Here is a 56,465-nt window from a genome sequence, read left to right as displayed (position 1 = left end):
CAGCATAATGTCATTGCCGCTGGTACCTGTAATCACACCAGCTGCGCTGACGATCAGGGTCTCCCCTTGGCCATCATAGATGTTGTTGTTGAGACTCTTGGCCTGCTGGTTAAGGGCAGTAACCTCAAGATCGACGCCGATGATCCCCTTGAAGTCTCCGTCAATAAACAGTGGGGATGAGATGGTACTCAGCATGACTTGCTTGCCATTGACATCAAATACATAGGGATCGATAAGGCATGCACTTTTATGCTGTTGGGGGCAACTGTAATAGTCGTTGGCTGGGTTACCGAAGCTGTCGGTATCCGTTTTGGTAATGGAGTAAAGCAGGTCTGTGCCTATAGACCCCCCATCACGGTAGTAATAGGGAACAAACCGGCCATTACTGTCACTGCCCAGCTCCTTCTGGCCGACATAATTACTATCTTGCTCGTCCAGTGCATTGGGCTCAAATCCCGCCAAGACGCCATATATCTGAGGGTCTGTGGTCAACGTCTTTTTCATTAGCGCAACAACATTGGGGCGCGTCAGTGGTAGCTCCTTGGAAATGGCCAGTTGAACCACTCCTGCAAGTTGTTGGTCATATGCCAATGCCTTTTGTAGCAGTTGGGTGATGGTGGCCGCCTCGGCGCGGGCATTGGCGCTGACTTTCTGCCATGCCTCCTGCTGCAGCGCTTCACGGCTGGAGCTGATGGTGAGTTGTTGGGTCTGTTGGCCGGAGTATTGGTTGAGCAGGATCAGGATGACCAGGGCTGCGGTCATGGCGATCCCGGCCATCACTAGAATGCGATTCTGGATAGAACGGAACTGCATCGTCTCTTCCTTTTTAGTAGCGGTGTTATTTGGATATCGACCGAAGCCGACAGTGGTTGTAGCAAATAGGAAATAGAACTTCTGTTTTGCGATCCCCTTCAAATATCAGGCGGCAAGCGCCCCGCCAGTAAATTTAATCCCCTACTTTAGCCCGCAATGGCGTCATGGTTTTCCCATCCGTGATTGTCGGTGCTAAAATGCGACGGTTTTTTCTAACGAATTGGCCCAAGGCCCTCTACACAAGGCTTAAAGATGAAAGTCAAAACCCGTTTTGCTCCCAGCCCGACCGGCTTTTTGCATGTCGGCGGTGCCCGTACCGCACTCTATTCCTGGTTGTTTGCAAAGAACCAGGGCGGTGAGTTCGTGCTGCGTATTGAGGATACCGACCTGGAACGTTCCACTCAGGAGGCGATCGACGCCATCATTGAGGGCATGGAATGGCTGGAGCTGAACTGGGATGAGGGCCCCTACTACCAGACCAAGCGCTTCGATCGCTACAACGGTCTGATCGACGAGATGCTGGCCGATGGCCGCGCCTACAAGTGCTACTGCTCCAAAGAGCGTCTGGAAGCACTGCGCGAAGGCCAGATGGCCAACGGCGAGAAGCCCCGTTATGACGGCAAGTGCCGCGACCACGCCCATGACCACCCGGCCGATGCGCCGCACGTCATCCGCTTCCGCAACCCGACCGAAGGTTCTGTGGTGTTCGATGACCATGTCCGTGGCCGCATCGAGTTCGCCAACACCGAGCTGGACGATCTGATTATCCGCCGTACCGACGGCGCGCCGACCTACAACTTCTGCGTAGTGGTCGATGACTGGGATATGGAGATCACCCACGTGGTGCGTGGTGAAGACCACATCAACAACACCCCGCGCCAGATCAACATCTACAAGGCGCTGAACGCGCCGGTGCCGGAGTTTGCCCACGTCTCCATGATCCTGGGTGACGACGGTGCCAAGCTCTCCAAGCGCCACGGTGCTGTCTCCGTGATGCAGTACCGCGATGACGGCTACCTGCCGGAAGCGCTGCTGAACTATCTGGTGCGTCTGGGCTGGTCCCACGGCGATCAGGAGATCTTCAGCCTCGACGAGATGATCAAGCTGTTCAGCCTGGATGCCATCTCCAAGTCCGCCTCTGCCTTCAACACCGACAAGCTGCTGTGGCTGAACAACCACTACATGCGCAGCCTGGATCCGGCCTATGTGGCCAAGCATCTGGCATGGCACATGGAAAACCAGAAGATCGACACCAGCAATGGCTCGGCACTGGCCGACGTGGTCACTCTGCTGGCCGAGCGTTGCAACACCCTGGTTGAGATGGCTGCCCAGAGCCGCTATCTGTTCGAAGATTTTGAGGCGATCGACGAAGCGGCTGCCAAGAAGCACCTGCGTGGTGTCGCTGCCGAGCCGCTGGCTCTGGCCAAGACCAAGCTTGCTGCACTGGATAGCTGGACCACCGAAGCGCTGCACGAACTGATTGAAGCGACCGCTGCCGAACTGGGTCAGGGTATGGGCAAGGTTGGTATGCCGCTGCGCGTAGCCGTCACCGGTCTGGGTCAGTCTCCTGCTATCGACGCGGTAATGGCGTTGGTAGGTAAAGAGCGTGTTCTCGCTCGTATCGACCGCGCACTGGCTTACATCGAAGCCCGCATGGCTGCCGAGTAAGTGCTGCCGATGTGGCAGGCGAGGGGATAACCCCGCTCTGCCACATGCTGAATAGCAAAAATCCGAAACCACAGGTTTCGGATTTTTTTATGGCCAGAGCGGTGGCGGGGCATAATGACGGTCATGCCCGACAAAGGAAAGCTGTCAGGCGAGCTTGAAGGACTGGATCTGGCTGTCGAGCTCCTTGCTGTGCTGCTCGACCAGTTCGGAGGCCTCTTGCAGTTCGCGCAGCACCACGACGGAGCCTTCGGCGATCTGCTTGACCTGCTCCAGATTGCCGCGCATCTCTTCGGCGACCGAGCTTTGTTGCTCGGAGGCGGCGGCGATGTGGCGGTTCATGTCGGCGACACCCTGTACCCGCTGCACTATGGTGGCGAGCTGGGTACCGGCCTGGGTCACCTGTTCCACCCCCTTGTCGGCCTGCTGTACGCTTTGGGCCATCAGCTCGCCAGCCTGATGGGCATTGCCCTGCAGCTGTTCGATCATCTTCTGGATCTCGACGGTGGCGGCCTGAGCCCGGTTGGCCAGCTCGCGCACTTCGGAGGCCACCACGGCAAAGCCACGACCTGCTTCACCGGCGCGAGCCGCTTCGATGGCGGCGTTTAGTGCCAGCAGGTTGGTCTGTTCCGAGATGCCGCGAATGGTGTCGACCACAGAGCCAATGCGCTCGACCCCCTGCTCCACCTCGTTGACCACGGTGGCGGAGCGCTGGATGTTGCCGGAGAGGGTGTCTATGGTGCTGACGGTCTCGGCGACGCAGCGGCTCCCCTCTTCCGCCAGCTGGCTGGTTTCGGCGGTGGCGTGAGAGGCCTGATCCGCATGGGCGGCCACTTCGCGAATGGCGCCGACCATCTGGCTCATGGCGCTGGCCAGCTGTTCGATCTGGGTGAACTCTTCGTTGATCGCTTCGTTGGCCTCTTCCATGCAAAGGGTCACCTGGGAGGCGATGTCGTTGAGCTCCTTGCAGGCGGCGCGCTGGTTGCCAAACACCTCTTTGAGGTTCTCCTGCGAGTGGGAGACCGCCTTGGCGATGTCACCGAATTCGTCACGAGACTTGAGCAGTACCTTGTGGCTGAGGTCCCGCTTGGCGAAGCGCTCCAGCAGGCCCACCAGATAGTGCACCTGCTTGACCATCAGGCGGGAGCCGGTGAGCAGCAGGATCACGAACAGCAGCCCCATGATGGCGGTCTCCATCAGACCGGTCCAGAGCAGGCGATTGGAGATCGCATCCGCCTTGGCGGGATCGAGCCCTTCGCTGAGCAGGGTCGCTTCCAGATTGTTGGCGTCAAACCAGAGTTTTGTCAGTAGCAGGAGGGTACTGAACACCATCAGCAGCACCACTTTGGGTACCAACCGGATGTTGCTCATTCTTTTCTCCAGCAGGTTCAGCTGCATTGTCATTCTCCTTTTAAAAGCCGTTTTTTCCTTTGCCCTCAGGACTATCGGCATTATCTTCTCTTTTATTAATTTGCTCTGTGCTTAAAGTTGGAAAATGTATGCGACATCACTTAACTCATCTGCGGGCGATGGATCTGCTGATGGCATTTCTGTCGATTATCTCGGTTGTGCTGGTGACGGCCCGCTGGTGGGGCCATGAGAGCCTGACACCACAGACTCTGCAGCTCTTCTATGACCTCGACAGTCTGATCTGCTACTTCTTCCTCGCGCACTTTGCTTATGGTTGGATCCGGGCCTCCGATCGCAAGGCCTATTTCAAGGCCAACTGGATCTATCTGCCGGGTAGCCTGCCGATGGCGGAGCAGCTGCGCTGGGCGCGGTTGATCCAGTTGTGGCGGGTCTATCAGCTGTTCAAGGAGCACCCGGATCTCTGGGCCATGTTCCGTCGCGAGCGCAACGAGACCACTCTCTCCGGCATCCTGTTCCTCTTTTTCCTGCTGCTGGGGGTGGGCTCCGGCGTCATGTACTGGATTGAGTCAGGCCAGCCCGGCAGCCAGATTGAGACACCCTATGACGCGTTCTGGTGGACGCTGGTGACCCTCTCGACAGTGGGTTACGGGGATCTGGTGCCCAAGACCGAGGAGGGGCGGTTTGTCGCCAGCCTGCTGATCCTGTTCGGGGTCGGTCTGTTCGGTGCCATCAGCGGTTTTATGGCCAGCCTGTTTTTGCAGCCCAACAAGGGGGATGGCGAGACCGACAAGTGGCGTCATCACTACAACAACCAGCAAGAGGAGCTGCTGCGGGAGATCCGCGCCCTGCGCAGCGAGGTGCAGGAGCTGAAAAACAAGTGAGGCCGCAGATGGGCAAGTTGCGAGGTGACTCGCAACTCTGCGCGTATTATCCCGGGGGAGGTGCTTTTTCTTTGCTTGTCCTTTAACCTGCTGGCGGCTTAACATTCAACCTCTTGTCCAAACCTGAAAAAGAGAACCGATCGACCATGCGCGCCCTTCTCGGGATTTTGATCTGCTTGTGTGCCCAACAGGCACTGGCCGATACCCGTTATGTTTCAGACAACATCTTTACCTATATCCACAATGGCCCGGGTACCCAGTACCGGATCCTTGGCAGCGTCAAGGCTGGTGAACCGCTGGAGGTAAAGGCGGTGAACAGCGAGGCCGGTTTCACCCAGGTGGTGGACGGTCGTGGCCGCGAGGGGTGGATCAAGAACAGCGAACTGCAGAGCCAGATCAGCCTGCGCGAGCGTCTGCCCCAGGTGGAAAAAGAGCGCGATGAGCTTAAAGATCGATTGCAGAACCTTAACGGTGACAACGAGAAACGCTTCACCGAGAAGGATGGCCAGATCGCTGCCCAGAGCAAGGAGATCGCCGCCCTCAAGGCTCAGCTGGTCAGTCAGGGTGAGGAGATGAGCAATCTCAAAGAGCAGAATGATGCCCTGACCCAGAGCTACGACAACCAGGAGCACGACATGCAGATGGACTGGTTTATCCGTGGTGGTGCCATGGTGGGGGCCGGTATTCTGCTTGGCATCCTGCTGCCCATGCTGCCCCGTCGTCGCAGCCGCGGCGATCGCTGGATGAACTGACAGCCTTTGGCTGAATGAATTGCTGAGAAGGGTCGCCGTGGCGGCCCTTCTTTTTTGGGGCGCATTGGGCGGAATGCGTGACTGCTTTGCGATAGAGAGGCAGTGGCAGATCGTATACAAAATGAAGTCAGATGACCCTCACGCTTCCTGGTGTATTGGCTTCAAAAGGGAATTCATGGGGGGAATGAGCGATCTTTGTTAAAGATTGGCAACAAATTCATTTCATATAGGGTGCAACATTGTATACATTATCGGCGTTTCGGCGGCGCGTCCGCCTTTGTCGATATCAGCCCTAGGGCGTACAGGAAGACCCCATATGTTCAAAGCTACTCAAGTGCTTGCCGCTGACTATATCCCCTCCGATCTGGCCGCCCTGCGCGAAGCCATCACCCAAAACTACGTGGTGGATGAAAATGCCTATCTGGCCGAACTGTCGGCCATGTTGCCGGGGGATGGCGCCTCGCTGGAGCAGGTGACCCAGCGTGCCCGTACCCTGGTGACCAAGGTGCGCAAGGAGAGCGGCTCCGGTGACGGTATCGACGCCTTCCTGCAGGAGTACAGCCTCGATACCCAGGAGGGGATCATCCTGATGTGTCTGGCCGAGGCGCTACTGCGCATTCCCGATGCCGAGACCGCCGATGCCCTGATCAAGGACAAGCTCTCCGGCGCCAACTGGTCATCTCATTTCCGCAAGAGCGACTCTACTCTGGTCAACGCCTCCACCTGGGGGCTGATGCTGACCGGCAAGATTATCAAGCTCGACAAGAAGCTCGACGGCAACCCGGCCAACCTGCTGGGGCGCATGGTCAACAAGCTGGGGGAGCCGGTGGTGCGCTCTGCCATGTATGCCGCCATGAAGATCATGGGCAAGCAGTTCGTGCTGGGACGCGACATGAAGGAGGCGCTCAAGGCGAGCCGCAAATCCCGCGAACTGGGCTACACCCACACCTACGACATGCTGGGTGAATCGGCACTGACCATGCAGGATGCCGACAAGTATCTGACCGATTACCGCAACGCCATCGAGGCGGTGGGCAACGAGCGGATCAGCGACGGCGGCCCGGCCCCTTCCATCTCCATCAAGTTGTCGGCGCTGCATCCACGCTATGACGTGGCGAACCGCGAACGGGTGCTCGGCGAAATGTGCGAGCGGCTGGTGGGGCTGGTGCGTCTGGCCCGCGACAAGGATGTGGCCATCAGCATCGATGCCGAGGAGATGGACCGCCTTGAGCTGTCGCTGGATCTGTTCGAACAGCTCTACCGCTCCGATGCCAACCGTGGCTGGGGCAAGCTCGGCATGGTGGTGCAGGCCTACTCCAAGCGCGCGCTGCCGGTACTCTGCTGGCTCACCGCGCTGGCCCGCGAGCAGGGTGACCTCATTCCGGTGCGACTGGTAAAAGGCGCCTACTGGGACAGCGAACTGAAATATGCCCAGCAGGCGGGCCTGCCCGGCTATCCGCTGTTTACCCGCAAGGCGGGCACCGATATCTCCTACCTCGCCTGCGCCCGCTACCTGCTGAGCGAGCCGACTCGCGGCTTTATCGCCCCCCAGTTTGCCACCCACAATGCCAATACCGTGGTCAGCATTCTGGAGATGGCCGGTGATCGCCAGTTTGAATTCCAGCGTCTGCACGGTATGGGGGAGGAGCTGCACAACGCCGTGCTGAACGACAATCCCGGCCTGCACTGTCGCATCTATGCGCCGGTCGGCGCCCACAAGGATCTGCTGCCCTATCTGGTGCGCCGCCTGCTGGAAAACGGGGCCAACACCTCCTTCGTTCACAAGCTGGTGGATCCCAATACCCCGGTGGACTCGCTGGCCGAGCATCCGCTGCGCACCCTCAAGCGCTACTCCGGCTTTGCCAACGACCGCATTCCGCAGCCGGTGAACCTCTTCACCGACCGCAAGAATTCCAGCGGCGTCAACATGAATATCCTCTCCATCCAGCGCCCCTTCTTCGCCCGCTTGAAAGAGCTGGAGAGCAAGCAGTGGCTGGCGGGCCCCATCGTCGATGGCGAGACCCTCAAGCGCAGCGAGGCACGCACCGTGCTGAGCCCGCAGGATGTGAGCCTCACCGTCGGCAAGATCCACTGGGCCGACGAGCAGGCGGTGGAACAGGCTTTGGCATCCGCCCACGCCGCCTTCCCGCGCTGGCGTGAAACCCCGGTGAGCGAGCGTGCCGCTGCGCTGGAGAAGCTGGCAGGTCTGCTGGAAGCGAACCGCGAGCAGTTTGTCTCCCTCTGTACCCGCGAGGCGGGCAAGCTGCTGCAAGATGGCATCGATGAGGTGCGTGAAGCGGTGGATTTCTGCCGCTACTACGCGGTGCAGACCCGCAGCCTGATGGGGCAGGCGACCCTGCTGCCCGGTTATACCGGCGAGCAGAACGAGCTGTTCCTGCAGGGGCGCGGGGTGTTTGTCTGCATCAGCCCGTGGAACTTCCCGCTGGCGATTTTCCTCGGCCAAATCGCCGCGGCGCTGGCCACCGGCAATACCGTCATCGCCAAACCGGCGGAGCAGACCGGCCTTATCGCCCATCTGGCGGTGACACTGGCCCATCAGGCCGGTATTCCGGGCGACGTGCTGCAACTGCTGCCCGGTGACGGTGCTACCGTCGGCGCCAAGCTGACTGCGGACTCGCGCATCGGCGGCGTCTGCTTCACCGGCTCCACCGAGACCGCCAAGCTGATCAACATGACCTTGGCCCAGCGCGATGGCGCCATCCTGCCACTCATCGCCGAGACCGGCGGTCAGAACGCCATGATCGTTGACTCCACCGCGCTGCCGGAGCAGGTGGTGCGCGACGTGGTGAGCGCCGCCTTCCAGAGCGCCGGTCAGCGCTGCTCGGCCCTGCGGGTGCTCTATCTGCAGGAGGAGATTGCAGAGCGGGTGCTGGAGATCCTCACCGGCGCCATGCAGGAGCTGAAAGTGGGCAACCCGGCCGAGCACAACACCGACGTCGGCCCGGTGATCGATGCCGATGCCAAATCCGGTCTCGATGCCCACCTCGCCTACATGATCCCGCGTGCTCGCCTGATTGCGCAGGCGCCGATGCCGGCCGCGACCATGGAGGGACACTTCGTCCAGCCGACCGCACTGGAGATCGGCTCCATCCGCGAGCTGGTCAAGGAGCAGTTCGGCCCCATCCTGCACGTGGTGCGCTACGCCACCCGGGATCTGGACAAGGTGATCAGCGATATCAACGGCACCGGCTACGGTCTGACGCTGGGGATCCACAGCCGCAACGAATCCCACGCCGAGGAGCTGGCGAGCCGCATCAACGTCGGCAACGTCTACATCAACCGCAACCAGATCGGCGCCATGGTCGGGGTGCAGCCGTTCGGCGGCCAGGGGCTCTCCGGCACCGGCCCCAAGGCAGGCGGCCCCCACTATCTCGGGCGGTTTGTTACCGAGAAGACCCGCACCATCAACACCACAGCGGTGGGCGGCAACGCCTCCTTGCTGGCGATGGGCGATGCCTGATCCGCGTCGATAGAGGCCGGATACTGGATACCGGATAACAGCGGGCCGCCTTCGGGCGGCCTCTTTATTTGCGCCATCCGTTTTTACGAATGGGACAATCGGCCACGGCGGGGTCGTCAGCGACCCGTGCTGGTCGTAAGATGGGAGTCATTCGCGCGGCGCTTGCCCCTTGGCGGGCCCGCCGTAGCCAGGGTTTTGTTTTAACGAGAGTGTTTATCTGATGTCATTAACCGAACAAGCCCGCTGGTTCGTGCTGGGGGGCGATCATCTGGTACTGCTCGATCAGCAAGGTCAGGTGCCACAGGGCAGTAAAGCGTGTCTGCCGGCTGAGCTGGTTGACGCCCCTTTCGAGCGTTTCGACGAGTGGCAGGGACTGCCCTGTTATCTGCTGGATCTGGGGGACGAGGCCGGCACGAGCGCCATGGCCCCCCTGCGCCAGCTGATGGTGGCGGGAGACGAAGAGGGCTTTCGTCTCGCGGGCCGCGCCTGGCAGCTCGCCACCTTCCGCCGCACCCACCGCTTCTGCGGCGAGTGCGGCGCCCCCATGACTCCGAAGGCGGGGGAGTGGGCGCAGGTGTGCCACCTCGGCCACACGGCCTATCCGCGTATCTCCCCCTGCATCATAGTGGCGGTGCGCAAGGGGCCGGAGATCCTCTTGGCGGCCCATCGTCGTCACTATCAGGCGGACGATCCCATGTATACCGTGCTGGCCGGCTTTGTGGAGGCGGGAGAGAATCTCGAGCAGTGCGTGGCGCGGGAGGTGTTCGAGGAGAGCGGCATCCGGGTGCGCAATGTGCGCTATGTGGCGAGCCAGCCCTGGCCATTCCCCCACAGCCTGATGATGGGCTTTACCGCCGACTACGAGAGCGGCGAGATCAGGGTGCAGGATGACGAACTGGTGGCTGCCGATTTCTTTGCCGCAGACCGGCTGCCGCGTTTGCCGCCCCACGGCACCATCGCCCGACGGCTGATCGAGCGTTCGCTGGCGGGCGAGGGGTAACGAGGCGCTTATCTTTTCGCCAATCTTTTTGCACTTCTTGTTACAAGCGGGGCGGTCAGGTTTGCGCCCCTTCACATCTTTGCAACCGCGCGCCCATTTGCCACGTTTTGGGCAGTCCGCTTGGCTGGGCAAAGTGGTATTATGGCCGCCATTTTATGCGTGATACGAACTCAGGAACTGGGATGAAAGAGCTGAAGAACGATCGATACCTGCGCGCTTTGCTGCGTCAGGACGTGGATATGACCCCGGTATGGATGATGCGCCAGGCTGGCCGTTATCTGCCGGAATACAAGGCGACTCGCGCCCAGGCGGGGGATTTCATGTCCCTGTGCCGCAATGCCGAGCTGGCCTGTGAAGTCACCCTGCAGCCGCTGCGCCGCTACCCGCTCGATGCCGCCATTCTCTTCTCCGACATCCTCACCGTGCCCGATGCCATGGGGCTGGGGCTCTACTTCGAGCAGGGTGAAGGCCCGCGTTTCGAGCGTCCGATCACCTCCATGGCCGACGTGCAGGCGCTGCCCATTCCGGATCCGGAAGATGAGCTGGGCTACGTGATGAACGCGGTGCGCACCATCCGCCGTGAGCTCAAGGGCGAAGTGCCGCTGATCGGCTTCTCCGGCAGCCCATGGACTCTGGCCACCTACATGGTGGAGGGGGGCAGCTCCAAGGCATTCACCAAGATCAAGCAGATGATGTACGCGGAGCCGCAAACCCTGCACCTGCTGCTGGACAAGCTGGCCGACAGCGTGATTGCCTATCTCAACGCCCAGATCAAGGCGGGTGCGCAGGCGGTCATGGTGTTCGACACTTGGGGCGGTGTGCTCACCCCGCGCGACTACCGCGACTTCTCCCTGCAGTACATGCACAAGATTGTCGATGGCCTGATCCGCGAGCACGACGGTCGCCGTGTGCCGGTCACTCTGTTCACCAAGAACGGCGGTCAGTGGCTGGAGCAGATAGCAGCCACCGGTTGCGATGCGCTGGGTCTGGACTGGACCACCGACATCGCCGATGCCAAGCGCCGGGTCGGTGACAAGGTGGCGCTGCAGGGCAACATGGATCCCTCCATGCTCTACGCTACCCCGGCTCGCATCCGTGAAGAGGTCGCCTCCATCCTGGCCGGTTTCGGCCACGGCAATGGCCACGTATTCAACCTCGGCCACGGCATCCATCAGGATGTGAACCCGGAGCACGCCGGTGTGTTCGTCAACGCGGTGCACGAGCTCTCCGCCCAGTACCACGGTCGCTAAAGCTGGGGCGAGAGAAAAAGAGTTTGTTTGATATCCGGGGCCGTCAGGCCCCGTTTTACATTAAAAAATGGCGCCGCGACGACGAGAGCGTGGCGCCCGTGCAGGAGGCAAGATGAGCAGCAAGTCACTGGATTGGGGTATCGATCTTGGCGGTACCAAGTGTGAATGCGTGGTGCTGGATGGCGACGAGGTACTGCTGCGCCACCGCATCCCCACCGAGCGGGCGGGCGGTTATGACCACATGATCGGCCAGATTGCCAAGCTGGTGGCAGAGTGCGCCGAGAAGATTGGCCAGCGCCCGGCCGTCATCGGCATGGGCACGCCGGGGGCGCGGGATCCGCAGACCGGCCTGATGAAGAACTGCAACACCACCGAGCTCAACGGCAAGCCGTTCAAGGAGGATCTGGAGCGCAAACTGGGCGTGCCGGTACTGATCGCCAACGACGCCAACTGCTTCGCGCTGGCAGAAACCCATCTCGGTGCAGTGCGTCAGCACCATCCCGATGCGAAAGTGGTGTTCGGCATCATCATGGGCACCGGAGTCGGCTCCGGCATCGTCATCAACGGCCAGATCCTCAACGGCCACCACGGCATCGCCGGTGAGTGGGGCCACAACGTGCTTTCCCCCGATGGTCCCGAGTGCTACTGCGGCAAGCGCGGCTGCGTCGAGACCCTGATCAGCGGCCCGGCGCTGGAGGCCTGGTACGAGGCCAAGGCCAAGCGCCGCCTCTCGCTCGCCCAAATCGCGGCCGCCACGGCTCACGATCATGTGGCCAAGCTCACCATCGACCGGCTGCTCCTGCTGTTTGGTCAGGCGCTGGCCAACGTGGTCAACATTCTCGACCCGGATGTGATCGTCATCGGCGGCGGGGTGGGCAATGTGCAGAGCCTTTACAGCGCCGGGCGGCAGACAATTTTGCCCTTCCTCTTTAATCCCCGCTTCAGAGCCCCCATTATTGCTCCTGCCCTTGGCGACAGTGCCGGGGTATTCGGGGCGGCACTGCTGGCCCGCGGTGAATTCAAGGAGGCCCTGCTGTCGTAGCCGGGGCTCCCGGGCGGCCGGTGCGCCGCCCTGTTGCTGGTTCAAGGAAACGGATTCTCGATGATCAAGATTGCCATCAATGGTTACGGGCGGATCGGTCGCAACGTGTTGCGAGCCCTCTATGAAAGCGGGCGCGACAAGACCATCAAGATCGTCGCCATCAACGAGCTGGCGGCCCCCGAGGCCATGGTGCACCTGACCCGTTACGATACCAGTCACGGTCGCTTCCACCATCCGGTGCAACTGGCGGGCAACAGCATGCTGGTGGGGGAGGATCTCATCTCCCTGTTTGCCGAGCGGGATCCGTCAAAGCTGCCGTGGCGGACGCTGGGGGTGGACGTGGTGCTCGATTGCACCGGGGTATTCGGCTCGCGGGCCGATGCCGAGCTGCATCTGGCGGCGGGGGCGGGCAAGGTGCTCTTCTCCCACCCGGCGGATGCGGATGTGGATGCCACCGTGGTCTACGGGGTCAACCATCATACCCTCACCGGAGCGGAGCGGATCGTCTCCAACGCCTCCTGTACCACCAACTGCGTGGTACCGGTGATTGAAACATTGCATCGAGAATTCGAGATAAATTGTGGTACTATTACGACAATTCATTCGGCCATGCATGATCAGCAAGTCATCGATGCCTACCACAGTGACTTGCGCCGAACCCGCGCTGCCAGTCAGTCCATCATTCCGGTGGACACCAAGCTGGCAAAGGGGCTGGAGCGTATCCTGCCCCACTTCGCCGGCAAGTTTGAGGCGATCGCGGTGCGGGTGCCGACCATCAATGTAACAGCGATGGATCTCAGTATTACTGTTCGTAAAAAAGTGACAGTTACTGACGTAAATCAAGCCCTGCAACGGGCATCCAGAGGTACATTACACGGTATTCTGGATTACACGGAAGAACCTCTGGTCTCCGTAGACTTCAATCATGATGCACACTCCTGCATCATTGATGGTACCCAGACCCGGGTGAGCGATGCCAACCTCGTCAAGATGTTGATGTGGTGCGATAACGAATGGGGCTTCGCAAACCGGATGCTGGATACCACCCGGGCCATGATGGCCGCAGGCTGAGCCTGCCCCGGGCGAAAGGTTACTGTTTTTAACATTACCTGGAAAATATAGAGGACTGAATATGTCTGTTATCAAGATGACTGACCTGGATCTGGCGGGTAAACGCGTTCTGATCCGTGCTGACCTGAACGTACCGGTAAAAGACGGCAAGGTCACCTCCGATGCACGTATCGTTGCGACTCTGCCGACCATCAAGCTGGCTCTGGAAAAGGGCGCCAAGCTGATGATCACCTCCCACCTGGGTCGTCCGACCGAGGGTGAATACAACGAAGAATTCTCCCTGGCTCCGGTTGTCAACTATCTGAAAGACGCTCTGTCCTGCCCGGTTCGCCTGGCCAAGGATTACCTGGATGGCGTAGAAGTCGCTGCCGGTGAGCTGGTTGTGCTGGAAAACTGCCGCTTCAACAAAGGCGAGAAGAAGAACACCGAAGAGCTGGCCAAAAAATACGCCGCCCTGTGTGACGTCTTTGTAATGGATGCGTTCGGTACTGCTCACCGCGCCGAAGGTTCCACCTACGGTGTGGCACAGTTCGCTCCGGTCGCCTGTGCCGGTCCGCTGCTGGCGGGTGAACTGGAAGCGCTGGGCAAAGCCATGCTGAAGCCCGAGCGCCCGATGGTTGCCATCGTTGGCGGCTCCAAGGTCTCCACCAAGCTGACCGTTCTGGAGTCCCTCTCCAAGATCGCTGACCAGCTGGTTGTCGGTGGTGGCATCGCCAACACCTTCATCGCTGCTGCCGGTCACAACGTCGGCAAGTCCCTGTGCGAGCACGACCTGATCGACACCGCCAAGAAACTGGCTGCTGAGACCAACATTCCGGTGACCACCGACGTGGTTGTAGGTGCCGAGTTCTCCGAGTCCACTCCGGCGACCATCAAGTCCGTCTCTGACGTGACCGACGGCGACATGATCTTCGACATCGGCCCGGATTCTGCCAAGGCCCTGGCTGACATCATCATGAACGCCAAGACCATCCTGTGGAACGGCCCGGTTGGCGTGTTCGAGTTCGACCAGTTCGCTGAAGGTACCAAGGTTATCGCTGAAGCCATCGCTGCTTCTCCGGCCTTCTCCATCGCTGGCGGTGGTGACACCCTGGCTGCCATCGACAAGTTCGGCATCGCTGACAAAGTCTCCTACATCTCCACTGGCGGCGGCGCCTTCCTGGAGTTCGTAGAAGGCAAGGTACTGCCGGCTGTTGCGATTCTGGAACAGCGCGCCAAAGCCTAATTGACCCGGAACGGGGGGCAAAAGCCTCCCGTTTCGTTTATCATGTGCCCGCTGTGCCGGTTCATGATGAACCCCCCATTTTTTATTAACGGCATACGAGACAGGACGATTAAACATGTCTAAGAAAATTTTCGACTTCGTAAAACCCGGCGTGATCACTGGTGATGACGTTCAGAAAGTGTTCGCCATCGCTAAAGAGAACGGCTTTGCTCTGCCGGCCGTAAACTGCGTTGGTACCGACTCCGTGAACGCCGTACTGGAAGCTGCCGCCAAGGTTAAAGCGCCGGTTATCGTTCAGTTCTCCAACGGTGGTGCCGTGTTCACCGCCGGTAAGGGTCTGAAGCTGGAAGGTCAGAAAGCTGCCATCCTGGGTGCCATCTCTGGTGCCAAGCACGTGCACGCTGTTGCCGAAGCTTACGGCGTGCCGGTAATCCTGCACACCGACCACGCTGCCAAGAAGCTGCTGCCGTGGATCGATGGTCTGCTGGAAGCGGGCGAGAAGCACTTTGCTGAAACCGGCAAGCCGCTATTCTCCTCCCACATGCTGGATCTGTCCGAAGAGTCTCTGGAAGAGAACATCGACATCTGCTGCGAGTACCTGACCCGCATGGCCAAGATGAACATGACTCTGGAGCTGGAACTGGGTTGCACCGGTGGCGAAGAAGACGGCGTCGACAACAGCCACATGGATCAGTCCGCTCTGTACACCCAGCCGGAAGATGTTGCTTACGCTTACGAGCGTCTGTCCAAGATCAGCCCGCGTTTCACCATCGCTGCCTCCTTCGGCAACGTACACGGTGTATACAAGCCGGGTAACGTCAAGCTGACCCCGTCCATCCTGGACGCTTCCCAGAAGTACGTTTCCGAGAAGTTCGGTATTCCGGCCAAGTCTCTGGACTTCGTATTCCACGGTGGTTCAGGTTCCACTCTGGAAGAGATCCGCGAGTCCATCTCCTACGGCGTAGTGAAGATGAACATCGACACCGACACCCAGTGGGCAACCTGGGAAGGTCTGCTGAACTTCTACAAGAAGAACGAAGCTTACCTGCAAGGCCAGCTGGGCAACCCGGAAGGCGCCGACAAGCCGAACAAGAAGTACTACGATCCGCGCGTATGGCTGCGTGAAGGTCAGACTTCCATGATCGCTCGTCTGGAGAAAGCATTCTCCGACCTGAACGCCATCGACGTACTGTAATTCGTTACAGCACCTTGATTGCATGAAAAGGCGCCCTTCGGGGCGCCTTTTGCATTTCTGTGATCCGCACCGGTTGGTGAGTGGAGGAGGAACTGGGTATTATCGAAACAACTTTGCTTATTTTATTAAACAATTTGCAACCAAGGCAGGATGCTGAGTATGCAGGCAGGAAAGCACAACGGATATCAGGAGCACGTCGCCTCCTACTACGCGGCCACCCGCAACGACTCGCAACAGTGGCCCGAGCTGGAGGGGGAGCACAAGGCTGACGTCTGCATCATCGGCGGCGGCTTTACCGGTCTCAATACCGCCATCAATCTGGCTGATGCCGGTTACAAGGTCGCCTTGCTGGAGGCCAACCGCATCGGCTGGGGGGCTTCCGGGCGCAACGGCGGTCAGCTTATTCGCGGTATCGGCCACGATACCAGCCAGTTTGCCCGCTGGATTGGTGAGGAGGGGGTTCGCGAGCTTGACCTGATGGGGCTGGAGGCGGTGCAGCTGGTGCGCGAGCGGGTGGAGCGTTTCAATATCGACTGCGATCTCACCTGGGGTTACTGCGACCTCGCCACCCGTCAACGCCATCTGGCTGGCTTCGAGGAGGAGTTCGACCATCTGGCGAGCCTCGGCTATGAGCATGAACTCAAGCTGGTGCCGCGGGAAGATATCCATAGCGTGGTGGGGTCGGATCGCTATATCGGCGGTCTTATCGACATGGGCTCCGGCCATCTCCACCCTCTCAATCTGGCGCTCGGCGAGGCGCGCGCCGCAGCCAGCCTCGGGGTTTCCCTGTTTGAACACTCCCGGGTGACCCATATCGATTACGGCAAGCAGGTCGAGGTGACCACGGCTCATGGGCGGGTCACCGCCGACTATCTGGTGATCGGCTGCAACGCCTATCTCAACGACCTCAATCCGGAGCTGGGGGGGCGGGTGCTGCCCGCGGGCTCCTACATTCTCGCCACCGAGGTACTGGATCGCCGCTTGCGCCAGCGCTTGCTGCCGCAAAACATGGCGGTGTGCGATCAAAATGTGGCGCTCGACTACTACCGCCTCTCCGCCGACGGTCGTCTGCTGTTCGGCGGGGCCTGCAACTACTCGGGAAGGGATCCCCGCGACATCAAGGCCTTTATGCTGCCCAAGATGCTGCGGGTCTTCCCTGAGCTGGCTGGCACCGCTATCGAGTTTCAGTGGGGCGGGATGATCGGGATTGGCGCCAACCGGCTGCCGCAGATTGGCCGCTTGAAGGAACACCCCAACGTGCTCTACGCCCAGGCCTATTCGGGTCACGGTCTCAATGCTACCCATATGGCGGGCAAGCTGGTGGCCGAGGCGATCCGCGGCGAAAGCCGAGGTTTCGATCTCTTTGCCAGCGTGCCCCATATCACCTTCCCCGGCGGCCCGGCGCTGCGCTCCCCGCTGTTGGCGCTGGGGATGCTGTGGCACCGTTTCAAGGATATCTTCTGACCCCCATTGTCAGCCAGCGCAGTGATGGCTGAACGCCTGCCCCCTTGCCAGCCCTTGTTTATAGCGGGTTGGCACTATCGTTCCGCCCGATAGACCAAAAGATGCATTCGCGCCAATCTCGTCCGGTTGGCGCTATCTTTTAGGTGTGAGTACGGTTATCTGCCAAGGGGCAAGAGTTTGTCAGATTGCCGGAATATTTGCCGAAAAAGGGCCAGAGGGCGGGGAGAGGAGGGCCAAGATGGAGATAAATGTGGTCGCGTCAGGCGGGCCCAGCCCGCTGGCGCAAAGGCAGGGTTCTCCCGCCGTGCAGGCACAGGAGCGGGCTGCAACTTCACCATCAACGGGCAGTGACAGCCTGGTGCGCGACCTTGGCGCTGTGCTGGATGAGCTGGGGCTGTCACCGCAAGGGGAGAGCAGCGGCGGTGGCACTGTTTCAATCAGGGACTCGCTGGAAGCGTTCATCAACACCATGATGGGCTCCCTGCAACAGCAGCAGGAGCAACAGTTGGCATTGCAGCAACAACAGCGGCAAGAGCAGGAACAGCGCAAACTCGCCATCGCCGACAGCAGCGAAAACCCGCTCAAGCGGGATCTGGAGCGCCTGCTGGAGACGCTGGATCAGCAGGGCGGACAGGGAAAAGAGAGCGAGCAAGGGGTCGAAAGCGAAGCGGTGAACCCCTTGCAGAACCAGCTGACCAAGCTGCTGGAGAGCAGTGGTGCGGCAGAGAGCGGGGTCACCCTCAAGGAGGTGCTGTCAGGGTTGGCCAGCAAGTTGCCGAGCGAAACCGCCGAGCGAAAAGGGTATCGGGTCGATACCCAGGTTTGAGCTGGTTGGCAACGGCAGTCCAGTCGTTGCAGTGCGTAAGGGGCGGGCAGCCCTTTATTGGGCCGGTTCCGCCAGCCGCCATCCCTGTTCGTCCTTCATCATCCACACCTCGGCCTCTTGTGGCAGCACCTGGCCCGCCTCGAACTCGCCATATTTGCGCTCGAGCTCCATCAGCCCCATCTCCTGCTGGAAGGGGCCAACCCGGTCGTAGACCAGATCCTCGTTGTGCAACACCTGCAACTGATCGAGCCCCTGCTTGAAGTGGAGCTGGTAACTCACCTTGACCAGATAGACCCCCTCCATCCGCTCCTCCTTGCCGAGGATGGTGAAGTCGCTGATATCGAACAGGTTGGCGTCTGTCTCGGCCAGCAGCTTGGCGGTGACCTGCTGGCGGATATCCTCTTCACCGGGCCCTGCACTGCAGCCATAAAGCCAGAGGGCTAGCAGGGGGATGAACCACTTTTTCATCAAAACTCCGGACAAGTGCAAAACGAGAGGGGCGATTGTGCCACGCGAATGCGCGGCGGCAAACCTCGGCTCACGGTTCCAGTGAACGTTCCAGCACGATGGCCTCGGCCCGATAACCAGCCAGCTCGCGGCGATAGCACTCGGTGAAGCCTCTGCGCAGCCAGAAGGATAGAGCACTCTCATTGCTGGCAATCACTGACAGGCGAAGCCGGGTAGCCCCCCATGAGCTTGCCAGCGTGCAGGCGTGAAGATAGAGCGACTGACCACGGCCACTCCCTTGCCAGGGTTCCCCCACCAGTAACAGACCCAGATAGGCGGTGTCTGGATTGGGGTAGCCGCGCAGCAGATCAATGACAGCGGTGAGTTCTCCCTGCTCCCAGCGGCCGATGAGATGTTTGTCGGAGAGAGGCAGGCCGGATGGGCAGGCGACAAGTTCCTCTTCTCCTGCCTGTGCAGAGAGAGGGTCATTGCTCACCGCCGCCTGATAGGAGGGGGCCTGCTCGAACAGCCGCTGCAAGGCAGGTGCATCACTTGTCTGCAGCCGACGCAACTCAGTGTGCATCACTTACCATCTCGAGATGTTTGGCAAAGGGGATAGGCCCCATAAAACCGGTGACCCGCTGCCCTGTCAGCTCCTTGCCCTCGCGGTCGAAGAAGATGAGGGTCGGCAGTCCCAGCACATTGAGGGTGTTGAGCAGCTCGATATCGGCATCGTCGTTGGCAGTGACGTCTGCCTGCAGCAGCACCATCTGGCCGAAGCGCTCCCTCACCGCGGGATCGCTGAAGGTCTTGTGCTCGAACTCCTTGCAGGCGACGCACCAGTCGGCGTAGAGGTCGAGCAGCACCGGCTTGCCGCGGGCGGCGGCCAGCTGCACCTTGAGATCATCCAGCGTCTTGATGCGGATAAACTGCGGCGCCGTTTGACCGGCATCTGCCGTGACGGCAGCAGTAGCGGCCGGTTGCAGCAGATCCTTGCCCACGACCACGGCGCTGATCATCGCCAGCAACAGTACGAAGCCGCGCACGCTTCTTGCCACCGAGTGGGGCTGGTGCTGGTTGTGGTGATAGAGATAGCCGCACAGCAGCAGCCCCCAGCCGAGCCAGGCGAGAGTAGCAATCTGATCGCTCCAGAGCCGTGACAGCAGCAGGATCGGCACTGCCAGCAGGGCAAAGCCAAACAGCTGCTTGATCACATCCATCCAGGCGCCCGCTTTTGGCAGCAGCTTGCCACCCGAGGTGCCGAGCAGCAGCAGCGGTAGCCCCATCCCGAGCGAGAGGGCATAGAGCGCCGCCCCGCCTAGCCAGAGATCGCCGCTCTGGGCCACGTAGATCAGCGCCCCCGAGAGCGGCGCCGTGGTGCAGGGGGAGCAGACCAGCCCGGAGATCATCCCCATGATGGCGACCCCGACTACAGAGCCCCCCTGCTGGCGGTTGGAGAGGCCGGAGAGTCGGGTTTGCAAACTGCTCGGCAGTTGCAGGGTGTAGAGCCCGAACATGGAAAGGGCCAGCAGCACGAACATCACCGAGAGGCCGATCAGCACATAGGGGTGTTGCAACGCCGCCTGGAATTTCAGCCCTGCCGAGGCCACTACCAGCCCCAGCAAGGTGTAGGTGACCGCCATCCCCTGCACATAGACCAGGGAGAGCAGGAAGGCGCGGCCGGTGGAGAGGCGATGGCCAGCACCGGCGATGATGCCGGTCAGGATTGGGTACATGGGGAAGACGCAGGGGGTGAAGGCGAGCCCCAGCCCCAGCGCGAAGAAGGCGACGATGCTGAGCCAGAACCCCTGATGGCCGAGGGCTGCGGCGAGCTGATCCTGCTGACTCACTGGTGCGACGTTTTGTGCCGTTTCAGTAGTGGACGCTGTGGTTGCCGTGACCAGCGGGGCCACATCGATCAGCTTGTCGGTCGGCGGGTAGCAGAGGCCGTCGGTACAGCCCTGATAGCGCACCCGCAGGGTAGCATTTTCCCCCACCTCCTTTAGCGGCACCGCGATGCTCACCTGCTGGTAGTAGACCCGGGTCTTGCCGAAGAAGTCATCCTCGTGCTCGGTGCCTTCCGGCAGGGTCGGCTCGCTGAAGGTGAGGTTGTTCCCCTTGAAGCGCAAGCTGTGGCGATAGAGGTAGTAATCGTCGGCGATGTGGAGGGTCAGCAGCAGCTGATCGCCACGCTGTTCGCTCTCGATCTGAAAGGCCTCATCGACCTGCAAAAATTTGGGCTTGGCATTCGCCTCAATACCCAGCGAGCTGAGCAGATCGGCGCCGCTGGCGTGGGCTGGGGAGCTGCCCACCGCTGTCATCAGCAGGGCGCAGAGCAGCAGCAGGGGAGAGAGCAAGCGGGTGAACGTCATGAGGTCTCCCCATTGAGCCAGTCCAGATAGGCAGGTAGTCCGGCACTCACCGGCAGGGCCAGCAGCTCGGGCACCTCATAGGGGTGATTGGCTTGAATACATGCCTGCAACTCGGCAAAGAGTGGCTGGCGGGATTTGATGATTAGCTGAATCTCGGTGGCGCGCTCCACCTTGCCTTGCCAGCGATAGACGGAGGTGACGCCCGGCAGTTGATTGATGCAGGCGGCCAGCCGCTGGTTCAGCAGCTGCTCGCAGAGAAGGTCGGCACTGGTTTGATCTGGGCAGGTGCAGAGCACCACAATGGCGTCGGTCATAAAGCGGATCTTCACCTCGTTGGGGTAAACCGGGCAGGCGCCCTTGCCGTCTCATCCCTGTCTGTGGATGAAGGTGAAAAAAGCGCCTGAAAATCAGGGGCTACTATACCCCAGAGGCGCTTCAAATAGCATCTGTAGCCATTTGTGAGCCAGCGCCAAAAATTTGTGGGGGGCATGAGATAGACGCTGTCATGGGGACAGGGCAGAATGAGCGGGCTTGTTCCCAATTGACGTAAGGAAATGTATGACCCAACAGAATGAGCAGCAGAGAAACCGCATGTTGAGCCTGCTGCGCGAAGGTGAGCGCCGCATGTTGGTTCAATTGGCCGGGCTGCTGCGCACGACCGCCGATGAAATCAATGCCGAGCTGGAGAAAGAGGAGCTGATGGCCACCCTGGAGCAGCCCATTACAGTGGAGTATCTCAACGGCGTGGTGCAGCACCATCTGTTCGAGCGCAAACACAAGGGAGATATGGCGGTTGCCCAGCAGATCCTGAGCGATTATCAGAGCGAGCTGGAAGCGCTGCAGGCCGCTCAGGCCCAACAGGAGAGCGAAGAGGCCGAGAGCAGCGAAGCCGCCAAGGCTCAAGCCTGAACCCCTGCCGCTGACCGCCCGGTCAGCGCGCCCCGACCTCCTCTCCGGGACCATCATCAGGTTTCATGATGGTGCCCTGTTTTTACCGTTTGTTGCCGGTCTCCCTTCAACCCAGTGCATTCTGCTGCAGATGCGGCATCGACTCGCCCGGGATCGGGAATACCTTGTCGTAAACCCAGTTGTAGACGAAGGCGTAGACCAGATAGAAGGCAACGAAGCCCAGATCCAGCACCAGCGCCTCCAGCATGCTGACGTTGAGCCACCAGGCCATGGCCGGCAGGGCCACGGTCAGGAGACCCCCTTCGAAGCCGATGGCGTGCACCACCCGCTGCCAGACATTCTTGTAGGTGTGGCCCTGATATTTGAGCAGCAGCTTGTCGACGCCGATGTTGTAGACGTAGTTCCAGAGGGTCGCCATCACCGAGAAGAAGAGCGCCAGCGGCCCCATGTGGCTGAGGTGAATGCCGGTCGCCCAGCTGGCCAGCGGGGCGGCAATGAACAGGCCAATCACTTCAAAGCCGATGGCTTGGCGGATGCGGTCGTTACGGGTACGCATAAATCACTCTCTTGAACAGTCACGTTGAAAACATGGGGGCAATCTATCGCTAAATTGCGATGGTTTCACGTTGGTATCTATCGCTAAAATAGATAGATAACAGGCCTGTCGGGGGCTAAAAAGAGGAGCCGAAGGGTGAATCCATCGCTGGAACAACTGAAAATCTTGCTGGCCGCCGCCGAGAGCGGCTCCTTCTCCGCCGCTGCCCGCAAGCTGGGCAAGGCGCAGTCGGTAGTGAGCAGCGCCATCGCCAATCTGGAGATCGATCTGGCGCTCACCCTGTTTGACCGCAGCGGCCGCTATCCGCAGCTGACGGAGGCGGGGGCCCGCATGGTGCAAGAGGCGGGGATCCTGCTGGCGCAGAGTGAACGATTGCAATCCATTGCCGGGGAGCTGGCGGCCGGGGTGGAGACGCGGTTCACTCTGGCCATCGATGATGACTCCCACTTGCCCTGGCTCGGCACCCTGCTGGAGGAGTTCGCCACTCGTTACCCGACCGTGGAGCTGGAGCTGCTCTTCCCGCTGATGGAGGATGTGACCGAGATGTTGGTGACCGGCCGGGCCCAGCTCGGCATCAGTTATCAGAAGGTGCATCCCCAGCGAGAGATTGTCGCCCATTCGCTGGGGGAGGTGACCATGCCGCTGGTGGTGTCACCGGATCATCCGCTGGCCCGCAAGCAGCCGCTGCGGGAGGTCGATCTGCAGGGGGCTCGTCAGCTGATGGTGACCGGCCGACGTGAAGGGAGCGAGCGCCAGCGTTTTCGCATCTCGGCTCAGGTGTGGTGGGTCGAGGGGGATCTCGGGGTGCTGGAGCTGGTCAAGCGGGGCCTTGGCTGGTCCGCCATCCCGGAATTTCTGCTGCATCAGCCGCTGGCTCGCGGCGAAGTGGTGGTGCTGGAGCCGGACTTTATCGCCAGCCACGCGCTGGCGCTGGAGTTGCAGTGGCATCGCGCCCGCCCGCTGGGGCAGGCGGGGCGCTGGTTGAAGGAGGCCCTGCTGGCGCGGGTGCCTCGCTAGCCGACCTTACTCGGTCAGGGCGTAAGGCAGGGGTTGCAGGGTGAGGCGGGAGCCTTCGTCCTGCTTGAGGCGGAATTGGGCGTCAGCCTCGGTATCTTTCGGCAGTACGGCGGTGAGCCACACCTGCCGGGCCTGTTGCCAGGCGTTGAGCACCATGCCGCTGCGGCGCCAGTTGTCACCCAGTTGCAGCTCAAGGGTATCGCCGCTGGCGACCTGCTCGCCGGTAGTCCCCGCCAGCAGGAACAGGGCGCGGTTGTTGGCGCCGCGATACTTGGCGCGGGCCACCGTCTCTTGCCCCATGTAGCAGCCCTTGTTGAAGCTGATGCCGTCCAGTGCCTGCAGGTTGAGCATCTGCGGGATGAACTCCCCCTGATGCACCGCTTCCATGTGTGGCAGGCCCGCCTTGATCTCGAGCCCCCACCAGAGTGACTCGTCACCTTGCGGCAGGGCGTCGGCTTGCTGATTGCTCACCAGCAGCCAGCGATCCTGCTCAATCTTCACCGCCATGCCGCCGTCGATAAGACCGCTCTGCAGAAGGCCAAATTGCGTGGCGATCCACTCATCGCTGCCCGCACCGGCGATCCCGGTGGCGTGGCGTTCGTCTGCGGTGATCTCGACCTTGGAGAAGACGGCAAATTTCTTCAGCTCCGGCAGCTGACGCTCAAGTACCGAAGGGCTGGTCAGCAGCAGCAGACTGTCGTCGAGGCAGAGCAGGCGGAAATTGCTCCACAGCTTGCCCTTGGGATCACAGTGGCCGCCCGGGGTCTGTTGCCCCGGTTGCAGGGCGTTGACATCACAGGTGACCTGACCTTGCAGATATTTGGCGCGATCCTGGCCGCTGATACGGGTGATGGCCAGCTTGGTCAGGGGGAAGCGGGTCGGCTCGGCAGGAAAAACAGGTGGTTGCAGGCTCACGATGGTATTCCAGAGAGAAAGTATGTGAGCTGCATGGTAAAGACGTAACTAATGTTTGTCAGCCGGAAAATCCAGCTGGTACCATCCCCCGGTCTTTGTAAGGAGAGTGCCATGTTGAGCCCAGTTGAAAAATCCCGCCTGAAGTGGGCCTGCCGTCGCGGTATGCTCGAGCTGGATGTGATCTTTATGCCCTTTTTCGAACACGAGTTCGACTCCCTGAGCGAAGCCGATCAGCAGACCTTTATCCGCCTGCTGGCGAGCGACGATCCGGATCTGTTCAAATGGTGCATGGGTCATGGTGTCCCTGCCGATCCCGCATTTGCCGCCATGATCCCGATGATCCTGGAGCGCAATCAGGCGCGCCACGACCGCCAGGGATAATACCGTGGAGCGGGTGATCATGACGGTTCACCCCTCCCGCCATCAGCAATGTTTGCTGGTGGCCCTCTTTCTGTTGCTGCTTTGGCCGGTGGCTGGCCTGATTGCCGGTTGGCAGTGGGCGCTGTTGCTGCCCGTCTGGCTGGCGGCGCTCTGGCTGAGCTGGCGCTCCCTCGTCGCGCCCCCGTTCGAGCTTGTCTGGGATGGCCAGTGGCTACAGTGGCAAGGTTGCCGCTATCAGCTCGGCAAGAAAAGCCGCATTTTGCCCGGCGTGCTCAGGCTGGCGCTTTGTCCCGAGCCGCAAGAGAGTGGAGCTGTGTCGCCACGGCAACTCTGGATCTTCTCCGACGCCCTTCCCCCCGAACATTACCGCCTGCTGGCGCGAGCCATCCACTTTCTGCCGTCCCGGCGCTGATTCCTGCTTTCAGTGATGACCATGCGCTGATTTATCGCGATAAGCTGTTGCCATGTGGCTGGCGACACTCTTTTTGTGACTGAAAAGCGGTTGAAAACAAGTGACCCCGCCGGGGCGGGGTCACTGATTGCTGCAACGCTTGGCAGGAAGGGGGATTAATCCCGCTCCGGGGTCAGCACGGTCGGTTTGGAGTCCGGCAGCATATCCGGATGATCCAGGTTGTAGTGCAGGCCGCGAGACTCCTTGCGCTGCAGGGCGCAGTTGACGATAAGCTCGGCCACCTGTAGCAGGTTGCGCAGCTCCAGCAGGTTGTTGGAGACGCGGAAGTTGGCGTAGTACTCCTGCACCTCCTGCTTGAGCAGGTCGATGCGGCGCTTGGCGCGGGCCAGGCGTTTGTTGGTACGCACTATCCCCACGTAGTCCCACATCATCAACCGCAGTTCGTGCCAGTTGTGCTGGATCACCACCAGTTCGTCGGAATCTTCCACCTTGCTCTCGTCCCACACCGGCAGGCGCGGCGGCTCCACACTCATCGGCAGCTTGGCCAGAATGTCGGCACCCGCCTGATGGGCATAGACCACGCATTCCAGCAGGGAGTTGGAGGCCATGCGGTTGGCGCCGTGCAGACCGGTGTAGGTCACTTCGCCGATGGCGTAGAGGCCGGGGATATCGGTCTGGCCGTTGTTGTCGATCATCACGCCGCCACAGGTGTAGTGGGCGGCTGGAACGATGGGCATCGGCTCCTTGGTGATGTCGATGCCGACCGCGAGGCAGCGCTCATAAATGGTCGGGAAGTGCTTGATGATGAAATCGGCCGGTTTGTGGCTGATGTCCAGATACATGCAATCCGCCCCGAGCCGCTTCATCTCGTGGTCGATGGCGCGGGCGACGATATCCCGTGGCGCCAGCTCGGCCCGCTCGTCGAACTCCGGCATAAAGCGGCTGCCGTCCGGGCGGCGCAGATAGGCCCCCTCGCCACGCAGCGCTTCGGTCAGCAGGAAGTTGGGGTCGTCCGGGTGAAACAGGCTGGTGGGGTGGAACTGGTTGAACTCCAGGTTCGCCACCCGGCAACCGGCCCGCCACGCCATGGCGATGCCATCGCCAGAGCTCACATCCGGGTTGGAGGTGTACTGGTAGACCTTGGAGGCTCCACCGGTGGCCAGCGCTACGAAACGGGCGCGGATCACCTCGACCTGCTCGGCGTTGCGGTTCCAGACGTAGGCGCCCAGCACCTTGTTGCCCGGCAGGTTGAGCTTGCGGGTGGTGATGAGGTCGACCGCGTTGAAGCGCTCCATCAGCTGGATATTGGGGTGGGCGCGCACCTGATCGATCAGGGTGAGCTGCACCGCCTTGCCGGTGGCGTCGGCCGCGTGGAAGATGCGGCGATGGCTGTGGCCCCCTTCCCGGGTGAGGTGGTACTGGGATTCACCATCGGCGTTCTCCTCCTGATCGAAGGGGACCCCTTGCTGAATGAGCCACTGGATGGACTCGCGGGCGTGGCGTGCGGTGAACTCGACTACTGCCGGGTCACACAACCCGGCGCCCGCGTTGAGCGTGTCGCTCACGTGGGATTCGATGCTGTCGGTTTCGTCGAAAACGGCAGCGATGCCTCCTTGCGCATAGAAAGTGGCCCCTTCACTGATGGGCCCCTTGCTCAGAACCAGGACTTTGGCGTGGTCTGCCAATCGCAACGCGAGTGACAAACCAGCGGCACCGCTGCCAATGATCAGTACATCGCAAAGGTATTCAACACTTGCTTTCATAAGTATCATTGGCCTGGATTAAGAACTGGCACCATGGTAGCCCAAGCGAGGGCGAGGATGCAGCCTGCATCACATTTTTTTCAATTGAAGCGAACTTTCTCTGATTCTCCCTGTCTGAACTTGTGCGCTTAGGAAGGGCCGGAAAAGAAAAACGATAACCTGATGGGGGTTTTACGGCTCTGATGAGCGACCAGAATCTACTGGACGAACAGCTGGTTGAACGGGTCCAGCGCGGCGATAAAGCAGCTTTCAACCTGTTGGTAAAAAAATACCAGCATAAGGTGGTCAACCTGGTTGCCAGGTATGTCAACAATCCCGGTGATGTGCCCGATGTGGCGCAAGAGGCCTTTATAAAAGCCTACCGTGCATTGCCGACATTCCGTGGCGAAAGTGCTTTTTACACCTGGTTGTACCGAATTGCCGTGAACACGGCGAAGAATTATCTCACCTCCCAGGGGCGCAGGCCGCCCAGCAGTGATGTGGAGGCTGACGAAGCGGAGTCTTATGGTGGTGGTGAAGCCTTGCAAGAGGTCTCAACCCCCGAAAACCTGGCGCTGACTGACGAGATCAAACGCACCGTGTTTTCAGCCATAGAGGCATTGCCGGAAGACCTGAGGACAGCTATCACCCTTCGCGAACTGGAAGGGCTGAGCTACGAAGAGATTGCCGAAATCATGGATTGCCCTGTGGGTACGGTCAGATCCCGTATCTTCCGGGCGAGGGAAGCAATCGATAAAAAGCTGCAACCTCTGATCGAGAATTAACTGGGGAAAGACGGGTTAACTTATGGCAAATAAAGAGCAAATCTCTGCCCTGATGGATGGTGACCTGAGTGACGCAGAGGTACTGAACGAGCTGGAGATGGACTCCGACTTGCAAGATACCTGGGGTCGTTACCACCTGATCGGCGATGCCATGCGGGGTGACCTGCCGGTCAATCTGCAACTGGATCTCAGTGACAGCATCATGGCTGCGCTGGAGGATGAGCCCACCATACTGGCACCCAAGCCGGTCGAGATGGCTCCCGTGCTGCAACCTGCCGTTGCGCCGGTCAAGACAGATGCCAATGTGGTTCCGTTGTTCCGCCGTGTCGGTCAGCAACTGGGTCAATATGCCATTGCCGCCTCCGTGGCCGCTGCCGTTATCTTCGGGGTGCAGCAGTATCAGGGGCAGGATGGCGTTCCGGCCAATCCGGTGCTCAATACCATTCCAATCGGTGGCAGTGCGGCGCCGGTGAGTGTTCACTATCCGCAACAGGATGGCGCCCGTGCCCGTCAGCAAGGGCTGACCGAACAGCAGATGCAGGAGCAGCGGGAGCGGATTAACGCCTTCTTGCGTGACCACCAGTTGCAGCAGCGCCTGTTGCAAGACAGACAGATCCAACAATAACGAATTGTCAGGGATACAAACGTGCGCCAGTCCAGCCGTATTTTGCTGGCCTCTCTCCTGCTGATTAGTGCCAAGGCCTCGGCCGACGATAAGTCGGCCGAGGCCTTGTTGCAGCAGATGCAGAGTGCCGTGCAGCAACAGAATTTCGAGTTGTCCATGGTCAAGGCCCGTCAGGGGCGTCTTGAACCGATCCGGATCAGCCATGCCGTCATCAACGGCAAGGAAGTGGCCCACCTCAGTTACCTCGACGGCAAGGCGATCGAGTATCTCCAGCGCCAGAACGAATACACCTTCTTTGAAAACAGCCACGATCCCTACACCCTGAAGGATGCCCGCTTCCCCGGCATCTGGTCGACCCTGGTGAAGATGCCGCTGGCACAGGTGCTGGAGAGCTATGATCCTGTGCTGGCCGGTCGCAGCCGGGTTGCCGGTGTGGTGGCGCAGGTGGTAAGGCTGGTGCCTAAAGAGGCCGATAAATATGGTTTCGTGCTCTGGATTGACGAGCAGAGCCACTTGCTGCTGCGGATCGACATGGTCGAGCGGGAAGGCAATCTGGTGGAGCAGGTACTTGGTGTCGAACTGGATCTGCAGAGCAAACCGGCCCCCTGGCTGGTGAAGCTGGCCAACAGCAAGCAGCCCCCGGCGCTGGCGCTGGAGGATGCCTATCCGGCGCCGCAACAGCAGTTGAACTGGCAGATCACCTGGTTGCCCGATGGCTTCAAGGTGCTGTCGCAAGACCGGCACCAGCTGGTGACCACCAGTATGCCGGTGGATTACATGATGCTCTCCGACGGGCTGGTAGATCTCTCGGTCTACGTCTCCCGGGTCGATCCCAAGCAGGCGGTGCGCCAGCAGCTGATCCGCCAGGGGGCGACCTCGCTGGTGAGCTATGTCAACGAGGTGGGGGTCGAGATCACCGTGGTCGGCGAGGTGCCTGCCGAAACCGCCAAGCGCATCGCCGAGTCGGTCCAGCCGCTGGCCCGCAACGAAGCGGTGCAGTAACGGGGGATGCGGGGTTCTTCCCCGCTTGCCGAGCGTGGCGAGTCGTGGTCAGATCCCCTGATTGTGTGAACCCGAGGTGTTGCCGTGAATGAGATGAGTGAAGAGCTGGCGACCGTGGTGGCCATTGAGGGTGACCATGCTTGGGTGGAGTGCGAGCGTCGCTCCGCCTGCAGTGGTTGTCAGCAGCAATCCAACTGCGGTACCGGCACCGTGGCCAAGGCGTTTCCCCTGAAAGCTCCCCGCTTGCGGGTCAGGCTGACCGCCGAGGTGCGGGTTGGCCAGCAAGTGAGGCTCGGTATCCCGCAGGAGAGTCTGCTGCGCGGGGCCGCGCTGGTCTATGTGCTGCCGCTTTTCTGTCTGTTGGCCGGCGCCTTGCTGGGGCAGCTCTGGCTGGCGCCGCTGCTCTCGGGCGGGGAGGGGATTACCATTCTCTGCTGCCTGCTGGGGGGCGTGCTGGGCTTTTTACTGGTTCGTTACTTTTCCAACCGCCTGGATCAGGGGCGTTACGGCCCGCAGATGCTCGGCGTTGTCGTCCCTGTCCGCATCCTCCCCTGACTGAACAGGCGCTATTTCACTGGCGCTGGCGACTAAAGAATGGCCGTCAGCCGGGTTATCCAGTAAAATCGCGCCTCCATAACTGACCTTAACTAATTTTGAGTGACTCTTGCTCGATGAAACACATTCGTAACTTTTCGATTATTGCGCACATCGACCACGGTAAATCGACCCTGTCGGACCGTCTGATCCAGACTTGCGGTGGCTTGTCCGACCGCGAGATGCAGGCTCAGGTGCTTGACTCCATGGATCTGGAGCGCGAGCGCGGCATTACCATCAAAGCACAGAGTGTGACCCTGAACTACCAGGCACAAGACGGTAACACCTACCAGCTGAACTTTATCGACACCCCGGGCCACGTGGATTTCTCCTACGAGGTCTCCCGCTCTTTGGCGGCCTGTGAAGGGGCGCTGCTGGTGGTGGATGCCGGCCAGGGGGTTGAGGCACAGACTCTGGCCAACTGCTACACCGCCATGGAAATGGATCTGGAAGTGGTGCCGGTGCTGAACAAGATTGACCTGCCGGCCGCAGAACCCGAGCGAGTTGCCGAGGAGATCGAAGACATCGTCGGTATCGATGCGGTCGATGCGGTGCGCTGCTCCGCCAAGACTGGCCTGGGTGTTGATCTGGTGCTGGAAGAGATCGTTGCCAAGATCCCGGCACCGGAAGGTGACCCGGATGCCCCGCTGCAGGCGCTGATCATCGACTCCTGGTTCGACTCCTATCTGGGTGTTGTCTCTTTGGTGCGGATCAAGAACGGTTCCCTGAAGAAGAACGACAAGATCAAGGTGATGAGCACCGGTCAGGTGTGGGGTGTCGATCGTATCGGTATCTTCACGCCCAAGCAGGTGGATACCCAGGGTCTGGGCTGTGGCGAGGTAGGTTGGGTTGTCTGCGGTATCAAGGACATCCACGGCGCGCCGGTGGGCGATACCCTGACTCAGGCCAAGAACGGTGCCGACAAGGCGCTGGCCGGCTTCAAGAAGGTGAAGCCGCAGGTTTATGCGGGTCTGTTCCCTATCTCCAGCGATGACTACGAGTCGTTCCGTGACGCCCTCGACAAGCTCTCCCTGAACGATGCCTCCCTATTCTTCGAACCGGAGAGCTCTACTGCACTGGGCTTCGGCTTCCGTTGCGGCTTCCTCGGCATGCTGCACATGGAGATCATTCAGGAGCGTCTGGAGCGTGAATACGATCTGGATCTGATCACCACGGCGCCGACCGTAGTGTACGAGATCGAGCTGACCGACGGCTCCACCATCCACATCGACAGCCCGGCCCAGATGCCCGCCATCACCAGCATCAAGGAGATGCGCGAGCCGATCGCCGAGTGTCATATCCTGCTGCCGCAGGAGTACATGGGCAACGTGATCACCCTCTGTATCGAGAAGCGTGGCGTGCAGACCAACATGGTCTACCACGGCAAGCAGGTGGCGCTGACCTATGAAATCCCGATGGCGGAAGTGGTGCTCGACTTCTTCGACCGTCTGAAATCCACCAGTCGCGGTTACGCCTCGCTGGACTACGGCTTCAAGCGTTTCGAAACCTCCGACATGGTCCGTCTGGATATCATGATCAACGGTGAGCGCGTCGATGCCCTGGCCATCATCACCCACAAGGACAACGCCCAGTATCGCGGTCGTCAGGTGGTGGAGAAGATGCGCGAGCTGATCCCGCGTCAGATGTTCGATATCGCCATTCAGGCGGCCATCGGCAACCAGATCATCGCACGCAGCACCGTCAAGGCTCTGCGTAAAGACGTAACCGCCAAGTGCTACGGTGGTGACGTGAGTCGTAAGAAGAAACTGTTGAACAAGCAGAAAGAAGGTAAGAAGCGGATGAAGTCCCTCGGCCGTGTCGACGTGCCGCAGGAAGCCTTCCTCGCGATTCTCCACGTCGGAAAGGATTAATAGATGGCAAGCACGTTTTCCCTGATCCTGGTGGTGGTCTGCGCGATCACCGGTGTTATCTGGTGTCTGGACAAGATGATTTGGTCCAAGCAGCGCGCCGCCAAGATTGCCGTGGCTCGTGCCCATGGCGGTGCCCACCTGGATGAGAAGACCCTGGCCAAGGTGGCCCCCGTGCCGGTCTGGATTGAACAGACCGCCGGGGTCTTCCCGGTCATCACCTTTGTGCTGATCCTGCGTTCGTTCATTTTTGAACCGTTCCAGATCCCGTCAGGTTCCATGATGCCCACCCTGCTGGTGGGCGACTTCATCCTGGTGGAAAAATTTGCCTATGGTCTGCGGGATCCGGTGACCAACACCAAGTTCCTCGAGACCGGCGAGCCCAAGCGTGGCGACGTGGTGGTGTTCAAGTATCCCCTTGAACCGCGCGTTGACTACATCAAGCGGGTGGTCGGCATGCCGGGTGATCGGGTCATCTATCGCAACAAGGAGCTGATGATCCGGCCCAAGTGCGAAGAGCAGGAAGGGAAAACGTGCCCGGGCTTCAAGAAGCTCGACGTCAAGTTTGAACAAAGAGGCGAATTTACCCAGATGGGGATCCCCCTTGACCGCTATACCGAGCAGTTGGGTGATGTCTCCCACGAGACCCTGCGCAATCCGCTGATGCCCGACATGGTTGGCCGTTACTATCGCCAGCCCGGCACCTACCCCGACGAGTGGGTGGTACCGGAAGGCCAGTATTTCGTGATGGGCGACAACCGCGACAACAGCACCGACAGCCGCTTCTGGGGCTTTGTGCCCGAGCAGAATTTGGTCGGCAAGGCGGTCGCTATCTGGATAAGTTTTGAATTCGAGCGCGAAGAAGGCTCCCTGCTGCCAAGTTGGGTACCGACAGGTGTGCGCTTCAACCGCATTGGCGGAATCAAGTAAATGAATATCAAGATGAACAGACTGCAGTCCCGTCTCGGGCATGTCTTTGCGGATCTGGAACTGCTGACCCGGGCGCTGACTCACCGCAGCGCCGGTTCCCGTCACAATGAGCGACTGGAATTTCTGGGTGACTCGATTTTGAGTCTGGTGATTGCCGACGATCTGTTCCACCGCTTCCCGCAAGCGGCGGAAGGGGATCTCAGCCGGATGCGCGCCACCCTGGTGCGCGAGAAGACCCTGGCCGAACTGGGCCGGGAGTTTGACCTCGGGGATCACTTGATCCTCGGTCCCGGCGAACTCAAGAGCGGCGGTTTTCGCCGCGAATCCATTCTGGCCGACACGGTCGAGGCGGTGATCGGTGCCGTCTATCTGGATACCAATCTTGAGACGGTGCGGACACTGCTGCTGAGCTGGTATGCCAGCCGCCTGGAAGAGATCAAGCCGGGCATCGAGCAGAAAGATCCCAAGACCCGTCTGCAAGAAATTTTGCAGGGAAGCCGCAAATCCCTGCCGACCTACACTGTGACCAACGTCAAGGGCGAGGCACATAACCAGGAGTTCACTGTCCAGTGTGACGTGGAAGGTCTGGATGGTCCCCTCGTCGGGGTCGGCACCAGCCGTCGCAAGGCCGAACAGGCCGCGGCGCAGCAAGCATTGGAAAAACTGTCATGACAGATACCACTTATTGCGGCTTTGTCGCCATCGTGGGCCGCCCGAATGTGGGCAAGTCCACCCTGCTCAACAAGCTGCTTGGCCAGAAGGTCAGCATCACCTCGAAGAAGCCCCAGACCACCCGTCACCGGATTTTGGGGATCGATACCGAGGAGAACTACCAGACCATCTATGTGGATACCCCGGGTCTGCACATTGAAGAGAAACGGGCCATTAACCGCCTGATGAACCGTGCCGCCACCAGTTCGCTGGGGGATGTGGCCATGGTGGTGTTTATGGTTGATGGTACCCACTGGACCAAAGACGACGAGATGGTGCTGGGCAAGCTGCGCAATCTCAAGTGCCCTGTGGTGCTGGCGGTCAACAAGATCGACAACGTCAAAGAGAAAGAAGATCTGCTGCCGCACCTCGAGTGGCTGGGCCAACAGATGAACTTCGCCCATATTCTGCCCATCAGTGCCGAAAAGGGCACCAACGTGGAGAAGATCCGCGAGTGGGCCAAGGATCTGCTGCCGGAAAACGTCCACTTCTTCCCGGAAGATTACGTGACTGACCGTTCCTCCCGCTTTATGGCCTCCGAAATCATCCGCGAGAAGCTGATGCGCTTCACCGGTGAGGAGCTGCCTTACTCGGTGACGGTGGAGATCGAGCGCTTCAAGGTGGAAGAGAACGGTCTCTACCACATCCACGGCCTGATCCTGGTCGAGCGCGATGGCCAGAAGAAGATGGTCATCGGCAACAAGGGTGAGAAGATCAAGACCATCGGCACCGAGGCGCGCCTCGATATGGAACGTTTGTTCCAGAACAAGGTGCACCTCGAGCTGTGGGTCAAGGTCAAGTCGGGCTGGGCTGATGATGAGCGCGCCCTGCGCAGCCTCGGGTATGGTGACGACTGATTGCTGACCCCGGCTTTCGTCATCCACAGTCGGCCCTATCGGGAGACCAGCCAGCTGGTCGAGGTCTTCACCCAGGATAGTGGCCGATTTACTCTGGTGGCTCGCGGTTCTCGCGGGCCACGCTCCCCTCTCAAGGGGCTGCTGCAACCCTTTACCCTGCTCACCATCGCTTGGCGCGGCAAGGGCGATCTCAAGAACCTCACCCAGGTCGAATGCCCGGATCACTCCCTGCGTCTCGGCGGCGATCGCCTCTTCTACGGCCTCTATCTCAACGAGCTGGTCTACTACCTGCTGGAAGCGCACACCCCCTTCCCCGAAGTGTTTGATGCCTATGCCCGAGCCATCATGGCGCTGGCCGATGGCGAGACGCCGGAGCTGCCGCTGCGTCGCTTCGAGTTCCTGCTGTTGCAGGCGCTCGGCTATGCGGTGGATTTCGAATACACGGCGGATGACGAGTCGCCCATCGAGCCGACCCTGCTCTATGGCTTCGAGCGTGAATTGGGCTTTGTTGCTTGCGAGCGGGCGCCGGATCCCCGTACCCTGTTTCTCGGTGCCCACCTGCTCGCCTTTGCCGAGGGACGTTTCGATACCCCTCCCTTGCTGCAGGCGGCCAAACGTTTCAGCCGACTGGCACTGCAACCCTATCTGGGCAAGCGCCAGCTAAAGAGCCGGGAGCTGTTTTTAAAACGCAAAGCCAGTATGCAAGGCTGACACAGATTACAGACATACGGATATTGGCGCGGTGTGATTCGCTGACCGCGCAGTCAACAGATGAAGCCTTTCAAGGAGTTCTCAATGAGTGAAATCTATCTGGGTGTGAACATCGACCATATCGCGACTCTGCGCAACGCCCGTGGCACCCAGTATCCGGATCCGGTACAGGCCGCGTTCGTGGCCGAGCAGGCTGGGGCCGATGGCATTACCGTGCATCTGCGTGAAGATCGTCGCCACATCACCGACCGCGACGTGGAGATCTTGCGTCAGACTATCCAGACCAGAATGAACCTGGAGATGGCGGTGACCGAAGAGATGATCGGCATCGCCTGCCGCATCAAACCCCACTTCGTCTGTCTGGTGCCGGAAAAGCGCACCGAGGTGACCACAGAGGGCGGTCTGGATGTGGCCGGTCAGCTGGACAAGGTGACTGACGCCGTTGCCCGCCTCTCCGCGGTGGGGGCGCAGGTTTCGCTCTTTATCGATGCCGATCCCATCCAGATTGATGCGGCTGCCGAGAGTGGCGCCCCCTTTATAGAGATCCATACCGGTCGTTACGCCGATGCCACCACCGATGCCGAGCGCAACGCCGAGTTCAAGCGTATCGCTGCCGGTGCCTCCTATGCCGCAGGCAAGGGCTTGAAGGTCAATGCCGGCCACGGCCTGCACTACCACAACGTCAAGGCCATCGCTGCCATCCCCGAGCTCTATGAGCTCAACATCGGCCACGCCATCATCGGCCGCGCCGCCTTCGATGGTCTGGCCAAGGCCGTGAGCGATATGCGCCTGCTGATGCAGGAAGCCCGTCAGGGGATCTGATGCTTCGGGCACTGGCAACGCACAGTGGCCATATGAAACAAAAGGGACGCCATGGCGTCCCTTTTGTTGTTTCTGCCGATGGGAATATCGACAGCCGTCAGGCCTGCTGCTGTGCCCATTTTCCCAGACGCTGCAGCGCCTCGCCGAGCAGTTGGCGGGAGGTGCCTATGTTGATCCGCACATATTCTTCGCCATCGCTGACGTAGTGGGAGCCATCTTCGATGATGACCCCCGCTTCGACTGCCCACCTGTGGGTCACCTCGCTCGCGCTCATTCCGCTCCCTTTGGTATTGACCCAGACCAGATAGGAGGCATCCATCGGCATGACTTGGAAGTCGGGCAGGTTCTCCCTGAAGTAGCGCGCCAGCAGGGTGTAGTTCTCTCTCAGATAGAGATTCAATTCGGCCAGCCACTCATCGCACTCGTTATAGGCGGTGATAATGCCCCAGAGCCCGAACACATTGGGAGAAGTGATGGAGTTCTGCTCAAGGTGCGCTCTGAACCGGCTTCTGACCTGCGGATTTGGAATGATGCTGTAGGAGGTTTTCAATCCACCCAGATTGAATGCCTTGTTGGGAGAACTCATCAGCATCATGTTGTTGCGGTAACGCTCCTCCAGCGCCAGAAAGGAGACGAAATCGCCATGGATGATGTGCTCGGCATGCACTTCATCGACCATCATCAACACCTGATGGCGCAGGCAGATGTCGGCAACGGCTGTCAGTTCGGCCTGACTCCAGATCCTACCCGACGGGTTGTGGGGCGAGCAGAGGAAGTAGATTTTGGGCTTGTGGCCAATGATTTGCTCCTCCAGCTTCGCCAGATCGATCCGGTATCGCCCCTTGCTCAGGGCTAACGGGTTGGCGACAACCTTGACCCCCTGCCTTTCGGCCGCCTTGGCAAAGGGATCATAGACAGGGGTGTTCATGATGATGCTGTCACCCGGCTGGCAGAATGCCTGCACCGTGTAGTGCAGGGTAGAGACGGTGCCATAGGAGAGGGTGATCCACTCCCGCTCCACTGCGACCTTGTGGTGGCGGGCCTGGAAGTTGATGACCGCCTCGTAGAAATCATCGATGCAGTGGGTGTAGCTGAAGGTGCCCCAGCTGATGATTTCGCTGAACTTGCGAGCTACAGCCGGCGGTGATTTGAAATCCATATCGGCAATCCACATGGGAATGCTGTCGGCAGGAACAGGGCCAAAGCGGCTCTCGATCACTTTCATATCCCACTTGCGACATTTGTCGCTGATGCGATCTGCCAACTCGTCGAAACGGGAGGGCTGCAAGTCGGCAGAAGGGGTTGGGAGGCGCAGGGCCTCCCGATCTTTACAGGAGAGCATCGAGATTATCCTTCACGGTTTGAACCTGAGCGCCAATGATGACCTGCACGCTGTGCTCGTCGATCTTGACGACGGAGAGAGCGCCAGCCTGTTTCAGGATCTTCTCCTGCAGCTTGCCCATGTCGTGTACCACCAGTCTTAGCCGTGTGACGCAGTTGTCCAGGCTGATGATATTCTCCTTGCCACCGAGGGCACTCAGGATCACGGCCGGGTCGTGTTTCGCAATCTGGATATCATCGACCTCATCCCTGCCGGGGGTCTTGATGTCATATTTCTTGATGTACCAGTAGAAGACGGTGAAATAGATGGCAGACCAGACAAGGCCAATGGGAATAATCAGATACCACTTGGTTTGCCAGCCCTGCATGATGCCGAAAATAAGCAGGTCGAGTGCACTGCCATCGGTATTGCCGATGGTGACGCCACACATGGCCACCACAAAGAGCGCGGCGCCGGTCATAAAGACATGGAACAGATAGAGTACCGGTGCGACAAACAGAAACAGGAATTCGATGGGCTCGGAAATACCGGTCACGATAGAGACCAGTACCCCGGAGATAATCAGGCTCTTGATTCTGGTTCGATTGCCGGGCGTGGCTGCCATATACATGGCTAACGCCGCGGCAGGCAGACCGAATATAAAGGTCGGCATAAACCCTTGCGACAGGAAGGCGGTTGCTGCCGGGCTGATGGGTTCACCCGCTTTCAACTGGGCGAAGAAGATATTGAGCGCGCCGGAAATGGTTTCGCCATTGACCAGCTCGGTACCGCCTGCCGGGGTAAAGCGCACCATGGCCAGCATGATGTGGTGCAGACCGAGCGGTTTGAGCAGGTTGATGGCCACCCCGTAGAGGAAGGCACCAAAAGAGCCGGCAGAGATGATCATGTTACCGACCGCAGTAATACCGAGCGCCACATAGTGCCAGAAGAGCGGCATGGCGAGACCTATCAGCGACATGACCAGCACGGTGATGATGGGCACGGAGCGCAGGCCGCTGAAGAACGAGAAGGCGTCGTGCAGTTTGAGGTTATAGAAACGGCGATGGATGAAGTAGGTCACGATCCCCGACACTATGCCACCCAGCACCCCCATGGAGAGGGTCTGAACCCCCATCACCATGGCTTGCCCCGCCAGTTTGATATTTTCCGGCAAAGCCAGTTGACTGGTACTGGCGAGATAGAAGTTGATCCCGATATTCATCGCCATATAGCCGACGAAACCGGAATAGGCCGCGACACCCTTGTTCTTTTCGGTCAATCCCATCGGAATGCCGATGGCAAACATGATGGGCAGATAGGTAAAGCCGAAGCTGCCAACGGTTGCCACCAGATTGAAGACGAGCTGGGTATATTCCCCACCAAGAAAAGGAAAATTATCTATGGTGGAGGGGCTGGTGATGGATGATCCCACCCCCAGCAGTAATCCCATGAATGCCATCAGAGAGACGGGAAACATAAATGTTTTCCCCAAACTCTGGGCAAATTCCCATACCTTATTTCGCAAGGATGTTTGAACCATAACTCCTATCTCCCAGATCTGCTGCCATGTTATAATTTAGCGTTAATTTTTAATACTCGACAAAAAAGTTAATGTTAAAAAAGAAAATTACAAAACAATAAGGCATATTTGCAATGTCAATTTACTAATGCTTGTATGGTTTTTTTAAACGCACTAAAATCACAGAATCCATTCCTATTCACTGGGCAACCTTTCATTTCTAAAACAACTCTTTTTGGCGGATTACCTCTATTCAATACACTCATGCCTCGTATTTGCTCTGTTGTTTGGTAAAAATATTCAACCTTCATTAATTCTTTTTTTGTTTCATTGTCAACCCAACGTTGAAATACTACTTTACCTCCGATAGGCGTTTTTTCATATTGTTCAGGGAGGTTGTATTCTTTTATGTCAAGTGCAGCCAGCAATGAGGCTATATTTGAATCATGACCGACTAATAAATTAAATTTAGCACTATTTTTGTTGTCCATAATTCCATTGATGTATCTGACTAATGGCTTGGATATGTGTTTGGCAACTGTTGGTGCTGAAAATAAAACATCCGTATACCAATCTTTAATTTCAACTAAACTTTTCCAATCAGTACCATTTTTTATTTTTCCCCAACCAACTTGATTCATGGGGAAGCCTTCGTAGAGTTGCAATATTATGGCATCAGAAATAATTGTACCAGTTCGTAGTGGGCCGCTAACTCCCGGCTCTTGATCTATTTTAACACTGAGTTCAGTTGGGGATTTTGCCAAATCACAGTTTAGCTCTCCCTTACAATCATATGAATTTTTATAATCAACTATTTTTTCTGCTAGTTTGTAAGATGGTCTTAAGTCATGATTCAGACCCGTTATACCATCTTTACCAGCCCGAGCATTTATCGCGACCAATGCCTGTTTTTTAAATTTCTCAGAGCCATCTTTAATGATTGGATTAAAAATAGGATCCATGCTGTTAAATTTTTTCTGATGATTAACAGTGAGATCACATCCTGGGTACGCACCTATGGCAAAATGCTGCCCTGTGGCAATCGTACGTTGCATACTGTTCGTGTATATATATACATCTTTATCACTGGGGCAAATATTTTTTTTAACTAGATTGGTTTCGTCAAGCCAGTCAGCAAAGTATTTTCCAAAATAAGATTCTAAAACACCACCTCGAGTAGTCAGGTAACTCCCAGGGGTATCCCATGATGGCCAATCATGAGGTGTTACTCTCGCTAATGCACTATCTCCAGTCGCTAACGGAGCTCTTAATCCATGACGACTAACGACTACAACCTGCTCTAAGCTATAATTATCAACTGCAAAAACAGGGGTAGAAAATGGGGTGATCATCGACAAGCAGAAAACCACATTACGGAAGTTACTTTTTTTCATCACGTTGTAATCCCTGAACTCAGTATTAAAATATTATATAATATGTATGATGATGCCAAAATAAGTATTCTTGTGAATTGTTGGTCATATCTCTCAAAAAAAGCACAAAAACACTCAAAATTAAACCTTAGTTATCCATATTTTGATTGTTTTCATGCTTGTTTAATTTGTTATTTTAATAAGTGTTAAATCCGCCCTTCGCTCATACACATACGAATTTTCGCCTCGACTACTTCCTCCATGGCGGCCATGGCGGGCACCAGATACTGGCGCGGGTCGCTGGCATCCGGATGAGAGCCAAGGAAGGCTTTCATCGCATCGGCGAAGGCGATCTTCAGTTCGGTCGCAACGTTGACCTTGCAGATCCCGAGCTCGATGCAGCGGCGCACATCGGCTTCCGGTACACCGGAGGCACCGTGCAGCACCAGCGGAATATCCACCTGCTCGCGAATGGCGGCGAGGCGTGCAAAGTCCAGACGGGGCTCCTCCTTGTAGAGGCCGTGTGCGGTACCGATGGCTACGGCCAGCGAGTCGATACCGGTACGGCGGACAAACTCGGCCGCCTTGAGCGGGTCGGTAAATTTGGCATGAGCGGCATCGACGATGAGGTCATCCTCTTGACCGCCCAGCTGACCCAGCTCCGCTTCGACGCTGGCCCCCATGCGGTGGCAGAAGGTCACCACGCTGCGCACCTTCTCGATGTTCTCTTCAAACGGAAAGTGCGAGGCATCGATCATGGCGGAGCGAATACCCGCTTCGACCTTGCTGTGGATGTCCTGCTCGTCTTCGTGGTGATCCAGATGCAGTACCAGCGGGATGCGGTACTCATGGGCCGCGGCCTGACAGATGGAGACCAGATACTCGACCCCGGCATGGCGATAGGTACCCGGTGTGCCAGCCAAAATCACCGGAGAGCGCATGCGAGCGGCGGTGCGAGCCACCACCTGCACGGTTTCCAGGTTGTGGATGTTGAAAGCAGGTACGGCGTAGCCGCGGCGCTGGGCATCTTTGAGCATTTCATGGGAAGAGATCAGATACATAGTGACTCCTGAGCGTCCTGATTGACGCGAGATCCTGAGAAAAGGGAGGAGAGCTGGGTCTGGTTTATCTCCCGGCCAGCCACCCAGATGTGTTGTTGATTGAGTTCAGTGGTGAGAGCGAGCAGGTTGGCCTGTTTGCCAACCGCTAGTGAACCGAGGCGATCGGCAATGCCGAGCATCTTTGCGGGTGCCTGCGAGGCCATTGCGATGGCTTCATCGAGCGGCACATCCGCCAGCTGCACCATGTTGCGTACAGCGCCAAGCAGGGTGAGGGTGCTGCCCGCCAGACCGCCGGTGTCGGTGCGTACCACACCGTTTTTCATCTCGACCCGATAGTTGCCAAGCAGATAGTGACCGTCGGGCATACCGGCGGCGCGCATCGCATCGGTAACCAGCAGCAGGCGCTGGCCGGCGCAGCAGTGACAGAGCTTGAGCACGCTCGGGTGGAGATGATGGCCATCGGCGATCAACTCCAGCCAGGCTGCGGGATGGACAAGGCCCGCACCGACCATGCCGGGTTCGCGGTGGTGCAGACCGCGCATGCCGTTGAAGCAGTGCACCAGCCCGGAGGCGCCCGCTGCCAGCGCCGCCATGGTGGTGTCGTGATCCGCCGCCGAGTGGCCCAGCATTACCCGCACGCCGTTTGCGGCAAGATGGTGAATGGCTGCGATGGCATTGGGCTTTTCCGGTGCCAGTGCGACCACCTTCAGGCTGCCGTGCGCCAGCTGTTGCAGGTGGTTCAGCTCGGCAATATCCAGCTCCCGAAACAGCGCCTGATCGTGGGCGCCCTTGTTGTCCGGAGTGAAGTAGGGCCCTTCCAGATAGCAGCCGAGCAGCTCGGCGCCCGGCATGCCACGGGCAACGCCATCGGCAATGCGGGCAAGGGCTTGCTCTATCTCGGGGAGTGGGGCGGTGACCGTGGTGGCAAGAAAAGCACCGACCCCTTCTGCCGCCTTGGCCATCGACAAGGTTGCCAAGGCATTGCCATCGCTATCCATGACATCGACGCCAGCACCGCCGTGGACATGACCGTCGATCAGCGCAGGCACCAGCAGCTCGACATCCCGTGCCAGAGCGCCATCCGTGATGGGATCGATGGCTGTGATGATGCCCCCTTCATGGGTCAGCTCCTGATGTTCCAGCCAACCCTGTTCGGTCAGCAGGCGACGGGCACGGATCCGTGAGGTCATCAGATGCCCTCCTCGACGAGAGCGGCATCAGCCTGACGCTCTTTACCCATCTCATCCGCCAGCGAGGTGAGACCCCGGTGGCCGCAATCAAGGGCCTGCCGGCGAAATTCACGGGCGCTGAGGCCATCGCGCTCCAGCGCCATCTCCAGCAGCAGTTGCAGGTTGGTACCGGTAATAACCTCCCGCTCTGGCTGGTGCAGTGAGAGGGTTGAGGCGACCCGAAACGGGGTGCCGCCGAGCAGATCGGTCAGGAAGACCACGCCATCCCCCTTGTCGACCTCTGCCAGCGCCGCTTCGCACTGTGCCTGCAGCAGGGCGGTGGTGGAGCTCTCGGGAAAGTCGATGGCGATAACCGCTTCCTGTTCGCCGAGGATCTGTAGCATGGCGCGCTCCAGACCGCTGGCGAAACCGCCATGACCACAAATAATGATGCCCAACATAGTCTGTTCCTTTACTGCAAAGGGGGCCGGCTTGCTGCCGGCTCCGGATTAGAGGAAACCGGCGAACTTGCCGACGATACCGAGTACCACCGTGATGACGATGAGGCGCAGCGGGCTCCAGCCTTTGCGGATCAGGGCGTACATCGCCAGGGTGTAGAGCAACGGCAGGAAGGCGGGCATCAGCTTGTCGAGCACATCCACCTGCAGTTTGACGACTGCATCACCGGCAGTGATCTCGAGCGTGGTGCCAAGGCGAACATAGGTGGCGACCAGCGCGCCGATCACCGTCATACCGACGATAGAGGCGGCATGGCCCACCTTGCGGGTGTTGGCCTTGATGACCGGAATGGCCGCTACCCCCATGCGGTAGGCGTAGTGCGCCAGACCAAAACGCAGGCCGAAGTGGACCACGTTGAACAGCAGGAAGAAGACCACGGCCCCCATGATGGAGCCTTGCAGTGCCAAATCGGCCCCTATGCCGCCGCAGATGGGGAGCAGGGTGAGCCAGAACATGGCATCACCGATCCCGCCGAGCGGTGCACCGACGGCAATCTTGGTGCTCTGGATGCTGTTGACGTTCTGTTTGGAGCGCTCCATCGCCAGCACGATCCCCATCACGAAGGTGACCAGGAAGGGGTGGGTGTTGAAGAAACCCATGTGCCCTTTCATGGCCCGGGAGAGATCCCGTGGATTGGTGTGGATCTTCTGCAGTGCCGGCAGCAATCCATAGAGCCAGCCGGAGGCCTGCATCCGCTCATAGTTGAAGGAGGCCTGCAGCAGCAGGGAGCGCCAGGCAAAGCGGTTGATATCCTGCTTGGTCAACTCGGCGCCAAGCTGCTGATCTTCATAGGTGTCGTCGGATTGTGGCCGGGTATTGTGCGGTTCGGCGCTGGAGATGATCCGCGCAGCTGTGTTGTTAGATGCCATCTTCGGTTTCCTCCTGAACAGGACGAGCTTGCGGGGTGGTGGTGCGCATGAAGTCGATCAGGGCCATGGCCAGCGCGGCGGCGGCGATGGCCAGCACCGGCAACTGGAGCCAGGCGGCAGCAACGAAACCGAGGATGAAGTAGGGGATATAGACGTTCTTCATCATGATCTTGAGCAGCACGGCAAAACCGATGGCGGGCATGATGCCGCCAGCAACACCGAGGCCATCGATGAGGCGGGCAGGCAGCACGTCGATGGCTGCCTTGGCATGTTCGGCCCCGAAGTAGGTGGGCAGGAAGGCACATAGGAAGTAGAAGGTGCCCAAAGCCAGCAGCGCCAGGTAGTTGACCCGCTCGATACCGCGCACGTCAGCCGCTTCGGCCATGCGATCGCAGCGGGACATCACCCCCGACATCACCGAGAAGAGGAAGGTGATCCCCATCTGCACGGCCACGGCGAAGGGAACGGCAACCCCGACTGCCACATCCGGTTTGACTCCGGTGGTGATGGCGAAGGTGGCGCCGACTATGGTGCCGATAATGACGTTGGGCGGTTGCGCCCCCGCCAGCGGGGCCAGTCCCATCCAGACCAGCTCCAGGGTACCGCCCACCAGAATGCCGGTAGGCAGGTCGCCGAGGATGAGGCCAACCAGCGGCCCAAGCACCACGGGACGGTGGAAGTGGGTCAGACCGTTGAACAGGTCGAGTCCGGCGAAAAACGCCAGGATGCCAAGCAGCAGACCTTGTAACAAACTGATTTCCATCACAATTGTCCTTAATCAGAGCAAATTGAAAATGTCCTGTGCCGGTTCGGTCGGCACGCCCTGGACATAGCACTCGACACGGGCGTCCCGCAGGGCGCGAAATGCGGTGATGTCCTGTTCGTCCACGGATACGGTCTTGTGGATTTGACGCTTGCCGTCGGCGTAATGCATGTTGCCGACGTTGATCCGAGAGATGGGGACACCTCCCTGAACCAGGGTGTTGAAATCGGTAGGGTTTTTGCAGACCAGCAGGATCTTCTGGCGATCCGCCGCCTTGTGGATGTTGTCGATCACTTTCTGGAGCGGCCAGAACCGCACCGCAATGCCTTCGGCCAGTACCATCTCCATCAGGTTCTGCTGGATGGGGTCCTCTGCCACTTCGTCGTTGGCGACCAGCACCAGATTGGCACCGGCAAAGCCGACCCACTGGACACCGACCTGACCGTGGATCAGACGCTCATCGATCCGGCTCAATACGATATTGGGCATCACAGCACTCCTTCTTGGTGGAACGGATAGATATTGACCCCCTGTACGACTCGGTTGACCTGACCGGTGGGGCAGGGATTGTCCGGGCTGATCCCCAGTCCCAGCGAGGTATGGAAGGCGTAGTACTGGGCATAGAGCAGGTAGCAGAAGGCGAGCTGGGCATCGTCGCCATGCAGGGTGGCGGGCAAATAGATGTGCTCCCCCTCCTCGATGGCGGGATGGTGCTGGTCGGCGATGGCGACCACCCGTGCGGCCTTGCCATCGCTTCGCAGCTCGCGCAGCAGATCCAGATCGTATTGCCGGGTGTAAGGGTCGTTGGAGATGAGCAGCACGATGAGCGTCTGCTCGTTGACGACCGATTTCGGGCCGTGGCGAAAACCGGTGGGGGAGTCGAACATGGCGACCAGACGGCCGGCAGTCAGCTCCAGCAACTTGAGTGCCGCCTCCTGCGCCACCCCTTGCAGACTGCCGCTGCCAAGATAGATGACCCGCTCGGGCAATGTCTCGTTCCAGGCCGGTACGCGCTGCACAACCTGCTCCAGAATGGCGTCGCTGGTGGCGACCAGCTGCTCGCAGCGCTGACTGTTGAACCGCTCTGGCAGGAAGAGAGCCAGACAGCTCAGCATCATGCTAGTCAGGCTGCTGGTCATGGCGAAGCTGCGATCATTGGTCTGGGGCGGCATCAGCAGGGCCAGAGAGTGGGCATCTTGCTGGCAGCGGCGATAGAGCGCTCCTTCACCGTTGCAGGTCAGCACCAGATGGTGGCAGTGGCTGAGCAGCTGGCTGGCCAGTTCGACCGCCGCCACGCTCTCGGGGCTATTGCCGGAGCGGGCAAAGGAGATAAGCAGGGTCGGGCAATCTTCGGCCAGATACTCGGCCGGATCGGTGACGATATCCGTGGTGGCGATCGCCTCGACTCGGGCATGCAGGTGGGCCGAGAGATAGGGGGCGAGCGCCCGACCGGCAAAGGCGGAGGTGCCAGCCCCGGTCAGGATGATGCGCAGCTCTTGCCGGGCCAGCAGTGGGGTCAGAAAACGGGTTAGTGCAGGACGGCACTCCTCGACCATGGCGAGTGTCTCGCGCCAGGTGGCGGGTTGCTGGCGAATTTCACGGGCAGTCGCCAGGCCATTGGCACTGCGCAACATCTCTTCTGGATAACCAAGGATCATGTCTGCAACTCCTTATACAACAGGGTCGAGCTGGGAATGGCGGCGAGAGGCCGCAGTGCAGGCGCTGGCGTAGTGCCGCAGCACCTCCTGCACCTGATCGAGAATGAGGTCATGGGGATTGGCCGAGAGCGTGCCCTGACGCACCTTGCGATACTGCAGGGGCAGATGCTGGCTCAGCAGGGGGAGCGGGATGGGCTCCGCTGCCAGATTGGCCAGCAATCTGGCGTAGCACTCATCGACCCGTCTATCGGGCCAGTAGTAGCGAATGCGATCCGAATAGCTGTAGCCACGGGCCAGCCGGCACTCGTTGGCACTGCCCTGATAGTGGCTGCGCCAGAAGTCGGGGCGCTCCAGCATGGTCTCTTCCATCACCTTGCGCAGACCTGAACAGGCCTTGGCAACCACCAGTTCCTCCTCGATGGAGGCAAGGGCAAACAGCGCTTCGCGCAGGGCGAAGGTGAGGGCGGGGCCGACTTTGAGAATGGCAAAGTGGTCGCGTACCAGCTGGCGGTAGGCCTCAGGAGTCTGGTAATCGGTGGAGTGAGCCTCGAACACCATGTGGGGATAGGCTTCGATCATCCGGCTAAGAGGGGCCGCTTTTTCGGGCCGGTAATCGATGACGCGGGTATGGTCAAACTCGACGCCAGGTTGCACCACCAGACCGATCACCCTCGGCCAGATATGGGCCAGCCCCGCCTTGTTGAAGGCCTGTTGATGGGCCTCGAGGGTGTGGCGCGCCGCCTCCGGCGTGGTGACCGCCAGCTCGGCAAGATCTTCATGGGCACCGCCCGGCACCGGCACCTCGGTACCAATCACATAGACCAGATCGCTCTCGCCAAAAGTGGCCAGACAGGTTTGCTCGGCGATCTGCGCCAGCCGTGCGGCTCGCTCTGCGACCAGCTCGTCGGTCAGGGGAACGGGATCACCCTGACAGGACATGCTGCAGTCGAGGTGGATCTTCTTGAACCCGGCCGTGACATAGCTGGCGATGAGATCCCCGGCATGGGCCATGGCCTGCTCGGCCGGTTCCCCCTGCCAGCGGTTGGGGCCCAGATGGTCGCCCCCCAGAATGAGGCGCTGCGCCGGAAAGTGACACTGTGCCGCCAGCTCGTAGAGACGATCGCGAAAGTCGGCGGGGGTCATGCCGGTATAGCCGCCAAACTGATCCACCTGATTGGATGTGGCCTCGACCAGCAGCAGCTCATCCCCTTCGGCGGCCAGCCGCAGCGCGGCCTCCAGCACCAGCGGGTGAGCGGAGCAGACGGCGTAGATCCCGGTCTGTTCTCCCTGTTTATGTCTTTCGACCAGTGCCAGCATGGATTTCATTTTGATGTCCCTTGGTTGCTGCGGATGGAAATGTTCTTTCGATTTCTTTTCTTTACGGTAGTAGGGAGGAAAAGAAAACGAAACAAAAGAGTCGTCAGATCTTGAAAGGGATCACAAAAAGAAAGATATCGAAAGACTTTGGATAGTGGGGAAAGATGAGGAGAGTGGTGGTAAAGCGTAATGAAGGCTTGATTTGGCACCTTCGCTGAGCGTTAATATGCAAACGTAACGAAGTGAAAGCGATCTTTCACTACAGCATTCCGGCAGAAGAACTATGCAAACAAGCGAAAAAGGTGCGCTCGGAACCAGCGAGCGGCGGGAGCGGATTATTCAGCAGCTGCGCAGCAATGGCAGCGTTCAGGTCAACGAGCTGGCGAGTCACTATCAGGTCTCTACCGTGACCATCCGCAACGATCTGGCCTTTCTGGAGAAGCAGGGGGTGGCCGTGCGCGCTTATGGCGGCGCCCTGCTGTGCGAGCCGGGCCAGACGGTGCCGGAGCGCACTATTGCCGACAAGAGTGTGCTCAATACTCCCGTGAAACAGCGGATCGGCGCGCTGGCGGCGACCCTGGTGCCCTCAGGTTGTCGCCTTATCCTCGATTCGGGGACGACAACACTGGAGGTGGCGCGTCATCTGAAGGGACATCAGGAGATCCTGGTGATGACCAACGGCATGAATGTGGCGAATGAACTGCTCGAAGCAGAGGGGGTGGAGCTGCTGATGACGGGCGGACATCTGCGCCGCAAGTCTCTCTCCTTCTACGGTGCGCAAGCGGAGCAGTCCCTGCAAAACTACCACTTTGACATGCTGTTTCTCGGGGTGGATGGCATCGATCTGGAGCGCGGCGTCAGCACCCATCATGAGGACGAGGCGCGCCTTAACCGCTGCATGTGTCAGGTGGCCGAGCGGATTGTAGTGGTCACCGACTCCACCAAGTTTGGCCGGCGCAGTCTGCACAAGATCATCGATACCTTGCGTATTCACACCCTGATCACCGACGATGCCGTGCCTGCCGATATCCTTTCCGGCCTGCGCAATGCCGGTATCGAAGTGCTGTTGGTATCAGCCGATGGCAGCACGGGACAAGAGACGCGGGGGCAATATAATCCAGTACAATCAGCTATAAGCGGTTGATGACAAACGCGATAGACTGGGTTTCTTACTCACTGATCGAGCTTGTTATGTACCACCCCGATATCACCGACCTTGAACCTGTCGCCCGCGCGGCGGGGGCGGCCATCATGGCCATCTACAGCCAGCCCTTCGCGGTGGAGTACAAGAGCGACGAGAGTCCGCTGACCGCGGCCGACAAGGGGGCTCATGATGTGATCGTTCAGGGGTTGGCACGGCTGACTCCGGATATTCCCGTACTGTCGGAGGAGTCTGGGTTCGAGGTGATGGCGGCGCGCCACGGCTGGTCCCGCTACTGGCTGGTGGATCCCCTCGACGGCACCAAGGAGTTTGTCTCGCGCAACGGCGAGTTCACCGTCAATATCGCGTTGATTGAAGAGGGGGCGCCGCGCTGGGGGCTGGTCTATGCCCCTGTGCTGGATAAGCTCTGGTATGGCGGAAAGGGGCTCGGTGCCTGGCGCATCGCCGATGGCAAGCGCGAGTCCATCCAGACCCGGCCTCATCGTGAAGGAGCGGCGTGGCGAGTGGTGGGCAGTCGCAACCACCTGTCGCAGGAGACCCTCGATTTCTTGGCTCCTTTTGGCGAGCTCGAGCTGGTTTCCATGGGCAGCTCCCTCAAGTTTTGCATCATTGCCGAGGGGGGCGCCGAGCTCTATCCACGCCTCGCCCCCACCTGCGAGTGGGATACCGGCGCTGCGCAGGCGGTGCTGGAGGGGGCGGGGGGCAGCGTCACCCAACTCGATGGCTCGCCGCTGCGTTACAACAAGCCCGACATCCTTAACTCCTGGTTTGTCGCCAGGGCATAAACGAGATATCGGGATGCAAAAAGGCCGGACTGGAGTGAACTTCCAGTCCGGCCTTTTTTATTTCGCTATTCGCTTCGGGTCAGAAGACCTTTTTGAACGGCTTGATGGTGACCTTGGCGTAAACACCGGCGGTCACATAAGGGTCGGCATCAGCCCAGGCTTTGGCGTCAGCTTGCGAGGCAAACTCGGCGATAACGGTGCTGCCGGTAAAGCCTGCATCTGCTGGATCCTCGGCATCGATGGCCGGGTTGGGACCGGCGGTCAGCAGGCGCCCTTCATCCTGCAGGGCTTGCAGGCGAGCCAGATGGGCAGGGCGAACCTGCTTGCGCAGTGGCAGGCTATCGGGGACATCTTCGGAGTAGATGAGATACCACATGAGACAATCCTTTTCTGATGAGGGTTATTTTTTCAGCTGTTCTTTCTGATCAGCCGGAATGTGGCGGTAGAGGTAGACACCGCTGAGCAGGGTAAAGATCAGCGTCATCCCCAGCAGGCCGAACACCTTGAAGTTGACCCACATCTCCTGCGGCAGGTTGAATGCCACATAGAGATTGAGCAGGCCACAGACGGTAAAGAAGCCGACCCAGCCGAGATTGACCTTGTCCCAGACTGCATCGGGCGCTTGCAGCTCCTTGGCCAGCATCTGTTTGATCAGGTTCTTGCCAAAGCCGTAGCGGCTGATGAGCAGACCCAGTGCAAACAGTACGTTGATGACAGTCACTTTCCACTTGATGAAGGTGTCATCGTGGAAGAAGACGGTGAGGCCGCCGAAGAAGCCAACCAGCAGGAAGGTAAAGAGCTGCATCTTCTCGACTTTGCGATAGCGGATCCAGCTATAGGCGAGCTGCAGACCGGTGACCACCACCAGTGCGCCGGTAGCCATGTAGATGTCGTAGAACTTGTAGACCGCGAAGAAAACGATAAGTGGAATAAATTCAATAAATTGCTTCATTGTTGGCGCCTAGTCCTCAAAAATGGCCTGCAAATTTCGCCCAGTCTACCTGCATGGCGGACAACGGCAAATGAATAAGACCGCTCATTTTTACGCCGGTTCCGCGCTGTCGCCAAACAGTTGGCGTGCAATCGAGATCCCCAGTCGCTGCTGATCGGCCAGCAGGTCGCGGATATGGCGTTCTTCAATCAGAGGGTTGAGCAGCACGGCGCGCAGCAGGGTGAGCGGTTGGGCACCGTAGCGTACCACCGCTCGTTGGGTGCGGGAGACAAAGCTGTGCCCCTCGGCCCGCTGGGCTTTTTGCAGTGCCACGTTGAAGTCGTTGATCTGTGCATTGGCCGCTTCATCCAGCACCTTGCCCTGAAGGTGGGGTGGAATGCAGCGGTAGGAGAGCAGGTTCATCACCGGTGCCGACATCAGCTCGAAGGCGGGGTCACTTTCGATGAGATCTGCCATCAGCCGGGCGCGGTCGTAGTTGGCTTCGATAAGCTCGGCATAGCCTTGCTGGCCGAAGAGCTGGAAGGCGGCATCCAGATAGAGGGCGTTGGCCGGGCGGGTGCCCTCCAGGGTAAAGCGACCCTGATCGAACGAGGTGGCGCGAATGGCATAGGGCGCCTCTCGCTTGACCGCCATCATCAGGTCGGGCTGGCGGCAGAGCAGCATGCCTGTACCAAGCGGCACCAGCAGTTGCTTGTGACCATCCAGGGTGACGGTGTCGGCCTGCTCTATTCCGGCCAGCAGACCTTGGTAGCGGGGGGAGAAGAGGGTCGGGCCGCCCCAGGCAGCATCCACGTGGAAGTGGATCTGCTCGCGCTCGGCGATGGCCGCCAGTTCTGGCAGCGGATCTATGGAGCCAAAGTCGGTACTGCCTGCCACGCCGACCAATGCCAGTACTTTCAATTTCTGTTCCTTGCACTGGAGCAGCGCCCGCTCCAGTGCAGCCAGACTGAGCCGGTTCTGCTCGTCGGTCTCAAGGCGCCAGACGCTGCGGGCGCCCAGCCCCAGCAGATCCATCCCCTTGTCGAAGGAGTAGTGCATCAGGCGGGAACCCAGAATGACGGCGCCCCGATAGCCCTGCTCATAGAGGGCGAACAGGTTGTCGCCACAGGCGCGGTTGCGGGCCAGCCAAAGTGCCGTGACATTGGCGATGGTGCCGCCGCTGGTCATGACGCCGAGGGCGGCATCCTTGGCATGCATCTGCTCGCCGTAGAAGGCATCGTCCCGGCCATAGATGAGGCGGTGCAGCTTGGCCAGCACCTCTCGCTCCAGAAAGCTGAACAGGCGGGAGGACTCCATCTTCATCGGATTCTGGTTGAGCATTACCAGCAGGCGCGACAGCTCGGCGGTATAGGCCGGCAGTGGCGCCGTCATATGGCCCATGTAGCGTGGCGAGGTGAGGTGCGAGGCGCCGGGTACCAGAGTAGCCAGCCGCGCCAGATACCCCTCGATAGGTTGGCCGACTGCAGGCATGCGGGATTGATCGAGCTGGTGGGTGAACAGGTCGCGCTGATAGGGGGCCTGACTGTCGTCGGAGTGGTGGAAGCTCTCCAGCAAGGTGTTCATCGCCTCGCCAAAGGCGGGATCCGATTGTGCAAACAGCTCAGTTAACTTCATCAGGTTCTCCAGACCAGGTCACCGGGTTAGGTGTCTATGCCGCTTGTCTCGGGCATCGGCGGCAGAGCATACACCAAAGGTTGGCAGGTGACAGCCACTCCATTTTTTAAGCGAACACTTGTACTCCGAAATGGCGCTGGGTAGAGTGAGCCACAGTTATTGTGGAGTCGATGTTATGAGTTGTGTGATGGATTACTCCCCCCGGGAGGAGCTGGCAAACCGGCTGAGTCATGGTGCGGGATTGTTGCTGGGGATTGTCGGGCTGGTGTTGTTGCTCATCAAAGGATGGGGGCAGGGTACGCAGGCGCTGGTGAGTTACAGCCTTTATGGCGGCAGTCTGGTGCTGCTCTATCTCGCCTCGACCCTCTATCACAGCATGGGGTCAGGGCGGGCCAGACGTTGGTGCAAGGTGTTTGATCACTGCGCCATCTATCTGCTGATTGCCGGCACCTATACCCCCTTCCTGCTGGTGGCGCTCGACACGCCGCTGGCGAAGGGCTTGATGGTGGTGATCTGGGCCCTGGCGCTGGCTGGCATGGTGTTCAAGCTGGTGTTTATCAACCGCTTCAAGAAGTTGTCGCTCTTTACCTACCTGATGTTGGGCTGGCTGTCGCTGGTGGTCATCTATCAGCTCTATATCCATCTGGCCGGTGAGGGGCTGCTGCTGCTCGGGCTCGGTGGCCTTATCTACAGCCTCGGGGTCATCTTCTATGTGGCCAAGCAGATCCCCTATAACCACGCCATCTGGCATCTCTTTGTGCTGGGTGGCAGCGTTTGTCACTTTATGGCCATTTACGGCTACGTCGCCTAACGTCTTGCAACTAGCCCTTAATTGGTATTTTTAGCGCTTAAAAGGATAAATTCGTGCGGTATCACACAGTTGGCATCAGCGTTTGCTGACAAGCTAGGGCCAGTTCAATTCGCAAAGGATGCACGAAATGAGTGAAATCGCGCTTTCCATCAGCATGTTGTCGCTGGTGGCAGTGCTAGGACTCTGGCTGGGAAACTGGCGAGTCTATGGCGTTGGCTTGGGAATAGGGGGGGTGCTGTTCGGCGGCATCATAGTGGGTCACTTTGCAGGCGCCTCCGATCTCGCGCTGGATGCACAAACGCTTCACTTTATTCAAGAATTTGGCCTGATCCTGTTTGTCTATACCATCGGCATCCAGGTTGGGCCGGGTTTCTTCTCGTCATTGCGCAGTTCGGGTCTCAAACTCAACGCCTTTGCCGCTTTGCTGGTCATCCTTGGCTGTGTGGTGGCTGCTGGCTTGCATCAATTTTTCGATGTGCCGTTGCCGGTCATTCTGGGGGTCTTCTCCGGTGCCGTCACTAATACGCCATCCCTCGGTGCGGGCCAGCAGATCCTGGCCGAGCTGGGCGCCGCGCCCGGTTCTACCGGCCTGATGGGGATGGGCTATGCGGTTGCCTATCCGTTTGGTATCTGTGGCATTTTGCTCACCATGTGGCTGGTCAGGGTCTTCTTTCGCATCAAGATCGACGATGAAGCCGCCCAGTTCGAGCTGCAAACCGGTAAAACCAAGGAGAGCTTGCAGACCATCAACATCGCGGTGCGCAACCCCAACATGCACGGCCTGATGCTGAGCGAGATCCCGAGTCTCGACGAGTCTGATGTCATCTGTTCACGGCTCAAACGGGGCGACGAGCTGATGGTGCCACGGCCGGAATCCCGTATCGAACTGGGTGACTTGCTGCACCTGGTGGGTGAGCGTCACGCGCTGCACAAGGTGTTGTTGGTGTTGGGGGAGGAGGTGGAGACCTCGCTCTCGACCCGGGGCACCGATCTGCGCGTCGAGCGGGTAGTTGTGACCAACGAGCAGGTTCTTGGCAAGAAGATCCGCGATCTGGACATCAAACAGCGCTATGACGTGGTGATCTCGCGCCTCAACCGTGCCGGTATCGAACTGGTGCCGACTAGCCAGACCAGCCTGCAGTTTGGTGACATCCTCAACCTGGTTGGCCGTCTCGACGCCATCGAGGCCGTGACCAATGTGGTCGGCAACGTGCAGCAAAAGCTGCAGCAGGTGCAGATGTTGCCGGTATTTATCGGGATTGGCCTTGGCGTATTGCTCGGCTCCATCCCCTTCTATCTGCCCGGTTTCCCGGCCGCTCTCAAATTGGGTCTGGCGGGTGGGCCGCTGGTGGTGGCGCTGATCCTGTCGCGGATCGGCAGCATCGGCAAGCTTTACTGGTTCATGCCCCCCAGTGCCAACCTGGCGCTGCGGGAGATCGGGATCGTGCTGTTTCTGGCGGTGGTCGGCTTCAAGTCCGGTGCCGGTTTTGTCGATACCCTGATCAACGGTGATGGCCCAGCCTGGATGCTCTACGGTATGGCGATTACCCTGATCCCGCTGCTGGTGGTCGGTGTGCTGGCGCGCCTCTACGGCAAGATGAACTATCTGACCCTGTGCGGCTTGCTGGCCGGCTCCATGACAGACCCTCCCGCGCTGGCCTTTGCCAACGCCATGCACCCGACCAGTGGCGCCAGTGCGCTCTCATACGCCACTGTCTACCCGCTGGTGATGTTCCTGCGGATCATCTCGCCACAGCTGCTGGCTATTATCCTCTGGGCGGGTGCATAGGGTTAATCTTGACGGGAGCATGCCTTGTCATGCTCTCGTCATCATTCTGTAATTTATTGATAATTTTGGTTTTTACCATTCTCGCAACCTCGTTTTACACACTTCTGTCTGGCTGAACAGTTCAGCCTCAAATCGGTCTATCCTTTCGAATTTTCGAGCTGGTTATTTTTCCCCTCAGTCTGCAAAGTAGGCTGTGGCTTATTGCATTCAAATCAGGATTCAGGAGAGAACATGATCACCAATGCCGTTACCTTGGAACAGGGCGTAACCGTAACCCAACTTAAAGGACAAATTTATCTGGTGGCCGCTGATGGCAGCCGGAAGCTGTTGGCTGAAGGTGATGTACTGCCGAAAGGGGCGGTGATCATGTCGCCGGATGGCGCCAGTTTCATGGGTGGCGGACAGTCGTTCAATGTGCAACCAGCCAGCGAACAGAGTGAGCCTGCCGAAGAGGGAGATGCTCCCCAGCTGGCGCAAAACGGCGCTGCAGGTACTCCTGATGATATCAATGCCTTGCAACAGGCGATCTTGGGTGGCGCTGACCCGACCCAGGCCTTTGAAGCCTCTGCCGCAGGCGGTGCACCTGCCGCCGGTGGTGGCGGTATTGGTGGTGTCGCCGGTGCCAGTGGCAACGGCGGTTTTGTCACCATAGACCGTACTGGTTCCGCAACCATTGCTGAAGCCACCTTCGATACCACCTACAACACCAATGGTGAGCCACCGCTTGAAGCCGTTGGTGAAGATGATCCTCTTTTTACCTCCGCCAACCTTGTCTTGAGTGCAGATGCAGAGGTGAATGAAGGTGGGTTTATCACCTTTACTGCGACATTAGATGAACCTGTTTTTGGTTCTGACTTGGTTATTCAGCTGTCAAATGGTGCAGTGATCACCATTCCCGTCGGCCAGAGTTCCGGTTCAGTCACTGTTGCTGCTCCAGCAGACAGCCCTTATGTCGACCCGTCAACGATCACCGTTTCGATTACTGGTACTCAGGGCGGTGGTTTCAACCAGATTATCACTGGACCTTCAACGACTACCCAGATTAACGACACTGTCGACACCACCACCGTGATCCTGGGCGCCCCGGCGCAAGTCAACGAAGGGGGCCAAATCACCTACAGCGCCAGCGTCAATAACGCCCCGCAAAGCGACCTGGTGCTGACCCTGTCCAACGGCGCCAGCATCACCATCAAGGCGGGCGAGCTGAACGGTAGCGTGACGGTCGATGCCCCGATCGACGATGTGTACCAGGATGGCAGCAGCCTGACGGTGAGCATCACCGGCAGCCAGGGTGGCAACTACGAACAGTTGGATACCAGTAGCACGGTGACCACCGACGTGGTCGACACTGTCGACACTACCACCGTGACCCTGAGCTCGGCCACCAACGGCCAGACCGTGACCGAGGGCGGCAGCATTATCTACACCGCCAGTGTCAGCAATCCGGTGACCGGCAGCCCGCTGACCGTGATCCTTTCCAACGGGGTGGTGATCACCATTCCGGTGGGCAGCGGCAGTGCCAACAGCGAACCGGTACCGGTTCGTGGAGATGACATTTATCAGCAAGGTGAAGAGTCGCTGAGCGTCACTATCGACAAGACCAGTGGTGGCAATTACGAGAGAGTTGTTACCACTGGCACCATCACCAATACAGTGGTTGATGATCAGGATGCACCGACCCTGACCTTGAACGGCGATGCCAATGTGGCCGAGGGGGGCAAGGCCAACTACACCCTGAGCATCAGCGATGCCCCGAAAACCGATCTGACCGTCAAGGTGGTGGTGGGTCATATCACCACCGACAGAGGCGATGTGGTAGCCGAGACACGTGATGTGGTCATTAAAGCGGGTACAACAATGGTTGCTTTTGAGGTTCAGACTATTGATGACCGACTTACAGAAAATACCGAGCAGTTCACAGTGACCATAGTCGGTGCCGATGGCGGTAACTATGAAAAAACTCCAACGTTTCCAACCGCTATCTCGACTGCAATTTTGGACGATCGCAACACCACGCCGGGTGGTAACCCGAATGTGGACGAAGATACCCAGGCCACGGTGGTGGTCGGGGATGCGGGGTCGGTACGGGAG

General features: G+C 59.2%; 54 protein-coding genes (1 of these 54 running past the window's edge). 31 read left to right on the top strand and 23 right to left on the bottom strand.

Annotated features, from left to right (window positions below; all coding sequences use genetic code 11):
- A protein-coding gene (locus AB5Y76_RS13735) for a methyl-accepting chemotaxis protein (RefSeq protein ID WP_263718603.1) crosses the window boundary here: on the bottom strand, positions 1-813 show its beginning. It extends 1,290 nt beyond the left edge of the window; the window shows 813 of its 2,103 coding nt (coding positions 1-813); it begins with the start codon at positions 811-813; its stop codon lies off the left edge, out of view.
- 252 nt (positions 814-1,065) lie between these two features.
- Here AB5Y76_RS13735 and gltX point away from each other — a divergent pair, with 252 nt between their 5' ends.
- A complete protein-coding gene (gene gltX / locus AB5Y76_RS13730) occupies positions 1,066-2,481 on the top strand; it encodes a glutamate--tRNA ligase (RefSeq protein WP_368177742.1) in 1,416 nt (471 codons plus the stop codon).
- A 144-nt stretch (positions 2,482-2,625) separates the two neighbouring features.
- Here gltX and AB5Y76_RS13725 read toward each other — a convergent pair whose 3' ends face one another.
- Positions 2,626-3,876 carry a methyl-accepting chemotaxis protein gene (locus AB5Y76_RS13725; protein WP_263718608.1) on the bottom strand — a complete coding sequence of 417 codons (1,251 nt, stop codon included), beginning with the start codon at positions 3,874-3,876 and terminating at the stop codon, positions 2,626-2,628.
- A gap of 101 nt (positions 3,877-3,977) precedes the next feature.
- Here AB5Y76_RS13725 and AB5Y76_RS13720 point away from each other — a divergent pair, with 101 nt between their 5' ends.
- The 11 genes from AB5Y76_RS13720 (at position 3,978) to AB5Y76_RS13670 (ending at position 18,036) form a co-directional block, all read left to right on the top strand.
- Complete coding sequence (locus AB5Y76_RS13720; RefSeq protein ID WP_005354446.1) at positions 3,978-4,730, top strand: potassium channel family protein; 753 nt, start codon at positions 3,978-3,980, stop codon at positions 4,728-4,730.
- Positions 4,731-4,876: 146 nt separating this feature from the next.
- The gene (locus AB5Y76_RS13715; RefSeq protein ID WP_005335443.1) at positions 4,877-5,482 is read left to right on the top strand and encodes a TIGR04211 family SH3 domain-containing protein; all 606 of its coding nucleotides are present in this window, start codon (positions 4,877-4,879) and stop codon (positions 5,480-5,482) included.
- Between the two features lie 316 nt (positions 5,483-5,798).
- The gene (putA, locus tag AB5Y76_RS13710) at positions 5,799-8,963 is read left to right on the top strand and encodes a bifunctional proline dehydrogenase/L-glutamate gamma-semialdehyde dehydrogenase PutA (protein ID WP_263718613.1); all 3,165 of its coding nucleotides are present in this window, start codon (positions 5,799-5,801) and stop codon (positions 8,961-8,963) included.
- A 220-nt stretch (positions 8,964-9,183) separates the two neighbouring features.
- Positions 9,184-9,963, top strand: coding sequence for an NAD(+) diphosphatase (nudC, locus tag AB5Y76_RS13705; protein ID WP_263718615.1), 780 nt, complete (start codon positions 9,184-9,186; stop codon positions 9,961-9,963).
- 182 nt (positions 9,964-10,145) lie between these two features.
- A complete protein-coding gene (gene hemE / locus AB5Y76_RS13700) occupies positions 10,146-11,213 on the top strand; it encodes a uroporphyrinogen decarboxylase (RefSeq protein ID WP_005335440.1) in 1,068 nt (355 codons plus the stop codon).
- A 112-nt stretch (positions 11,214-11,325) separates the two neighbouring features.
- Positions 11,326-12,255, top strand: coding sequence for an ROK family protein (locus tag AB5Y76_RS13695; protein ID WP_263718618.1), 930 nt, complete (start codon positions 11,326-11,328; stop codon positions 12,253-12,255).
- Positions 12,256-12,315: 60 nt separating this feature from the next.
- Entirely contained in the window at positions 12,316-13,326 is a 1,011-nt protein-coding gene (gene epd / locus AB5Y76_RS13690) for an erythrose-4-phosphate dehydrogenase (RefSeq protein ID WP_263718620.1), read from the top strand.
- Between the two features lie 61 nt (positions 13,327-13,387).
- A complete protein-coding gene (locus AB5Y76_RS13685) occupies positions 13,388-14,551 on the top strand; it encodes a phosphoglycerate kinase (RefSeq protein WP_005335436.1) in 1,164 nt (387 codons plus the stop codon).
- A 115-nt stretch (positions 14,552-14,666) separates the two neighbouring features.
- Positions 14,667-15,746, top strand: coding sequence for a class II fructose-bisphosphate aldolase (gene fbaA, locus AB5Y76_RS13680; protein ID WP_005335434.1), 1,080 nt, complete (start codon positions 14,667-14,669; stop codon positions 15,744-15,746).
- Between the two features lie 159 nt (positions 15,747-15,905).
- Positions 15,906-17,210 (top strand): FAD-binding oxidoreductase, encoded by a 1,305-nt coding sequence (locus AB5Y76_RS13675; RefSeq protein WP_263718624.1) that lies wholly within the window; start codon positions 15,906-15,908, stop codon positions 17,208-17,210.
- A gap of 238 nt (positions 17,211-17,448) precedes the next feature.
- Complete coding sequence (locus tag AB5Y76_RS13670; protein ID WP_263718626.1) at positions 17,449-18,036, top strand: hypothetical protein; 588 nt, start codon at positions 17,449-17,451, stop codon at positions 18,034-18,036.
- Between the two features lie 54 nt (positions 18,037-18,090).
- On the opposite strand, the gene AB5Y76_RS13665 is transcribed toward AB5Y76_RS13670, so the two are convergent.
- The 4 genes from AB5Y76_RS13665 to cutA form a co-directional block, all read right to left on the bottom strand.
- Complete coding sequence (locus tag AB5Y76_RS13665; protein WP_263718628.1) at positions 18,091-18,504, bottom strand: hypothetical protein; 414 nt, start codon at positions 18,502-18,504, stop codon at positions 18,091-18,093.
- Positions 18,505-18,574: 70 nt separating this feature from the next.
- Complete coding sequence (locus tag AB5Y76_RS13660; RefSeq protein ID WP_064335563.1) at positions 18,575-19,066, bottom strand: N-acetyltransferase; 492 nt, start codon at positions 19,064-19,066, stop codon at positions 18,575-18,577.
- On the bottom strand, positions 19,056-20,855 hold the full coding sequence (locus tag AB5Y76_RS13655; protein ID WP_263718631.1) for a protein-disulfide reductase DsbD: 1,800 nt from the start codon (positions 20,853-20,855) through the stop codon (positions 19,056-19,058). The genes AB5Y76_RS13660 and AB5Y76_RS13655 overlap by 11 nt, the downstream gene beginning before the upstream one ends.
- Positions 20,852-21,169 (bottom strand): divalent-cation tolerance protein CutA, encoded by a 318-nt coding sequence (cutA, locus tag AB5Y76_RS13650; protein ID WP_139733334.1) that lies wholly within the window; start codon positions 21,167-21,169, stop codon positions 20,852-20,854. Before cutA ends, AB5Y76_RS13655 begins: the two co-directional genes overlap by 4 nt.
- A gap of 244 nt (positions 21,170-21,413) precedes the next feature.
- Between cutA and AB5Y76_RS13645 the strand changes: the two genes are divergently transcribed.
- The gene (locus AB5Y76_RS13645) at positions 21,414-21,764 is read left to right on the top strand and encodes a hypothetical protein (RefSeq protein WP_263718634.1); all 351 of its coding nucleotides are present in this window, start codon (positions 21,414-21,416) and stop codon (positions 21,762-21,764) included.
- Between the two features lie 106 nt (positions 21,765-21,870).
- Here AB5Y76_RS13645 and AB5Y76_RS13640 read toward each other — a convergent pair whose 3' ends face one another.
- Positions 21,871-22,320: a PACE efflux transporter gene (locus AB5Y76_RS13640; protein ID WP_043849855.1), complete on the bottom strand. Its 450-nt coding sequence runs from the start codon at positions 22,318-22,320 to the stop codon at positions 21,871-21,873.
- A gap of 135 nt (positions 22,321-22,455) precedes the next feature.
- Between AB5Y76_RS13640 and AB5Y76_RS13635 the strand changes: the two genes are divergently transcribed.
- The gene (locus AB5Y76_RS13635; protein ID WP_263718637.1) at positions 22,456-23,337 is read left to right on the top strand and encodes a LysR family transcriptional regulator; all 882 of its coding nucleotides are present in this window, start codon (positions 22,456-22,458) and stop codon (positions 23,335-23,337) included.
- A gap of 6 nt (positions 23,338-23,343) precedes the next feature.
- On the opposite strand, the gene ygfZ is transcribed toward AB5Y76_RS13635, so the two are convergent.
- Positions 23,344-24,252 carry a tRNA-modifying protein YgfZ gene (ygfZ, locus tag AB5Y76_RS13630; protein WP_263718639.1) on the bottom strand — a complete coding sequence of 303 codons (909 nt, stop codon included), beginning with the start codon at positions 24,250-24,252 and terminating at the stop codon, positions 23,344-23,346.
- Positions 24,253-24,363: 111 nt separating this feature from the next.
- Here ygfZ and AB5Y76_RS13625 point away from each other — a divergent pair, with 111 nt between their 5' ends.
- Together AB5Y76_RS13625 and AB5Y76_RS13620 are read left to right on the top strand one after the other, a co-directional pair.
- On the top strand, positions 24,364-24,633 hold the full coding sequence (locus AB5Y76_RS13625) for a succinate dehydrogenase assembly factor 2 (RefSeq protein WP_005335417.1): 270 nt from the start codon (positions 24,364-24,366) through the stop codon (positions 24,631-24,633).
- Positions 24,634-24,652: 19 nt separating this feature from the next.
- Entirely contained in the window at positions 24,653-25,045 is a 393-nt protein-coding gene (locus tag AB5Y76_RS13620) for a protein YgfX (RefSeq protein ID WP_263718690.1), read from the top strand.
- 155 nt (positions 25,046-25,200) lie between these two features.
- Here the strand turns inward: AB5Y76_RS13620 and nadB are convergent, their stop codons facing one another.
- The gene (nadB, locus tag AB5Y76_RS13615; RefSeq protein ID WP_005335413.1) at positions 25,201-26,808 is read right to left on the bottom strand and encodes an L-aspartate oxidase; all 1,608 of its coding nucleotides are present in this window, start codon (positions 26,806-26,808) and stop codon (positions 25,201-25,203) included.
- Positions 26,809-26,990: 182 nt separating this feature from the next.
- Here nadB and rpoE point away from each other — a divergent pair, with 182 nt between their 5' ends.
- From rpoE to pdxJ, 10 genes are all read left to right on the top strand, one after another.
- On the top strand, positions 26,991-27,572 hold the full coding sequence (gene rpoE / locus AB5Y76_RS13610) for an RNA polymerase sigma factor RpoE (RefSeq protein WP_005335411.1): 582 nt from the start codon (positions 26,991-26,993) through the stop codon (positions 27,570-27,572).
- A gap of 22 nt (positions 27,573-27,594) precedes the next feature.
- A complete protein-coding gene (locus AB5Y76_RS13605) occupies positions 27,595-28,197 on the top strand; it encodes an RseA family anti-sigma factor (protein WP_184237587.1) in 603 nt (200 codons plus the stop codon).
- Positions 28,198-28,218: 21 nt separating this feature from the next.
- Positions 28,219-29,199 (top strand): MucB/RseB C-terminal domain-containing protein, encoded by a 981-nt coding sequence (locus AB5Y76_RS13600; RefSeq protein ID WP_005335407.1) that lies wholly within the window; start codon positions 28,219-28,221, stop codon positions 29,197-29,199.
- A gap of 93 nt (positions 29,200-29,292) precedes the next feature.
- Entirely contained in the window at positions 29,293-29,754 is a 462-nt protein-coding gene (locus tag AB5Y76_RS13595) for a SoxR reducing system RseC family protein (RefSeq protein WP_040068038.1), read from the top strand.
- A gap of 116 nt (positions 29,755-29,870) precedes the next feature.
- Positions 29,871-31,664 (top strand): translation elongation factor 4, encoded by a 1,794-nt coding sequence (gene lepA, locus AB5Y76_RS13590; protein ID WP_005335396.1) that lies wholly within the window; start codon positions 29,871-29,873, stop codon positions 31,662-31,664.
- Positions 31,665-31,667: 3 nt separating this feature from the next.
- A complete protein-coding gene (gene lepB / locus AB5Y76_RS13585; RefSeq protein ID WP_005335395.1) occupies positions 31,668-32,591 on the top strand; it encodes a signal peptidase I in 924 nt (307 codons plus the stop codon).
- Positions 32,592-33,263, top strand: a complete 672-nt coding sequence (gene rnc / locus AB5Y76_RS13580; protein WP_005335394.1) for a ribonuclease III — start codon at positions 32,592-32,594, stop codon at positions 33,261-33,263.
- Positions 33,260-34,159, top strand: coding sequence for a GTPase Era (gene era, locus AB5Y76_RS13575; protein WP_042053921.1), 900 nt, complete (start codon positions 33,260-33,262; stop codon positions 34,157-34,159). Before rnc ends, era begins: the two co-directional genes overlap by 4 nt.
- The gene (gene recO, locus AB5Y76_RS13570; protein WP_005335391.1) at positions 34,160-34,870 is read left to right on the top strand and encodes a DNA repair protein RecO; all 711 of its coding nucleotides are present in this window, start codon (positions 34,160-34,162) and stop codon (positions 34,868-34,870) included. It abuts the gene before it with no gap.
- An 84-nt stretch (positions 34,871-34,954) separates the two neighbouring features.
- Entirely contained in the window at positions 34,955-35,692 is a 738-nt protein-coding gene (gene pdxJ, locus AB5Y76_RS13565) for a pyridoxine 5'-phosphate synthase (RefSeq protein WP_005335389.1), read from the top strand.
- 97 nt (positions 35,693-35,789) lie between these two features.
- Here the strand turns inward: pdxJ and AB5Y76_RS13560 are convergent, their stop codons facing one another.
- The 11 genes from AB5Y76_RS13560 to kbaZ all read right to left on the bottom strand — a co-directional run bounded on the left by AB5Y76_RS13560 (position 35,790) and on the right by kbaZ (position 47,270).
- The gene (locus AB5Y76_RS13560; protein ID WP_263718655.1) at positions 35,790-37,034 is read right to left on the bottom strand and encodes a MalY/PatB family protein; all 1,245 of its coding nucleotides are present in this window, start codon (positions 37,032-37,034) and stop codon (positions 35,790-35,792) included.
- Positions 37,021-38,490 carry a maltose/glucose-specific PTS transporter subunit IIBC gene (gene malX / locus AB5Y76_RS13555; protein WP_257725508.1) on the bottom strand — a complete coding sequence of 490 codons (1,470 nt, stop codon included), beginning with the start codon at positions 38,488-38,490 and terminating at the stop codon, positions 37,021-37,023. The genes AB5Y76_RS13560 and malX overlap by 14 nt, the downstream gene beginning before the upstream one ends.
- Before the next feature lie 179 nt (positions 38,491-38,669).
- Positions 38,670-39,926, bottom strand: a complete 1,257-nt coding sequence (gene agp / locus AB5Y76_RS13550) for a bifunctional glucose-1-phosphatase/inositol phosphatase (protein ID WP_005335382.1) — start codon at positions 39,924-39,926, stop codon at positions 38,670-38,672.
- Positions 39,927-40,111: 185 nt separating this feature from the next.
- The gene (locus AB5Y76_RS13545; protein ID WP_263718660.1) at positions 40,112-40,966 is read right to left on the bottom strand and encodes a tagatose bisphosphate family class II aldolase; all 855 of its coding nucleotides are present in this window, start codon (positions 40,964-40,966) and stop codon (positions 40,112-40,114) included.
- Positions 40,957-42,156 carry an N-acetylglucosamine-6-phosphate deacetylase gene (nagA, locus tag AB5Y76_RS13540; RefSeq protein ID WP_263718662.1) on the bottom strand — a complete coding sequence of 400 codons (1,200 nt, stop codon included), beginning with the start codon at positions 42,154-42,156 and terminating at the stop codon, positions 40,957-40,959. The genes AB5Y76_RS13545 and nagA overlap by 10 nt, the downstream gene beginning before the upstream one ends.
- On the bottom strand, positions 42,156-42,596 hold the full coding sequence (gene agaF / locus AB5Y76_RS13535) for a PTS galactosamine/N-acetylgalactosamine transporter subunit IIA (protein WP_167567027.1): 441 nt from the start codon (positions 42,594-42,596) through the stop codon (positions 42,156-42,158). Before agaF ends, nagA begins: the two co-directional genes overlap by 1 nt.
- Positions 42,597-42,644: 48 nt before the next feature.
- A complete protein-coding gene (agaE, locus tag AB5Y76_RS13530) occupies positions 42,645-43,523 on the bottom strand; it encodes a PTS N-acetylgalactosamine transporter subunit IID (RefSeq protein ID WP_263718669.1) in 879 nt (292 codons plus the stop codon).
- The gene (gene agaW / locus AB5Y76_RS13525) at positions 43,513-44,286 is read right to left on the bottom strand and encodes a PTS N-acetylgalactosamine transporter subunit IIC (protein WP_005354369.1); all 774 of its coding nucleotides are present in this window, start codon (positions 44,284-44,286) and stop codon (positions 43,513-43,515) included. Before agaW ends, agaE begins: the two co-directional genes overlap by 11 nt.
- 15 nt (positions 44,287-44,301) lie before the next feature.
- On the bottom strand, positions 44,302-44,775 hold the full coding sequence (gene agaV / locus AB5Y76_RS13520; protein WP_005335358.1) for a PTS N-acetylgalactosamine transporter subunit IIB: 474 nt from the start codon (positions 44,773-44,775) through the stop codon (positions 44,302-44,304).
- Positions 44,775-45,944 carry an SIS domain-containing protein gene (locus tag AB5Y76_RS13515; RefSeq protein WP_263718674.1) on the bottom strand — a complete coding sequence of 390 codons (1,170 nt, stop codon included), beginning with the start codon at positions 45,942-45,944 and terminating at the stop codon, positions 44,775-44,777. Before AB5Y76_RS13515 ends, agaV begins: the two co-directional genes overlap by 1 nt.
- 12 nt (positions 45,945-45,956) lie before the next feature.
- A complete protein-coding gene (gene kbaZ / locus AB5Y76_RS13510; RefSeq protein WP_263718676.1) occupies positions 45,957-47,270 on the bottom strand; it encodes a tagatose-bisphosphate aldolase subunit KbaZ in 1,314 nt (437 codons plus the stop codon).
- 274 nt (positions 47,271-47,544) lie between these two features.
- Here kbaZ and AB5Y76_RS13505 point away from each other — a divergent pair, with 274 nt between their 5' ends.
- Both AB5Y76_RS13505 and cysQ read left to right on the top strand, forming a co-directional pair.
- A complete protein-coding gene (locus AB5Y76_RS13505) occupies positions 47,545-48,405 on the top strand; it encodes a DeoR family transcriptional regulator (protein WP_318528170.1) in 861 nt (286 codons plus the stop codon).
- 47 nt (positions 48,406-48,452) lie between these two features.
- Entirely contained in the window at positions 48,453-49,208 is a 756-nt protein-coding gene (cysQ, locus tag AB5Y76_RS13500; RefSeq protein WP_263718678.1) for a 3'(2'),5'-bisphosphate nucleotidase CysQ, read from the top strand.
- Positions 49,209-49,287: 79 nt separating this feature from the next.
- Here the strand turns inward: cysQ and AB5Y76_RS13495 are convergent, their stop codons facing one another.
- The 3 genes from AB5Y76_RS13495 to AB5Y76_RS13485 all read right to left on the bottom strand — a co-directional run bounded on the left by AB5Y76_RS13495 (position 49,288) and on the right by AB5Y76_RS13485 (position 51,774).
- On the bottom strand, positions 49,288-49,584 hold the full coding sequence (locus tag AB5Y76_RS13495; RefSeq protein WP_005335344.1) for a YciI family protein: 297 nt from the start codon (positions 49,582-49,584) through the stop codon (positions 49,288-49,290).
- Between the two features lie 24 nt (positions 49,585-49,608).
- Entirely contained in the window at positions 49,609-50,160 is a 552-nt protein-coding gene (locus AB5Y76_RS13490) for a septation protein A (protein WP_263718680.1), read from the bottom strand.
- A 90-nt stretch (positions 50,161-50,250) separates the two neighbouring features.
- Positions 50,251-51,774, bottom strand: coding sequence for an aminotransferase class V-fold PLP-dependent enzyme (locus AB5Y76_RS13485; protein WP_263718682.1), 1,524 nt, complete (start codon positions 51,772-51,774; stop codon positions 50,251-50,253).
- Between the two features lie 175 nt (positions 51,775-51,949).
- Between AB5Y76_RS13485 and AB5Y76_RS13480 the strand changes: the two genes are divergently transcribed.
- From AB5Y76_RS13480 to AB5Y76_RS13470, 3 genes are all read left to right on the top strand, one after another.
- Entirely contained in the window at positions 51,950-52,585 is a 636-nt protein-coding gene (locus AB5Y76_RS13480; RefSeq protein WP_263718684.1) for a hemolysin III family protein, read from the top strand.
- A 127-nt stretch (positions 52,586-52,712) separates the two neighbouring features.
- On the top strand, positions 52,713-54,374 hold the full coding sequence (locus tag AB5Y76_RS13475; protein WP_005335335.1) for a putative transporter: 1,662 nt from the start codon (positions 52,713-52,715) through the stop codon (positions 54,372-54,374).
- A 231-nt stretch (positions 54,375-54,605) separates the two neighbouring features.
- Positions 54,606-56,465, top strand: a 1,860-nt coding sequence (locus AB5Y76_RS13470) for a retention module-containing protein (RefSeq protein ID WP_368177741.1), incomplete at its 3' end; no start/stop codon positions are given.

It is taken from the genome of Aeromonas sp. R1-2 (genome assembly GCF_040908505.1).
Taxonomy (GTDB): Bacteria; Pseudomonadota; Gammaproteobacteria; order Enterobacterales; family Aeromonadaceae; genus Aeromonas; species Aeromonas veronii.
Note: the sequence above shows the minus strand (reverse complement) of the source record. Positions and strands in the feature narration are given on the sequence as shown.

Excerpts from the sequence above, each read along its gene's own strand:
- gltX (WP_368177742.1), top strand. The coding sequence starts at position 1,066 with ATGAAAGTCAAAACCCGTTTTGCTCCCAGCCCGACCGGCTTTTTGCAT.
- AB5Y76_RS13725 (WP_263718608.1), bottom strand. The coding sequence starts at position 3,876 with ATGCAGCTGAACCTGCTGGAGAAAAGAATGAGCAACATCCGGTTGGTA.
- AB5Y76_RS13720 (WP_005354446.1), top strand. The coding sequence starts at position 3,978 with ATGCGACATCACTTAACTCATCTGCGGGCGATGGATCTGCTGATGGCA.
- AB5Y76_RS13715 (WP_005335443.1), top strand. The coding sequence starts at position 4,877 with ATGCGCGCCCTTCTCGGGATTTTGATCTGCTTGTGTGCCCAACAGGCA.
- putA (WP_263718613.1), top strand. The coding sequence starts at position 5,799 with ATGTTCAAAGCTACTCAAGTGCTTGCCGCTGACTATATCCCCTCCGAT.
- nudC (WP_263718615.1), top strand. The coding sequence starts at position 9,184 with ATGTCATTAACCGAACAAGCCCGCTGGTTCGTGCTGGGGGGCGATCAT.
- hemE (WP_005335440.1), top strand. The coding sequence starts at position 10,146 with ATGAAAGAGCTGAAGAACGATCGATACCTGCGCGCTTTGCTGCGTCAG.
- AB5Y76_RS13695 (WP_263718618.1), top strand. The coding sequence starts at position 11,326 with ATGAGCAGCAAGTCACTGGATTGGGGTATCGATCTTGGCGGTACCAAG.
- epd (WP_263718620.1), top strand. The coding sequence starts at position 12,316 with ATGATCAAGATTGCCATCAATGGTTACGGGCGGATCGGTCGCAACGTG.
- AB5Y76_RS13685 (WP_005335436.1), top strand. The coding sequence starts at position 13,388 with ATGTCTGTTATCAAGATGACTGACCTGGATCTGGCGGGTAAACGCGTT.
- fbaA (WP_005335434.1), top strand. The coding sequence starts at position 14,667 with ATGTCTAAGAAAATTTTCGACTTCGTAAAACCCGGCGTGATCACTGGT.
- AB5Y76_RS13675 (WP_263718624.1), top strand. The coding sequence starts at position 15,906 with ATGCAGGCAGGAAAGCACAACGGATATCAGGAGCACGTCGCCTCCTAC.
- AB5Y76_RS13670 (WP_263718626.1), top strand. The coding sequence starts at position 17,449 with ATGGAGATAAATGTGGTCGCGTCAGGCGGGCCCAGCCCGCTGGCGCAA.
- AB5Y76_RS13665 (WP_263718628.1), bottom strand. The coding sequence starts at position 18,504 with ATGAAAAAGTGGTTCATCCCCCTGCTAGCCCTCTGGCTTTATGGCTGC.
- AB5Y76_RS13660 (WP_064335563.1), bottom strand. The coding sequence starts at position 19,066 with ATGCACACTGAGTTGCGTCGGCTGCAGACAAGTGATGCACCTGCCTTG.
- AB5Y76_RS13655 (WP_263718631.1), bottom strand. The coding sequence starts at position 20,855 with ATGACGTTCACCCGCTTGCTCTCTCCCCTGCTGCTGCTCTGCGCCCTG.
- cutA (WP_139733334.1), bottom strand. The coding sequence starts at position 21,169 with ATGACCGACGCCATTGTGGTGCTCTGCACCTGCCCAGATCAAACCAGT.
- AB5Y76_RS13645 (WP_263718634.1), top strand. The coding sequence starts at position 21,414 with ATGACCCAACAGAATGAGCAGCAGAGAAACCGCATGTTGAGCCTGCTG.
- AB5Y76_RS13640 (WP_043849855.1), bottom strand. The coding sequence starts at position 22,320 with ATGCGTACCCGTAACGACCGCATCCGCCAAGCCATCGGCTTTGAAGTG.
- AB5Y76_RS13625 (WP_005335417.1), top strand. The coding sequence starts at position 24,364 with ATGTTGAGCCCAGTTGAAAAATCCCGCCTGAAGTGGGCCTGCCGTCGC.
- AB5Y76_RS13620 (WP_263718690.1), top strand. The coding sequence starts at position 24,653 with ATGACGGTTCACCCCTCCCGCCATCAGCAATGTTTGCTGGTGGCCCTC.
- nadB (WP_005335413.1), bottom strand. The coding sequence starts at position 26,808 with ATGAAAGCAAGTGTTGAATACCTTTGCGATGTACTGATCATTGGCAGC.
- rpoE (WP_005335411.1), top strand. The coding sequence starts at position 26,991 with ATGAGCGACCAGAATCTACTGGACGAACAGCTGGTTGAACGGGTCCAG.
- AB5Y76_RS13605 (WP_184237587.1), top strand. The coding sequence starts at position 27,595 with ATGGCAAATAAAGAGCAAATCTCTGCCCTGATGGATGGTGACCTGAGT.
- AB5Y76_RS13595 (WP_040068038.1), top strand. The coding sequence starts at position 29,293 with ATGAGTGAAGAGCTGGCGACCGTGGTGGCCATTGAGGGTGACCATGCT.
- lepA (WP_005335396.1), top strand. The coding sequence starts at position 29,871 with ATGAAACACATTCGTAACTTTTCGATTATTGCGCACATCGACCACGGT.
- lepB (WP_005335395.1), top strand. The coding sequence starts at position 31,668 with ATGGCAAGCACGTTTTCCCTGATCCTGGTGGTGGTCTGCGCGATCACC.
- rnc (WP_005335394.1), top strand. The coding sequence starts at position 32,592 with ATGAATATCAAGATGAACAGACTGCAGTCCCGTCTCGGGCATGTCTTT.
- era (WP_042053921.1), top strand. The coding sequence starts at position 33,260 with ATGACAGATACCACTTATTGCGGCTTTGTCGCCATCGTGGGCCGCCCG.
- pdxJ (WP_005335389.1), top strand. The coding sequence starts at position 34,955 with ATGAGTGAAATCTATCTGGGTGTGAACATCGACCATATCGCGACTCTG.
- AB5Y76_RS13560 (WP_263718655.1), bottom strand. The coding sequence starts at position 37,034 with ATGCTCTCCTGTAAAGATCGGGAGGCCCTGCGCCTCCCAACCCCTTCT.
- malX (WP_257725508.1), bottom strand. The coding sequence starts at position 38,490 with ATGTTTCCCGTCTCTCTGATGGCATTCATGGGATTACTGCTGGGGGTG.
- agp (WP_005335382.1), bottom strand. The coding sequence starts at position 39,926 with ATGAAAAAAAGTAACTTCCGTAATGTGGTTTTCTGCTTGTCGATGATC.
- AB5Y76_RS13545 (WP_263718660.1), bottom strand. The coding sequence starts at position 40,966 with ATGTATCTGATCTCTTCCCATGAAATGCTCAAAGATGCCCAGCGCCGC.
- nagA (WP_263718662.1), bottom strand. The coding sequence starts at position 42,156 with ATGACCTCACGGATCCGTGCCCGTCGCCTGCTGACCGAACAGGGTTGG.
- agaF (WP_167567027.1), bottom strand. The coding sequence starts at position 42,596 with ATGTTGGGCATCATTATTTGTGGTCATGGCGGTTTCGCCAGCGGTCTG.
- agaE (WP_263718669.1), bottom strand. The coding sequence starts at position 43,523 with ATGGCATCTAACAACACAGCTGCGCGGATCATCTCCAGCGCCGAACCG.
- agaW (WP_005354369.1), bottom strand. The coding sequence starts at position 44,286 with ATGGAAATCAGTTTGTTACAAGGTCTGCTGCTTGGCATCCTGGCGTTT.
- agaV (WP_005335358.1), bottom strand. The coding sequence starts at position 44,775 with ATGCCCAATATCGTATTGAGCCGGATCGATGAGCGTCTGATCCACGGT.
- AB5Y76_RS13515 (WP_263718674.1), bottom strand. The coding sequence starts at position 45,944 with ATGATCCTTGGTTATCCAGAAGAGATGTTGCGCAGTGCCAATGGCCTG.
- kbaZ (WP_263718676.1), bottom strand. The coding sequence starts at position 47,270 with ATGAAATCCATGCTGGCACTGGTCGAAAGACATAAACAGGGAGAACAG.
- AB5Y76_RS13505 (WP_318528170.1), top strand. The coding sequence starts at position 47,545 with ATGCAAACAAGCGAAAAAGGTGCGCTCGGAACCAGCGAGCGGCGGGAG.
- cysQ (WP_263718678.1), top strand. The coding sequence starts at position 48,453 with ATGTACCACCCCGATATCACCGACCTTGAACCTGTCGCCCGCGCGGCG.
- AB5Y76_RS13495 (WP_005335344.1), bottom strand. The coding sequence starts at position 49,584 with ATGTGGTATCTCATCTACTCCGAAGATGTCCCCGATAGCCTGCCACTG.
- AB5Y76_RS13490 (WP_263718680.1), bottom strand. The coding sequence starts at position 50,160 with ATGAAGCAATTTATTGAATTTATTCCACTTATCGTTTTCTTCGCGGTC.
- AB5Y76_RS13485 (WP_263718682.1), bottom strand. The coding sequence starts at position 51,774 with ATGAAGTTAACTGAGCTGTTTGCACAATCGGATCCCGCCTTTGGCGAG.
- AB5Y76_RS13480 (WP_263718684.1), top strand. The coding sequence starts at position 51,950 with ATGAGTTGTGTGATGGATTACTCCCCCCGGGAGGAGCTGGCAAACCGG.
- AB5Y76_RS13475 (WP_005335335.1), top strand. The coding sequence starts at position 52,713 with ATGAGTGAAATCGCGCTTTCCATCAGCATGTTGTCGCTGGTGGCAGTG.